This is a genomic window from Cellulomonas sp. NPDC055163 (assembly GCF_053607065.1).
The window spans coordinates 1-57069 of sequence record NZ_JBSGSU010000001.1; the positions used below are offsets into that span (position 1 = coordinate 1).

The window sequence follows — 57069 nt, forward strand, 5'->3', positions numbered from 1 at the left end:
GGGGTGTCCCACGACGCCGCGGCCTCCGCGGCGGACATCGCCGGGCCCCGGCCGGCCCCGCCGGTCCCCGTCGAGGCCGCCGCGCCGCCCTGCCCGGAGCCGCCCGGGCCGCCGGGAGCCGGGTTGCCCGCGCCGCCCGCCGCGCCGGGCTCGTGCAGCACGGGCTCGACGCGCACGTCGAAGCCGAGCGTCTCGCGGACCGCACGCTGCACCATCTCGGCGTGCTGGCCGCCACGGAACGCGGTCGCGATGCCCGGGGCGGTGAAGGCGAGGCGGAGCATCGACGCGTCGAGGTCGGCGACCTGCGCGTTCTGGCTCACGAGCACCCACGTCGCCTTCTTGAGGCGGTTCAGCGTGTCGAGCACCTCGGGCCAGCGACGCCGCAGCATCTCGGTGTCCTGCCCGGCGCCGGCCGCGGCCGGCGCCGGTGCGGCGACGGCAGGGACCTCGACGGCCGCACCGGCAGCCCGTGCGGGGGCCGGGGGCTGCGCAGCGGGCTGCGGCGAGGACCCGGTGGGGACCGGGCGCCCGGACGCGTCGTCCGGCGCAGGAGCGGGCCGGGCACCGGGTGCGGCGGCGGTCGGGCTCGACGTGCGCGGCGCTGCGGGGGACGACGCATGGGGTCCGGTCGACGTGTCCGGCGCCCTCGACGAGTCCGGCGCGCTCGACGAGCCCGACGCGGTCGTCGCGTCCGGTGCGGTCGCGGCGCCCGGCGGACTCGTCGCGCCGGACGCGCTCGTCGTGCCCGGCGCGGTCGTCGTGCCCGGCGCGGTCGTCGTGCCCGGCGCGGTCGTCGTGCCCGGCGCGGTCGTCGCGTCCGGTCCGGGTGCCGCTGCGGGTGCGGCCGGGCCCGGTCGGGTCGCCCCGAGGCCGGGCGCGACGTTCCCGTCCGGCGTCGTCCCGGCCGCAGAGCCGCCGGTGCCGGGGCGCGGCGCGGACCGCTCCGGCGCGCGCGCGGGGTCCGGAGCGTGGGCTGACCCGGAACCGGCGCCCTCGCCGTGCCCGGCACCCGCCGCGGCCGCGTCGCTCGCCACGGGGGCCGGCGGGACCAGAGCAGGCGGGACCACCCGTGCGGGCGCAGCGACCGACTCGGCCGGAGGCGTCGCTGCCACCGGCGCGGGCACCGGAGCGGCGGACGGCGCGGACGGCGCGAGGACGGGCGGCGCGAGCGATGACGCGGCCGGAGATGGGGCCGGCGACCCGGCACCCGCGGCAGGCAGCCCGCGCTCGAGCCGGTCGAGGCGCGCACCGAGGCCGGACAGCGAGTCGTCGACCGCCGGGAGCAGCAGGCGCGCGACGAGCAGCTCGAGGTGCAGGCGCGGAGACGTGGCGCCGGTCATCTCGCTGAGCGCCGCGTTCGCGAGGTCCGCGGAGCGGGAGAGCTCGGAGCCACCGAGGTGCGCCGCCTGGGCGCGCATGCGGGCGAGCTGGTCCGCCGGGAGGTCGCGCAGCGCGGCACCGGCGGCCTCGCCCGACGCCGCGATGACGATGAGGTCACGCAGGCGCTCGAGGACGTCCTCGACGAAGCGGCGGGGCTCGTGCCCGGTCGAGATCACGCGCTCCACGACCCGGAACGCGCTCGCGCCGTCACGGGCGGCGATCGCGTCGACGAGGTCGTCGAGCAGGGACGCGTGCGTGTAGCCGAGCAGCGCGACGGCTCCCTCGTAGTCGATGCCGCCCGGCCCGGACCCGGCGACGAGCTGGTCGAGCACCGAGAGCGTGTCGCGCGCCGACCCGGCGCCCGCCCGCACGACCAGCGGGAGCACGCCGGCGCCGACCGTGACGCCCTCGGTCGCGCAGAGCTGCTCGAGGTACGTCACGAGCACGTCCGGCGGGATGAGCCGGAACGGGTAGTGGTGGGTGCGCGAGCGGATCGTGCCGATGACCTTGTCCGGCTCGGTCGTCGCGAAGATGAACTTGATGTGCGGCGGGGGCTCCTCGACGATCTTCAGCAGCGCGTTGAAGCCCTGCGGGGAGACCATGTGGGCCTCGTCGAGGATGAAGATCTTGTACCGGTCGCGGGCCGGGGCGAACGTCGCGCGCTCACGCAGGTCACGGGCGTCGTCGACGCCGCCGTGGCTCGCCGCGTCGATCTCGACGACGTCGAGGCTGCCGGGGCCGCCGCGGGCCAGCTCGACGCACGACGCGCACACGCCGCACGGGGTGTCCGTCGGGCCCTCGGCGCAGTTCAGGCAGCGCGCCAGGATGCGCGCGGACGTCGTCTTGCCGCACCCGCGCGGGCCCGAGAACAGGTACGCGTGGTTCACCTGGCCGCTGCGCAGGGCCTGCCGGAGCGGGGCCGTGACGTGGTCCTGCCCGACGACCTCCGCGAACGTCTCGGGCCGGTAGCGGCGGTACAGCGCAGTCGTCACAGACGAACCTTAGACGCCGCTGCTGACAGCCGGGCGTCTCGTGCGGAGTCGGCCGGGGTGCGGCCGCCTCAGGGGGCGGGCACCGGGAACGGCGCCGCGACCGGGTCGCTCGCCCCCGTCGTCGCGCCGTCCGCGGGCACGCAGCGCGCGCACCCGTCGGGGCCCGCGAGCGACGCCCGGAACCCCACGAGGTGCTCGCGCGCCCGGCCGTACTCGCACGCGGCCGGGTAGTCGCTGTGCCCGTGCACGGGCGGGTACGCGGCGCGCTCCTCGTCGAGCAGGTAGTCGAGCGGGTCGCGGCACTCGATGTCGTGGCCCTCCAGCGCGGAGGCGAGGCTCGAGCCGATCGGGTCGGTGTCGCGCCACAGGTTGAGCCAGCGCCGGCCGAGGGCGGCGTCGAGCGCGCGGAGCTGCTCCGGGCCGCCGACGCGGTGCCGCGCGGACGGACCGGTGGCGCCGTCGTCCGCACCGCCTCCGCCGGCCCCGTCGGCCCCGTCGCGGCGCGACGCGGTGCGCACGAGCTGCGCGCCGCCGAAGTACTGCGGGAAGAGCGGCTGGTACAGGCGTCCGAGCGGGCTGCCGTGCGTGAGGAGCGCGACGCGGGCGAGCGTGCCCTCGGCCCCGGAGCGCCCCTCCGCCTCGTCGAGCGTCGACAGCTGCGCGACCACGGCGGCCGCGAGGACCGACCCCTGCGAGTGGCCCGAGAGCAGGACACGGGGCCAGGCGGCGGGCTCGCGGGCCAGGAACCGGGTGCGCGCGACGATCTGGGGGACGGCGCGCTCCGTGTAGCTCGGCGGCGCGAACGGGTGCCCGCCGCGCGGCCAGAAGGACAGCACGTCCCACGCGACCCCGATCCGGCGGCGCACGACGGCCGAGCGCCAGCCCGCGACGACGAGCCCGATCACTCCCACGGCCAGCGCGGTCAGCGCCCACGCTCCCGCGGCGCTGAGCGCGCTGCCGACCGCGACGGGCCAGGTGACGTCCGTGGCGGCCGCGTCGGGTGCGACCGTGACCTCGGGCACCGCGCCGGGCGCCGGGCGCCCACGCATGAGGCTCGCGAGCGGCTCGATGGTCGACGTGAGCGCGGCGACGGCGATGAGGACGCCGAGGATGCCCGCGCACCCGAGCCCGTCGAGGATCCAGCGTGCCTGCACGAGCCGCTGGAGGCGCCGGGCGCGCACGATGCGCCGGATCCGGAAGTCGTCGCGCCACGCCCGGTAGGCAGCCGGGCGCTCGCCGGGCGGGACGGCGTGGTGGCGGACGAACGTCTCGACGACGCCGACGACGTCCCGCGCGGGCACCCGCGAGACGAGCATGAACCCGACGCCGCCCGCCAGCACCGCGAGCGCCACGACGACCGCGAACCCGCCCGACGCCCAGGTCAGGAGCGCCGGGACGGCGAGCGCACCCTCGTCGGGATCGGTCGGGGTCAGCAGCGCGCCGACCCGGAGGGTGACCCCGGCGGTGTAGACGTAGGCGAGCAGGACGCCGCTCGCCGCGACGACCCACGGTGCGAGCCCGAGGAAGGCCGGCAGCTGGGACTCGGGTCGCGGCGCCGGCGGCGCGGCCCGGCGCTCGGCCCGGCGCTGCGCGCGAGGCCCACGCAGGGCGACCTGGTCACGCAGCCGCGAGGCGAGCGTGCGCCGCGGGAGGGGCTGCGGCCCGGCGCTCTCGGCGGAGCCGGCCAGTCGCCGGTCCCGCCGCCGTGCGCCCGCGTCCCGGACGGTCCGCACCGGGTGCCGCACGGCGTCCCACGGGTCCTGCGCGGTACGGACCCGGCGGGGGAGGACGCGGTCGAGCAGCCAACCGGCGGCCCGGCGGACGGCGTGGTCGATCCGCGACCAGCTCAGCTGCACGCCACCGAGCACGAGCAGCACACCGACCTGCACCCACACGACGACCGCGAGCACGCCCCCGAGCCCGGGGATCGGTCCGGTGACGTCCTCCGCGAGCCCGTCGACGGTCCGCGCGAACGACGCCGCCGCGAGGCCGACGCCCGCGAGCGCGAGCACCTGGAGCGCGGTCGCGACGGACCCCTGGCGCCGGAGCGGCCGCTCGGTCCAGGCGACCCACCGCGTCGGGAGCGCGACGAGCAGGCCGCCCGCGACGACGACCAGCGCGAGGCACACCGTGGCCGCCCACCACAGCGCGGAGTCCGCGCCGCCGCGCAGCACCGCGTCGCCGACCTGGTCGCGCGCGGCCCACACGAGCAGCACCCCGACCGACGCCCACCCGACGCTCAGGTGCACGCACCGCAGGCGCTGCACCATCGGCTCGGCGTGCCACATGAGCGGCGAGAACAGCGTGGGCTGCTGCTCGACGCGGGGGGTCGCCGGGTGCGGGTGGGTGCCGGTCGTGCCGGTCGCCGCGCGCGTGCCGCCCGTCCCCCGTGCGCCGCCCGGTGCGGTGATGTCGGACGCCGACGCCGCCTCGTAGCGCAGGCTGACGCGGTGCGAGAGCCACGCGATGGCCGCGAGCACGACGACGGGCACGGCGGACGCGACGGCGACGCGCGCCCCGCGCGACCAGCCCTCGGCGAACGCGAGCCGGTCGTCGACGACGGCGCACGCGACCCTGCCGCACTGCCACGCGACGAGGTCCATCGCGAGGAGCGCCGCCGCGAGCGTGACGACGACGGTGACCGTGAGCCCGAGCAGCCGCACGCACCCGCGCGACGCGGCGGCTCGCGTCGCGCCGGTACGGGTGGCCCGGGGCCGGGAGCCGGTCTCCGTGAACGACCGGCTCGTCCACATCGCGAGGTTGACCAGCGCGAACGGGAGCATCACGACCCATGCAGCCTGTGCGGCGAGCCCGGAGGTCAGCCGCCCCCAGCTCACCGCCTCGAGCACCCCGCTCCCGGGCAGGTCGCGGGCGGTCGGGTCCGCGGCGCGCACGAAGCGGACGAGCTCGTCCCCTGCGACGTCCTCGACCTGCGTGGTCCCGAGCATGTCCTCGGGCGTCGTGCCGGAGACCCCGTGGATGCGCAGCTCGACGTAGGACGGGCGAACCGGCATGTCCTCAACCCCTCGGTCCCAGCGGCCGGTGCTGCGGCGCCTCGTCGCGCACGCGCGCCCGGTCGCGCACAGGGGCAGACACCGGGAGGGCCCGGCTGATACGCCGGGCGGCTGCTGGGGCGGCGTCGGGCGGCGGCCGGGGTGGCGCCGGGCGGCGGCCGGGGTGGCGCCGGGCATGCAAGGACCCCCCGCACACCCGCCAGAGCTCACCTGCCCTTGCTGCCTTCCGGCCCTGGGGGGGTTCAGCGAGATGACGCCGCACGAGGGGTCGACCACAAGCCTAACGCAGTCCCCGGGACCGCCGATCCCCAGGTTCCTCCCAGGTTCGCGCCAGGCTCGTCCCAGGATGTCCGGGAAACGTCGAGGGATGACGACGACGACGACGAGCCGGACCGCCTCCCGCGCCCCTGCGACCGAGAGCCGCTCACGCCTCGCGCTCGTCACCGCCCCGGGTCCGACCGGCGCCCGGGACTCCCGCGTCGAGCCGGGTGCCCGCGCGCTGGTCGTCGACCCGGCGGGGCACGGTGGCGCCGAGCGGCGCGACTGGGTCCGCCACGTCCTCGGTGTGACGGTGACGGTGCACGCGCGGGGCACGGCGGCGCGTGGACCCGAGGCCGACGGTGCCGCCCGCTCGCTCTTCGCCGAGCTGTCCGCCGTGGAGCGGCTCGTGGGCGCCGGCCGCCCGAGCTCCGAGCTGAGCCGGCTCGCGCGCGGCGAGCTCGCCCTCGCGGAGGCGAACCCGGTGCTGCGCGAGCTCCACGAGACCTGCGTCGCCGCGCACGTGCGCACCGGCGGCGCGGTCGACGCGTGGGCCGGGGCGGCAGGCGCCGACGGGCGGTTCGCGCCGGGGGCGCTCGTGACGACGTGGGCACTGGACCGGGCGGCCCGGCACCTCGACGGCGTCGCGGGGGTCGCGTTCGCGGTCGAGGCGGGGGGCGACCTGCTGCTGCGGGGCGAGCGCCCGGCGAGCGGCACCACCGGGCCTGCGCCGGCCCGTCCCGCCGACGCCGCCCGGGGGCGGACGTCCCGCCCGGTCGACGCCGCAGATCCCGCACCGCTCGACGCCGAGCCGTGGCACGTCGAGATCGAGCACCCGCGCGACCGCCGGCTCGTGCTCGCGACCCTCCCGGTGCACGACGGGGGCGTCGCGACCGCGGTGACGGGTGACGCCGACGTCGTCGACCTGCGGTCGGGTCTGCCCGAGCCGACGGTCGTCGCGGCGACCGTCGTCGGGCCGTCGCTCGTGTGGTCCGACGTCTGGGCGCGCGCCGCCGTCGCCCAGGGGACGTCGGCCGTCGAGTGGGTCGCGACGCTCCGCGGCACGCGCGGGCTCCTCGTGCTGGCCGACGGCACCGTGCACCGCTGGCCCACGCCGGAGTGACGCGGCCCTAGCCCCACATCCCGGCGCCGTCGTCCCACGGCCACACGTCGACCACGGCGCCGTCGGCCAGGTCCAGCCAGTCCGCCGCCCCGCCCGGGCCGGTGACGGGGAGGTCGGCGACCTCGCCGCCCGGGACGGCGGTGACGAGCACGTGGGCCGCGGGGTCGTGGTGCGCCCCGATGGACGTCATGCCCCACTCGATGCCCGCCCCGACCTCGGCGCCCGGCGGCACGACGACGCGCCGCACGACGGTCACCGCGTCGACCCGCGGCACGAACGTCACGTCCTGCACCGGGTCCCCCGACCTGCCCCGGAACGCGAGCCCGGGCATCCCCTCGACGGCGCACGGCCGCCCGGACACGTTCGTCGCGACGAGCTGGAGGAAGCGCGCGCCCATCGCGGCGTCCCGCCAGCCGATCCGCACGTCGAGGTCGGCGCCCGCGCACGCCGGTGCCGCGGGGTCGTCCGGGTACGCCGACGGCCCGGGCGCGGCGGACGTGCCCGCGGCCGGGTCGTCGGGCACGGCGGGCGCCGACGGCTCGACCGGCACCGGCTCGACGGACCGCTCGGGCTCGACGCCGCCCACGTACCCGGTCGACGTGCTCCGCGGCGAGCGCAGGTCGTAGGCCACGGTCCGACCCGACGGGAGCGCCCGGTCCGGCGCGCGCAGCCAGCGGTCCACCCGGTCCCTCGCGGAGTCGTCGGAGACCTCGACCGACAGCGACGCGCCGAGCAGGTCGCCCTGGTCGGAGAGCGCCGCCCACGTGACGGACGGCACGAGCTCGACCGCCGAGACCAGCTCGACGAACGGGTCCGCGAGCGCCACCTGCGGGAAGACAGCGAGCACGTCACCCCGCGCGTCGCCGGTCGTGACGCGGACGAGCTCGAGCCCGTCGCGGGCGGCCACGGACGCGAGCCCGGCGGCGTGCGCCACCCGGACCACGACGACGTCCGCGTGCTCCTCCGCGACGCGCACGCGCCGCACACCGTCGCGGCCGGCGAGCGTCCGGGCCGCGCGCACCGCGCCCCGGCGTCCGTCGTCCCCGTGAGCCGCACCTCCGTCGCGTGCGCGTCGGCGTCGTCCTGGAGCCACACGTCCCACGCGAGCGTGCCCGCGGCCGTACGCGCGGCGGCTCGCTCCCGGACGGTGTCGATGCGCTCGGCGAGGGCGACCGCCTCCGGCGTCGTCAGGGTGCTGCTCGGCTCGACCGTGAGCGTCGCGAGCCACGCGCCGGGCACGCGGGCGGCCGCCTCGTCGATGCCGTCGGGCGCGAGGTCGTCGTACCGCGGGCCGTCGCCGGGCCGGATCAGCCGCGCGGACGCGTGCGCGACGCCGGGGAGGCCGCGGAGCTCCGCGAGCGTCTGCCGGACGGGAGCAGTCACGGGCGAGGGCGGGCGGCGGCCCTCGGCGACGGCTGCGGTGACGAGCAGCACGACGACCGTGAGCGCGCCCCACCGCCAGATCCCGGAGCGCGGTCGTCGGGCGGCGGTCGCGGGCGAGGGCATGCCCGGACGCTAACCAGCGGCGTCCGGGCGTCGAGCGGAGTCGGCAGGACCCGCGCGCGGCCTGCACGGAACCCTCACGCGGGGCGCCGGGCGCCGGGTGCCGGCCGCGTGGCGCGGGAGCGGCTGCGGGCGCTGCGGGTGGAGGCACACGACCGGACCGGGCGGTGGGTCTCCTGGGAGCAGCCGCGCACGAGCACCCTGTCGTGGGAGCTCGTGGTCGGGTGCCTCGTCGTCGCCGTCGTCCTGGCGCTCGTCGTCGTCGGGGGCGTCACCACGGTGCGCTGGATCGCCGCGATGTGGTGACGCCCCCGACGCCCGGTCACCGGCGGCGCGCCCGGGTCACCGCGTCGTGGATGCGGACGGTCCGGCCCTCGGCGTCGGTCGCGTCGCGGGGCCGGGCCTCGGCGACCTCGACCGTCCACGCCGCCGGGTCGAGCGCCGCGGCGACGTCCGCGGCCGCCCAGAACATGTGCGGCACGTTCGGTCGGCCGATCGTCGTCTCCAGGTCCGACACGTCGTGCCCGACGTAGAGCAGCGTGCCGCCCGGCGCCACGGCGGCCGCGAGCGCCGCGAGCACGCCCTCGCGCGTCCCGGCGGGCAGGTGCACGAAGTGCGCGGTGACCAGGTCGAACGCGCCGGCGGGCGGCGTCCAGGCGGTGAGGTCCGCCTGCTGCCAGACGATGCGGTCCGCGACCTCGGGCCCGCGTTCCGCGGCGTGCTCGGCGGCGCGGACGAGTGCGGTGGGTGCGAGGTCGACGGCGAGCACCTGCCACCCGTGCTCGGCGAGCCACAGCGCGTCGGCCCCCTCGCCGCAGCCGACGTCGAGCGCACGGCCCGGCGGCAGCGCGGCGGTGTCGGTGACGAGGTGCGCGTTGGGGCGGCCGCTCCAGACGCGCGGCATCGAGCGGTAGCGGTTCTCCCAGAAGTCGGCGTCGAAGACGGGGACCTCGTCGTCGGGACCCGCATGGGTGTGCGCGTGGTGGTGTGCCGGGTCGTGGTCACCGGCGGGGCGCTGCGTCGTCATCAGGCCACCCCCAGCCCACGGAGGCCCGCGCCGGCCCGGCGGTCGTCGAGCTCGCGCTCGGCCTGCGCGGAGAACGGCTCCCGGCGCCGGGCGACGGCGGCCTGCGTGTCGGCGGCGATGAGCGCGAAGTTCACGGCCGCGCCGGTGCGCACGCCGTCGGCCGCGGCGACGACCACCTGGGCCGCCACGTCCGCGGTGTTGCCCGCGACCCACAGCCCCGGGACGTCGGTCGCACCCATCGGACCGGTCGGGACGCGCGAGCCCACGACGGTCCCCTGCATCTCGACGTCCTCCGTGGTGACGCCGAGGCCCGCGAGGAGCTCGGCGTTCGCGTGCATCCGGGAGGGGACGACGAGCGCGTCCACGGGGAGCACCCGCCCGCCCGCGAGCCGCACGCCGGTGAGCCGGTCGTCCGCCACCTCGAGCCGCTCGACCGCTCCCTCGACGACGCGGACGCCGCGCGCCGCGAGCTCCTCCCACGCGGAGTCGGCGAGCTCGGGGACCACGTCGAGGAAGAGCGTCACGTCGCCGCTCCACTGCCGCCACAGCAGCGCCTGGTGCACCGAGAACGGGCTGCGGCCGAGGACGCCGATCGCCTGCCCGCTGACCTCCCACCCGTGGCAGTAGGGGCAGTGCAGCACGTCGCGGCCCCAGCGCTCGGCGACGCCGGGGACGTCGGGCAGCAGGTCGGTGAGCCCGGTGGCGACGACGAGCTGGCGCGAGCGGAGGGTGCGGCCGTCGTCGAGCGTCACGGTGAAGGTGCCGTCGTCGGCCCGCGCCGCGTCCACGGCGAGCCCGCTCAGGACGGCCCCGCCGTAGCGCGCGACCTCGTCCCGCCCGATCGCGAGGAGCTCGGCGGGGTTCATGCCGTCGCGCGAGAGGAAGTTGTGCAGGTGCGCCGCGGGGGCGTTGCGCGGGTGGCCGGCGTCGACGACGACGACCGAGCGGTGCGCCCGGCCGAGGGTCACGGCGGCGCTCAGCCCGGCCGCTCCCCCGCCGACGACGACCGCGTCGAGCAAGGCGTCCGGGTCGTTGCTGGGACTCGTTCTCGTGTTCATGCCTCGACTGTCGCGCGCGCCACCCGGTTTGACAACACTCCTTGCCGGAACAGCAAGATGGCGGCATGACGGACGACCTCGACCAGGTGCTCACCGGCGTCGGCCCCCGGCTCCGCGCCCAGCGGCTGCGCCGCGGTGTGACGCTCACCCAGCTCTCCGCCACCACCGGGATCTCGCTCAGCACGCTGTCGCGGCTCGAGTCCGGCCAGCGCCGCCCGACCCTGGAGCTGCTGCTCCCGCTGGCGAAGGCCCACGGCGTGGCGCTCGACGACCTCGTGGGCGCCCCACCCACCGGCGACCCCCGCGTGCACGGCCGCCCGACCACCCACGGCTACCTGACGACCGTCCCCCTGAGCCGCCAGGCCAGCGGACCGCGCGCGTTCCAGCACCGCATCGCACCGCAGGACCCGCTCCCCCAGCCCGAGCCCAAGGTCCACGAGGGCTACGAGTGGATGTACGTGCTCCACGGGCGGCTGCGCGTCGTCCTCGGCGAGCACGACATCGTGCTCGAGCCCGGCGAGGTCGCCGAGTTCGACACCCGCACACCGCACTGGTTCGGACCGGCCGTCGCCGGCGAGGCCGTCGAGTTTCTGTCGCTCTTCGGGCGGCAGGGCGAGCGGCTGCACGTGCGGGCACGACCGCGTCGACGGGGCAGCGCCGGAGCGGCCGACGCGGCCGGCGGGTGAGCCGTTCGGCAGGGGGCGCGACCTCCGGTATCCTCGTGCGGCCAGGAGGATTCGCCTAGTGGCCTATGGCGCACGCTTGGAAAGCGTGTTGGGTGAAAGCCCTCGGGGGTTCGAATCCCCCATCCTCCGCCGGCCGAAGGGCCCGGACCTGCAGACATGCAGGTCCGGGCCCTTCGTCGTGCAGGCGCACGGAGCCCAGACACGTGCGTGGTAGCAGTTCCGTGTGGCGAGACGTCAACCGCACGGAGTGGCCGGTAGCCCACCCGGCAGGCAGGCTTCCGACCCGCCGATGGACGGGCGGCCCGTTGCCCCAGGGCCCACCCCCTGGTCCATCCGTGTGACCAGTGAGACATGACACGCAGCCACATGTAGACGCAACAAACGAAAGCGTCGTACGCTCGCCAGGTTAGCAAGACCCAAGGAGACTCCCATGAGCGCCGCCAGTGCCACGTTGACCCAAGAGACGTACCTACCCGTGGAGAGCGATGCCGAGCTCGCGAGGGTCCATGACTTCATCGAGGCCCACGAAGCGCGCAACGGAGAACGACCCGCCCCCCGCTACTTGCTTGCAGGCCCGGAGTCAGGTGAGCAGGTGGAGTTGCCTGCCGAGGTCTACCGCATCCTTCATCACGTGATCGATGCAATGCAGGCAGGGCTCGCAGTGACGGTGGCTCCGACGTCTCAGACGCTCACCACCCAGCAAGCGGCCGAGCTTCTGGGCGTCAGTCGGCCCACTGTTGTGAAGTACCTCGATAACGGGGAGATCGCGCACACCAAGGTCGGTTCTCACCGCCGGGTGTTGCTCTCTGACGTTCTAGCGTTTCGGGCGTCGCGCAAGGCCAAGCAGTACGCCGCAATTGCCGCTACATCCTCGGATCTTGATATGGAAGACGGAGTCGAAGAGACGATGGACTCCATGCGAGAGGCGCGGAGGGTGATCGCTGAACGCCGCCGCGCGCGACGCTAGGTGGTGACAGGATGCGCAGGTGTTCTCCGCGCTGCTCGACACCTGCGTGCTCTGGCCAAGCCTGCAGCGGGACTTCCTGCTGTCGCTGGCTGTAGAAGGCGTCTATAGACCGCTGTGGAGCGACGCCGTGCTCGACGAGCTCGAATACCACGAGGCGGCCAAGCTTGTCCGCCGAGGCGCGGACACCGATGAAGCAGAGAAGCGCGCCGCGCGTTTGGTAGCCCAGATGCGCGGCGCCTTCGATGACGCAGTCGTCGTGGGCTGGGAGGGCCTCGAAGGAACCTACGGGCTGCCTGATCCGGACGACGAGCATCTTGTTGCGGCAGCAGTCGTCGGCGGCGCAGGCGCGATCGTCACCGACAACCTGAAGCACCTCCCACCGGATCACGTGCCACCGAGTATCCAGGTGTCATCTGCTCGCGACTTCTTGACTGCCCAGGCTGGAATCAGCCCCCGCAGTGGCGCCCGTGCCGTCAGGCAGATCGCCCGACGGTCAGGACGAGATGGCCCCACGCTTAGCCCCCTCGATGTAGTCGACCTGCTCGAGGCGCGATACGGCCTGACGGAAGCGGTTGACCACTTACGACCCCACCTTCAGGAGGAGTCAAGGGCGAACTCCGAAGACCATCGCCACGGATGACATACATGCGACCCGCCCAATCGGCGGCGGCGCACCACCTTGTAAACTGGCCTCACGCTCGCACTTCTGGGCTCCCCGGCCAGAGAAGCCGGGACTGCTGCAGGATCGGTTGACACCGTGACCTGCCCCTGCAGCGGACCCAAGCGTGCTGGGTGAAAGCCCTCGGGGGTTCGAATCCCCCATCCTCCGCCGGCCGAAGGGCCCGGACCTGCAGACATGCAGGTCCGGGCCCTTCGCGCTACGCCGCCGGCGTGGGGCTGCCGTCGGCGGAGGTGCTGCTCCTGGCTGTGACCAGCCGCTCGCTGAAGCCCGAGGCGAACGCCGCGACCAGCACGGAGAACTCGTTGACCGTCCCGTCGTTCGTGGCGGCAGCGCCGAGCCACACGAGCAGCCCCGCGACGGCTCCGACAGGGATGCGCGACAACGACGCGACGGACGAGCTCAGCTGCTTCGGTATGCGTTCACCGGCCATCCGGGTGGATCGCTGCGCGGCGCTCACCGCGGCACCGACGACGCCCATCGCCGCGGACGCGACGGGCATCCACGACCATCCGGGGTCGGCACTGAGCAGGACGATGACGGCGATCAGGGCCGGTGTCCCGATCAGGAGCAGGACGGCTTGGTGGCGACGCAGGATCGCGAGGCGTCGGTAGACGTTCTCGTACTCCTGGTGCCGCACCCGCAGGCCTACCTCGAGCTCCGCCCGGCGGTGCTCGAGGGGCAGGGCAGGGTCGATCGCGATCGCGGCGTGCGCGCGGATGGCCTTGGCACGCCAGGGCACGAACTTCCCCGGCGCCTCGACCTCGATCGCGAGTCCGCGCGCCTCGGCGATCAGGTTCTCGTCGTTCAGCGTCCGTGCCAGGACCTCGGCCGTGCGGTAGGCGAAGTGCCATCCCTCGTCGACGCGTGCACGGTCGTACGCCCTGCAGGCCAGGTCGAGGTAGCTGCGGGCGAGGGCGAGATCCGCGGCTGGACCTGCGGAGTCGATCCGGGCGCCCAGGTCCTGGACCTCGGTGGCGAGGCGGGCGAGCTGCGGGTTCCGCAACGTGCCGTTCGAGTGCTGCACCACGGTCTGCGCGGGCGCCGTCGCCCCCTGGGACGGGTGCGTGACCACCGCCGGCTCGTTCATTGCGCCCCCGGGTGCCCGGGCGCTGTCGGGGCGCGCCCGATGCACCGTCCACGGTACTCCCGGGGTGCGGTCGGCGCACCCACCGGCGGGTGTCCCGCAACCGCCTGGCCTGCGGAGAGATCAGTCGTCGTGGCCGCGCGGGCGGGGCGGGGCAGGGAGGTCGGTCGAGACGTCGAGGGTGCGCAGGACGAGCCGGGCCGCTCGTGCGAGCTCGACCCCGCTGTCCAAGGACATGCGAAGCAGCACGTCGAGCGCCTCGGAGGGCGAGCAGGCGTTGGCGTGCATGAGGACCCCGACGGCCTGGTCGATCAGGGTGCGGGTGCTGAGCGCCTCGCGGAGGGTCACCAGCGCCTCGTCGTCCGGCTGGGCGATGCGCGTGCGGAGAGCGTCGGCGATCGCCTGGACGTGCGCGTCCGCGTCGAGCAGGAAGCGGGCGTCCCAGGGGTCCGCGTCCTCGGAGTAGAGGTTGAGGGCCATGTCCATGCCGGGCGCAACGTGGGCCGGCATCGCGACGACCGAGGTGAACCGCTCCGCGAGTGCCTGCTGCTGCCAGGCGGGCCAGTCCGCGGCGTCGTCGCGGATGCTGGGGAGCAGCACGGCGTACAGCTGTTCCATCGCCTGGATGCAGGGGCCGGTGCCGGTGCGGGCCTCGACCTGGTCGCACCGTGCGGCACGCGCGTCGCTGCTGGCGGGGCGCACCAGGGCGCCTTGGTGGCGCAGGATGAGACTGGCGTGGGTGTGCTCGCCGAAGTCGGCGGCGGCCCGGACGGTGAGGTCGTGCAGGTAGGGCGACGGTTCGTTCACCACTCCACCTCCCGCGGGGTCTCGCCACCGGTCGACGCGGGGCTGCTGCGGGCGCTCCGCAGCGCGCTCCTCGGGCCCATCCTCGCAGAGCGCACCGGACGTCGCCGGGGACGTGCGCGAGCAGGGGGCGCTGCTGCCTCAGTCCAGGACGATGCGGCCGTCGAGGACGCCCGCGGCGACCTGGCCGAGCGGGACGCCCCGGCTGAACGCGGCCGCGCGCATCCGGGCCACGGCGTCCTGGACCGTCAGGGAGTGGCGCTGGGCGAGGAGCGCGGAGGCGATGACGACCGCCCGGTACCCCTCGGTGCCCACGGCGGCGGGGTCGAAGAAGGTGCGGTGCAGGATCCCGTCGAGGTCTTGCGTGACCGCGACGGTGATCAGGTCCACGAGGATCGCCGCGTCAGCCGTGGCGCCCGGGGTCAGTGGTCCCGGGTGCCGGCTGACGAGCGACAGGCACCCCGCCACCCCGGCGTCGAGGCGGACCGGGAACGTGAAGGCCGCAGCGGCCCCGGCGGTGGCGGCGGTCGAGGTGTACCAGGGCCAGCGGGCGTCGCGGGACAGGTCCGCGGCGAGGACGGGCAGACCGGAGTCCATCGCCTCGAGCGCCGGTCCCTCACCGGTGGCGAGGTGCAGCTCGTCGAGCTCGGCGGCCCACCGGTCGGTGGCGGCGAGGAGCTCGTAGTGGCCGGGTGCGATGCGCAGGCTCAGGCTCGCGCCCCCGACCTGGGGGATCTCGCGGACGGCCGCGCGGCACAGCGCGTCGCACCAGCTGGTCCACCGGGGGCTCGCGGTGTCGTCGACGGTGCGGCGCCACAGCTGCTCACGGCGGGTCCGCGCGGCCGCCGGTCCCGTGGTGCCGCGCGAGAGCACGGAGGTGACCAGGGCGTCGGTCAGTCGCTGGTTCGCCGACGTGAGCGCCTCCTGCTCGGCGCGTGACGCCTCGACGGCGGCGACCAGCCCACGGAGCACCGCACGCAACCCGCTGGCCGAGCGCCCCGGCGTCGCCACGTTCCCGAGCGCCTCGCTCTCCGCCTCGACGGCGGGGGCGGTACCGGTGAGGTGGGAGAGCGCCGTGATGTCCTCGACGTGGTGCAGGACGCCGACGACCCGCCCGGTGTCGTCGAGGACCGGGCTGTTCACGGGGCTCCACGTGCGCGCGACGAACGACGTCGAGGTCGTGGCATCGGGGATGTCGTAGCGCTGGACGAGCATGTCGTGGGCCACGCCCTGGCTGCGCACGAGCTCGAGCGAGGCGGAGAGCATCGCTACGCCGTTCGCCGTGGGGTCGTCCGGGTTGTCGGGGAACGCCTCGAACATGTGCAGGCCGAGCAGGGTCTCCGCCGCGCGGCGGGTCGCACGCGCGTAGGTGTCGTTGACCCCCCGGATGCGGAACTCCCGGTCCAGCAGGATGTACGCCGCCGGGGAGTCGAGGAAGACGCGGCTGCGCGCGACGTCCCGGAGCGCACCGTCCATGCCGTCCTCCCCCGTGCCAACGAGCCTTCTGCTGCCCGTGGCCAGCCTGACACAGCGCCGAGAGCCGGGCAGGTCGGTCCCGGGAGCCGTCCCGGACGGGAGGGCCAGGTGACCCCGGGCTCGACGCTCGTCCCCTACCGGCCGCCAGGCTCGTCGAGGCCGGTCATGTCGTGCGGCAGGCGCTCGGGGCCGGCCTCGCGGGGGCGCGCCGCGTCCTCCGGGTGGGCGCGCATCGCGAGCAGGGCGACGTCGTCGTCGCTGTCTCGGGCGAGGCGGGCGAGGAGCTTGTCGCACAGCTCCTCGAGGGGCAGGTGCGCGAGCTGCTCCGCGGTCGTGCGCAGGCGCTCGAGCCCCGTCGTGAGCGGTTCACCTCGGCGTTCGACGAGTCCGTCGGTGTAGAGCAGCACGACGTCGTCCGGCTCGATCAGCACGGTGTGGTCGTGGCGCTCGTTGTGGGCGCGCAGCCCGAGCAGCAGGTCGCCGGGCCGTTCGAGGAGCTCGGCGCGCCCGTCGGCGTGCAGCAGGAGCGGGGGCAGGTGCCCGGCGTTCGACCAGCGCAGCAGACGCAGCCCCCGGTCGGCGAGGTCGTCGGGTTGCTCGAGCCGGGCGAGGACGGCGGTGCTCAGCGCCCCGATCGCGAGGTCCTGCATCGCCCAGTCCAGGGCGGACAGGATCGCGGCGGGCGGCTGGACGACGCCGTGCGCGCCGCCGCGCAGGACGTTGCGGATCTGGGCCATCGACACGGCGGCGCGCAGGTCGTGCCCGGTGACGTCCCCGATCACCAGGTACGTGCTGCCGTCGCGCACGAGGAACGCGTCGTACCAGTCGCCGCCGATCTGCGCGCCGGAGGCCGCCGGGGCGTACCGGGCCACCAGGTGCAGGTGGTCGGGTTCGGGCAGCTCCGTGAGCAGGCTGCGCTGCAGCTCCTCGGCGAGGTCGCGGCGGGCGGCGTGCAGGTGCGTGCTGTCCAGGGCGAGGCCGACCTGGGCGGCGACCTCCCGCAGCACGGCGAGCTCCTCGTCGGTGAACTGCCCGCGGTCGGCGCCCCGGTACAGCGCGATCACGCCGCGGGTGTGCCCCCGACCGCGCAGCGGCAGGACCGCGACCGCGTGCGGCGCCAGCGCCGCCAGCAGCTCGTGGACCGGTCCGTCGAGGACGAGGTCGCCGAGGGCGGGCGTCCCGCTGCGGACGGCCTGGTCGTCCCCGGCCAGGACCTGCGCGACGAGCGAGGTGCTCGTCAGGGCGGGCACCCGGGCGGCGCTGTACCGCTCGAGCGCCGGCTGCATCTGCGGGTCGACGTGCAGGGCGGCGACGTCGCGCAGCCGGTGACGCCACTCGCCGTGGCCCTCCTCCAGCGAGCTCGCGATCGCGAAGTCGGCGAAGGGCGGCACGAGGTACGGCAGGACGGCCTCGAGCCCGACGACCGGGTCGAGGGTCTCGGCCAGGTCGGCGGCGATGCCCGCCATGAGGTCGGACCGGGCGCGGGCCCGCTCGGCGACGAGCTGGGCCTGCTCGGCGGCCGCCACAGCTCGCAGCCGCTCGGTCACGTCGGTGAAGTACGCCGCGACCCCTCCCCGCTCGGGGACGGCGCGGACCTCGTACCAGGCGTCGAGCGGCGCCGGGTAGTACGCGTCGAACACGACCGGTCGCCCGGTCGTGGCCACGGCGCGGTAGTGCTCCTCGAAGTTGGTCCCCACCGCCGCGGGGAACAGGTCCCAGATGCCGCCGCCGAGCAGGTCCTCACGGGAGCGGCCCAGGACCCGCTCGGCCTGGGCGTTGACGTACCCGAAGCGCCACTGCGGGTCGAGCCAGAAGTAGGCGACCGTCATGTCCTCGAGGATCTGGTGCACCCGTTCCTGCCCGGCACGCATCGCGGTGGTGTCCGCCGCGACGCCGATGACCTGCTCCGCGTCGCCCGCCACGCCGGCCAGGGCCCGGCCGCGCGCGGTCAGCCAGCGCGTCGTCCCGTCGGGGCGCACGACCCGGAACTCCGCCTCGTACACCCCGCACGTCGCGACGGCACGGTCGAGCGCCACGGTGACCGGGAGGAGGTCCTCGGGGTGCAGCCGCGCGTTGAACGCGTCGATGGTGCCGCCGAAGGTGGACTCGTCGTACCCGAAGACGGCCAGGAGCGACGCGTCCCAGTGCAGCTCGCCCGTGCTCAGGTCCCACTGGAACGTCCCGAGGCCGGCGGCCTGCGCGGCGGCGTCGAGCAGCGCGAGCCGGTCGACGCTGGCGACCTCCTGGTGCAAGGCCCGCGCCTCCAGGTGCCCCGCGGCCGTGACCGCGACCTGCTCGAGCGCCTGCACGTCCGCGCGCGTCCAGGCGCGCGGGGCGCTGTCGTGGACGCACAGCGCGCCCACCGGGCGCCCGGAGTCGTCCAGCAGCGGCACCCCCACGTACGCGCGGAACCCGCGACGCGACAGCAGGCGGCGGGCGTCCGCGTCGGTGCCCGCGCCCGCGCCCGCGTCGCCGACCACGACCGGGGCGCCCGTCGCCGCGACCCGCGCGCACACGGACTCCTGGAGCAGGACCGGCGCCGTGGTCACGACGTCCGTGGACGCCACGACGACCCGGCTGTCCGTGAGCAGCGCCAGCTCCGCCGACGGCGCCTCCAGCAGCCGCCCGGCCAGGTCGACGAGGGCCTGCAGCGTGGTCGCATCGTGCGAGGCGCGCAGCAGCCGCCGGGCAGCCGCGGCCCGCGCGTCGCCGGTCGCGTGGGCCGGGGACAGCTGGGGCGTCAGATCACCGTGGTCGTGCATGGGGGTGCCCCTCTCCCGGTTCGCGGTCCGCGGGTCGCCCCCCGATCGGGTCCGGCGCGCGCAGCCGAGCACCATTGTCCCCTGCGCCACCGCGGTGCCCTACCGCCCGGTCGGGCGCCGCTGCCGAGCGGACGGAGCACGCCGCGCCCGCCGACGGGTCGGGGACGTGCCCGGCCCGGCAGCGGGTGCGGGTGCGGGCCGACGTCACTCGCCGATCTCGGCCCAGACGATCTTGCCCGTGTCGGTGCGGTACCAGCCGACGTCCTCGGCCAGGCGCCGGGCTATCTGCAGACCGAACCCGCCCTGACCGGGTGCGCGGTCCCCGGCGATGCGCGGCTGGGTGGTCGGGTCCTGGTCGGCGATCTCGAGCAGCAGCCGGGTGCCGCCGCGGTAGAGCGTGACGACCGCCGGCGCGCCGCCGTGGCTCAGCGCGTTCGTCGCGAGCTCCGAGGCGATCAGCACGACCCTGCTCGTCAGGTCACCCGCCGGCCCGCCTCCGTCCACGTGGGCTCGGGTGCCGATCTGCTCACGCAACCCTGCGCGCAGACCGGGCAGGCCGGCCAGCGCCTCGAGGACCCACTGACGCACCGGTTCGAAACGCGCCGGCGGCCGCGCCGGATGCAGGAGGTCGCCGTCCTCCTGCGCGCCGCCTCCCGCGGCGCCGGCCTGCGAGCTCATCGCTCGACGGTAGCGGGGCGGAGCGGGCGACGCCCGTCGGCACGGCCGGCACCTCGCCGTGCCCTGGACGGTGGTCCAGCGAGGCGCCGGGCTCTCCCACCGTGACGTCGGGAGACCGCCGCCGATCGTGCCGGCGTCCACGGGCAGCGTCGAGGCGCGGCGACCCGGCGCGGGCGCGCCGCTGCGCGATTGACACGGGGGTGATGATGGGAGTGTCGTCGGCTCTTCTGAGCCCGCTCCCCCCGAGCGGACCCGTCTGCGATGAACGGCTACCAGCCGGGCGCGCGTGGTCCGCAAGGGATCGTCATGAGCTCCTCCTCTCTCTCTCCGTACCCTGTCGTCGCGCGCACGTCGTGCGGTGAGGTGACGGTGTCCCGCACGGCGCAGGGTCTCCTGGTGCGGTTCGCCGGCGAGGTGGACGCGACCCTGGAGGACCCGTTCGTCACAGTGGTGGACCACGTGCGCGGTGCGGGGCTGCCCGTCGAGGTCGACCTGGGAGCCGTCCGGCTCCTGGGCGCGTTCGGGGTGCGGGCCCTGGTGGCGCTGCACGAGGCCGCAGGTCCTGGCCGGCTCACGGTGCGGGCCGTGAGCGTGGAGGCGAGCGCGACGCTCGCGGTGTGCGCGGTCGTGCTGCCGGCCTCGCCCGGCGCCGCACCGCTCGACGGGACCTCCGCCGCCGGCAGCGCCGGGACCGTCCCGCAGCAGGTCACGCGCGCGGCGCGAGCTGCGGAGGTCCGCGCCGACGCGACCCTCGAGCTGAACGACCTCGTTGCGTCCTGCGCCTCGCTGGACACGTTCGTGCAGGCGGCGGCGGACCTGGTCGCGCTGCGGCTGGGTGCGGTGCAGGTGCGTGTCGCCCTGTACCGGCCTGGGGTGCCTGCGGTGACGAGCCGGGCGCTCGAGGACGGGCTGCGGCCGGTGGCCCGTGCCGTGCGGCTGCTGGGCAGCGGGGCCCGGGTGGTCGTCGACGTCCACGGGAGCGCGCAGCCGGATCCCGACGTGGCCTGGCTCGCCGAGGTGTACGCCGACGCGCTCGCGCGTGCGGTGCCGCTGCAGCTGCGACTGAGCGACCAGGCGCAGATCAGCGAGGACCTCCAGGCGGCGATGGCCTCGCGGTCGGTGATCGACCAGGCGATTGGCGTGATCATGGCGCAGAACCGCTGCACCGGGCCCGAGGCGTTCGCGATCCTGCGCAGTGCCTCGCAGAACCGCAACGTCAAGCTGCGCGACGTGGCTGCGGAGCTGCTCGTGAACCTCACCGGCACCCCGCCGCAGACGGCACCCTTCCGGCCGCGGGACCACGCCGAGCCCGGCGGCGGGACCGCGGCCCCCTCAGCCTGACCCCACGGCCCGGACCGCGGACCCCTCGTCGGCGACGTCCTGGCGGTGCCCGAGGCGACGCAGGATCGTGCGGAGGGCGATGTGCATCGCGTCGGCGCCCAGGACGGTCCCGTCGGGGAACGGGACGTCGCGCGGGTACAGGACGAACGCGCGGTCCTGCCAGCCGCCGAGCCCGCCGTGGCAGCCGACCAGGCCCTCGAACGCGGCGACCTCCTCGGTGCCCGGCTCCACGAGGCTGTTGAGGTAGATCTCCGGCGCCTCCGGTCGCAGGGCGACGCGCCTGACGAAGTCCGGTGCGTGGGGACCGAAGGGCGCCAGCGGATCGATGCCCTCGACGTGGCCGTCGAGGATCCGGTGGGACCCGGCGCTCCCGAGGGCGACGGGGCCCTCGGTGTCGGTGACGACGACGAATCCCACCCCGGGGTGCCGGGCCAGCCCGTCCACCAGACCCGGGAACCGCAGGTCCAGGTCGCGCCGGTCGAGGCGGTGCTTCTCGTCGCGGACGTAGACGAGCCCGAGGTTCCCGGACGCGAAGACGTGGAAGGTCTCGTCCACCGCCGAGCCCGCCGCCGACGGGCTGCGGGAGGCGCCGTGGCCGGCGCGGAGGATCGCGGGGGCATCGGCGGTGACGGTGTCCGGCTGGTTCCGGTCGCGGTCGTCCATGGCGTCCGACGCGCTCCGCATCCTGCGGCCGGCGACGCTGTCGGAGGACAGCTCCCCGACCAGGGCCCGGGTGCGACCCCACCCCTCGACGTCGTCCTCCGAGGCGGCGACGTCGCGCCGGGCCAACCGGGCCACGAGGCTCGCCAGGTCCTCGCCGTACCTGTCGGCGAAGACCGTCCCCTGCGACTGCCCGTGGTCCGAGAGGACGACGAAGCGGTAGGGCCGCGGAGCCGCGCTCGCGACGAGCTCCAGCTGGTGCAGCACACCGTCGATCGACTCGAGCGCCTCGAGGGCCTCGGGCCGCAGGATGCCCGCGTGGTGGGCGACCTCGTCGTAGTCGACGTAGTCGACGTAGATCGACCGGGTGCCCTGCAGCATGTGCTGGGCGACGAGAACCGTGTTCAGGTCGCGCAGGGCGCCGTTCGTCACGCTGCGCAGGACGGCGGTGGTCCAGCTCCGGTGGCAGCGGGGCTGCACGTCGCGGTGGATCGCCCGACGGGCCTGGAAGCGGTCCCGGACCAGCTCGATGACCGAGCGGGAGACGGCCCGGGTCAGCCCCGCCGGGTGGACCACGAACTCGGCGGCCGCGCGCTGGGCAGTGCGGCTCCCTCCGCCGCCGGCCCGACTCATGGTGAGGACCGAGGTGGGCGCGTCACCCGTGAACAGGTTGCTGATGCTCACGCCGCCGTCGACGAGCAGGCCTCGACCGGTCGTCAGGTCGGCCTCGATGACCGCGGCGTCAGCGGGGCGGTTCGCCACCATGACCTTGTCCCGGGCACGGTCGTACCAGCGGAACGCGGGGATGCCGTCGATCACCCCGTGCAGGATGCCCATCTGGCTGGCGGGCGTGGTGGCGGGGAGCTTCGGAGTCCACTCCCGCAGCTCGTGCGAGCCCGTCCGCACCCACCGGGAGAGCGTCGGGACGGTCCCGGCGGTGATCGCCATCTGCACCACGGGGAACGGGACGCCGTCGAGCTGGACGAACACGACGCCCTCGACCTGCGGGTCCGCGAGTGCGACGGGGTGCTGCCGGCTCGACGCGACGAGCCTGCTGACGAGCACCTGCGAGGTGCCGGCTGCGCCGAGCCAGCCCAGGACGGTCGTGACCAGGCCGATCGTGAGCGCGACCAGCCACGCCGTCCCGAACCCGTCGATGGTCACCTGCGGGAGCAGCCAGGCGGTCAGTGCAGCGATCAGGGCCTGGCCCACGAACGTCAGGACGAGCACTCCCGCCCACCCGACGAGGAGCGCCGCCGCGACGAGCACCGGTTGCACCACCGCGGCCACGAGGCACAGAGCGGCCGAGAAGAGGAACGGGCCCCAGGGCCGGTCGACGTGGAGGCCCGCGAACAGCCAGTCGCAGAGCCAGACGGCCGGGATGGTCACCAGGACCGATGCGACGTACCAGCCCAGCCGGCTGAACCACGGGCGCCGCATCGTCTCCCGGGCGAGGTCACCGGCGAGCCCGCGCGCCGGGTGGCCGTTCCCCGTCGCACCGCCACGCGGGCCGTCGTCGGTCGCCATCGATCGCACCTCCGTGGGTGGCGGACGCCGGTGGCGTCGGCGGGGATCCGCTCTACTGCTCCTCGAGCGTGAGGCCGTCGTCGCTGTCGCCCAGCTCGAGCGTGCTCCCGTCGAGCCGCAGCAGGGGCTCGGAGGTCAGGAACGTCCGGAGCCACTCGTCCTGCTGCGTGAGGTCGTCCGGGCACGCCATCATCGTCGCCGCGAGCGGCTCGGCGACCTCCAGGGTGCCGTCCTGCCACGTCGCCTCGCCGCTCATCGTGTTGCACCCGGCGTTCACCGACATGCGGTCGGACTCGAACGTCATCGTGACCTCGCTGCCGGGCACGAGCTCGTGGCCCGCCACGGCCGTCGAGACGAACGTCTTGCCCGCCAGGTCTGCGCCGCCCGCCGCTGCGCCCGAGCACGCGGAGAGCACGCCGGCCAGCCCCAGCAGGAGCATCACCGCGCCCACGAGGGGCCCTCGGACGTCACGCCCGTGGACGCCGGCCGCGTCTGCCACGGCTCCGCCTCCCCTAGATCCGCCGGCGGCGACGGCCCGGGGTGACCGCGGCAGCCACCACCGCGGTCTTCGCGACCGGCGCGGGACCCGGGGTCACGGCGGCCGCCACGACGGCGGTCTTGGCGACGGGGTGCCCGATGACACCGACCCGTCCCACGCGAGCTGGCCGGAGCGGCATGTCAGTCTCCCTCGGTGACGTCGTCTGCTTCGATCGAGGCGAGGATCGCCTGGATGGGGATGCGCCCGTCGGCGATGAGCTGCCCACCCGCGCGCCGCGCCGCCGAGGCGAAGGGCGCGGCCCAGAGGTTCTCCCAGATGAGCACACCCGCGGTGCTGCCCGGCTCCATGGCGGCGGCCAGGTTGACGACGTCCTCCTCGGTGAGCAGCTCGGCCAGCTCGGCCTCGATCTGCTGGAGCGGGCCCAGGTCGTCGATGTCGGAGAGCTCGGTCGCCTCGATCGAGCCGTCGGCGTCCTTCGTGAGGATCAGGACGTCGATGACCCGGATGGTGCCGGCGTCGGCGAGGGCGACGAGCTCGTCCGCCATCTCCCCGGTGAAGCGGCTCTCTCCCGCGGGGAACTCGACGACGAGGTAGTCGACGGGTCCCAGCTCGTCGAGCGAGGTCTGTGTCATCGCCGGGCGTCCCTTCCTCGGTGGGGAACCGCTCCGGTGGTCCAGCGCTGCGGCTTCACCCGCATCGATCGTGGCGTCGCCGTGCCGGGGCGTGATCATCCCGGAGGGGTGAGTGCGGCCCCGGGCGCCCCCGCGTCGTCGCGCTCTTGCCCCGACGCGCGGCGCCGCGCTACCTTTCATGTGTAAGAACAATCTGACACATGACGGAGCCCCATGACAGCATCCCCACCCACCGGCGACGAGCTCGTCGCCGTGCTGTCGGCGCTCGCCAACCCGATCCGCCTGCGCGCCCTCGCCACGCTGACGACCGGCGGCCGCGACTACGTCAGCCACCTGGCCCGCGAGATCGGCATCAGCCGCCCGCTGCTGCACATGCACCTGCAGCGCCTCGAGGCCGCCGGGCTCGTGGTCGGCACCCTCGAGCTCTCCGCCGACGGCAAGGCCATGAAGTTCTTCGAGGTCGCCGAGTTCACGCTCACCCTGACCCCCGAGACGCTGGCCCGGGCCGCGTCGACCCTCACCCCGCCGGACCCCGCCGCGGGTCCCGCCCCGAAGGAGCCCACGTGACCCACCTGAGCCTTGCGCCGCCCGCACCGAACCCGTGGCCGAACGTCGTCCTGACCCTCGGCCTCGTCCTGTTCGCGTTCCTGATCATGGCGGCGGTCATCGCGTTCGTCTCCGAGAACCGGAAGATGAAGATCGACGCCGCCCGGGAGAACGACCTCCGCCAGCTCGTCGACCGCTACGAGCAGCTCGCCGAGAAGACCATGGACGCCCAGCAGCGCACCGCCGCCGACGTCGCGGAGCTCCGCAGCCGGACCACGGCGATCGAGCAGATCCTGCGGACGGTGGAGTGATGTCCGCCGACGCAGCCCCGCGCACGATGTCCGCGGTCGCGCAGGACCGCTACGGCACGCCGTCCGAGGTGCTCGCGCCGCGCGAGGTCCCGGTGCCCACGCCCGGGCCCGGCGACGTGCTCGTGCGGGTGCGCGCGGCGGGCGTGAACCCGGCCGACGTGTTCCTGACCACCGGTCGCCCCGCGATGATGCGGCTCGTCCTCGGGCTGCGTCGCCCGCGGCCCGCCACGCGCGGCCAGGACGTCGCCGGAACCGTCGTGGCGGTCGGCGCGGACGTGACGGCGTTCCGCCCCGGCGACGACGTGTACGGCGAGGGCGACTTCGGGAAGTCGACGGGCTCGTACGCCGAGTACGCCCGGCTCCCGCACACCGTGCTCGCCCGCAAGCCCGAGCGGCTCACGTTCGCGCAGGCAGGCGCGCTCCCGATGGTCGGGCTGACCGCGCGCCGCGCGCTCGAGGTCGCGGGGGTCGGCCCCGGGCAGCGCGTGCTCGTCATCGGCGCGTCGGGCGGCGTCGGGCACGCCGCCGTGCAGCTCGCGGTGGCGCTCGGCGCCGAGGTGACCGGGGTGTGCAGCACGCGCAACGTCGAGCTGGTGCGCGGGCTGGGCGCGTCGCACGTGGTCGACTACACGCGCGAGGACCTCACCGAGCGGCCCGAGCGGTACGACGTGATCCTCGACAACGTCGCGAGCACCCCGCTGCGTCACCTGCGCCGGCTGCTGACGCCCCGCGGGACGCTGCTGATGAACAGCGGCCACGGCGGGCGCGTCCTCGGCCCGCTGCCCCGCATGGCCCGCGGCGCGGTGCTGTCGCTCACCGGCCCGCACACGATCCGGCCGTTCAGCATGTCCCCCAGCACGGCCGACCTCGACGCGCTGAGCGAGCTGGTCGGCTCCGGCGCGCTGACCCCGGTGGTCGAGCGGACGTACCCGCTGGCCGAGGCGGCCGCCGCGATCGAGCACGTCGCAGGCGGGCACGTCGCCGGGAAGGTCGTCGTCGTGGCCTGAGGCGCAGCGGGCGCCCGGACCCGGTGCGCCGGGTCCGGTGCGCCCGGGGCGGCGCCGCGGTGCGGGCACGCCGTGCGCCCGCTTACGCTCGACGGGTGGCCACCTTCTCCTCCGTGTCGCGGCAGCACGTCCTCCACGCCCTCGCCGAGTACGACGAGCGCGGCAGCGACGCGTTCCTGAACCTCTACGGCTTCGACCCGACGCCGGGTTACGCGCTGGTCCACGAGGGCCGCCCCTACGACGTGCAGGCCGTCCTCGGGGTCGCCCACCGGTTCGCCACGGGGCGTCTCGCGACGCCTGACGCGTTCAGCAGCGGCATGGCGAACGCCGTCGCGATCCTACGCAAGCGCGGGTTCGAGGTGACCGAGCCGGCCGGTGCCGTCCGCGTCGCGCCGGTCAAGGCGCCGCGGGCACCGAGAGCGCCGCGCGCGACGGCACCGAGGGCTGCCCGGCCGATCTCCGCCCGGACGACGGACGCCCGCGACGCGCCCCCGGTGCTGTGCCCGACCTGCTCGATGACGCTGCCCTCGACGGGCGTCTGCGACTACTGCAGCTGACGGGTAGGGCCCGTCCGGCGGGCACCGAGGCACGCCCGTGGTCGACGATCGCGAGGCGGTCCGCGGGGCGGTCCGCCTCCTCGGGGTAGCGCGTCGTCAGCAGGACCGTCGGGCCCTCGCGGGAGGCACGCCAGCACGGCGAGCGCCTGGGGTTCGCGACGCGGCAGGTCCCGGCGCCGGCGCGCCCTCTCCCGCCCTCATCCCCCGGCGCCGGCGCGCCCTCTCCCGTGCTCGCCCCCCGGCGCCGGGCATGCAGCGGCCACATTCTGCGACCCGCCGAACGCAGATTTTCCTTGAGGCGGCCCGCGGGCTCCGCCCGGCGTCGACCGCGCGCGGCGACGACGCGTCACCGCGCCGCGACATGACCACGCAGGCACATTTCCGCGCGGACGCTCGAACGCGTCGGGCGTTCGCGAACAATATTCGCGGCGAATTCCATGGGCACCGGCGGGACAAGACGGTCAGGACATTTCTTGCGGAGCGCCGCGCGCGGCCTCGACCCCGTCCCGGGCACGCCCGCCTCGCGCGCCGGACGGGAGCCGCACGACCGCGAAGCAGCAGACCGGGAGCGACCCGCCGGGAGAAGCATGCAGCACGCAGCGCTCGACTGCAACCTTTGCTGCAAAGTTGCAGCGCGCTGTCGATGCAGGTCACCGCGCCGCGAAGCGACGCGCCGGGCACCGGCGGCCCCTCGAGCTCCCGCACGACCGCACGTGGCAGCGCCACACGCGTCGCTCCCGCCGCCAGGCACGCCCGCCGCCAGGCGAGGCCTGCCGACACCCCCGCCCCCGGCACACGGGACCGCGACCCGCGAGCGCGTGCGCCCCACCGGACCAGCCCCCCGAAATCAGCCGGTTGCGCCGTACGGCCACGCCGCGCAATACTCCCGTCGTCGCGCCACGGGGGTCACGACAGGGGGCCCAGGAAACCTGATCACATCTCCGGGAATTTCCCCGACCAGATTTTCTGGACCGCCGTTTCCGGACATTTGCGTACAAAGGCAGCGACCTTCTACGGTGCGCTCCATGACAGCCGAGAAAAGCATTCTCCGCACATTCGTCGCCCGCTCGTCGCTCGCCGTGGTCCTCGGCGCGTCGACCCTCACCTGCGCGCTTCCCGCCCACGCCGGCCCGCCGGCCCCGGCGCCCACCGGGCACGCCGCGGCTCGCGCCACCACGCTCCGCGGGCACTACGAGGTGGTCCAGGCCGAGCCTCGGCCCGAGCAGGACCTCGACGGGGCGCCGGAGCTCACCGCCGAGGAGTCGGTGCGGCGCTACCTGCGTGACCCCGACGGTGAACGGGTCCTGCTGGAGGGCGAGGCCGAGGTGTTCGCGTCGCTCGAGCCGGGTCAGCAGGTCGACGTGACGGGCACCGAGGTACCTGTCGACGAGCCCGCCGCGGACGCCGAGGAGCCCACGCTCGCGGTCGCGCGTGCCACCACGGTCGCCGCTGCGCCCGAGCTGTCGACGGACGGCAGCCGGGCCACGGTCGTCGTTCTGCTGCGTCGCGGCCCGCAGGGGGCGGAGCCGATGACCGTCGACGAGGTCCGGTCGAGCGTCTTCACGGCGTCGAGCTCGGTGTCGGGGTACTTCGCCGAGAGCTCGTTCGGCACCATGCGCCTGACCGGTCGGGTGCGGCCCGACGGCGACGTCGTCGACTACCTGGAGATCCCGGCGTCCACCGCGTGCTGGTCCGAGGCGGAGGCGGGTGCGGCTGCCGCGAGCGCCGCCGGGGTCGACCTCACCGGGTACGACCACGTGATGTACCTGCTCGCGCCGAGCGAGGAGCCCTGCGGGTACGGCGGCTACGCGGGCGTCGGCGGCAACGTGAGCGTCACGCTGCACTTCGGCGAGGAGGCGACCCGCGGCATCGCGCAGCACGAGCTCGGGCACAACCTCGGGCTGTGGCACGCGCACTCGCTGACCTGCACCGACGCCTGGGGGCGCTTCACGTCAGGCCTCGAGGCGGGCGGCCGCTGCGAGACCCATGAGTACGGGGACCCCTACGACACGATGGGTGACGCGTACGGCCACATGCACTTCTCGGCGAACCACAAGGTCCAGCTCGGCTGGATCCCGCCGTCCCGCGTCACGACGGCGGCGACGTCCGGCACGTACACGGTGGCGGCAGCCGGGATCGCGACTGACGCCCCGCAGAGCCTGCGAGTGCCGCTCGCCGACGGCGCGTACTACGACGTCGAGGTCCGCCGACCCGTCGGGCAGCACTGGGACGCGAAGGTCGCGGGGATCCCCTCGCTGCTCACGGGCGTCTCCGTGCGCCTCGTCGACGGCCGGGGCCAGGCGCTCGTCGACGCGACACCGGACGGGTGGATGGGCGACTCCGCGGTCCAGCCGGGGTCCGTCCTCACCGACCCGACCACCGGGGCGTCGGTGCGCCTGGTGTCCTCGGACTCCACGACCGCGGCCGTCGAGGTGACCCACCCGGCGCCGATCGAGCAGCTCGCGGTGCGCGGCACGAACAACGGGTGGGGCTCGACGCCGATGACGCGCGTCGCCGGGTCCGCGTCGTCGTGGACCGCCGAGGTCCCGTTCGGCACGGCCCCGGACGAGCGGTTCAAGCTCGACGTCCACGGTGACTGGTCCGAGTCGTACGGCGACTCCGACCGCGACGGACGTGCGGAGCGCGACGGCGCCGACATCCCCGTCACCGGCGGGGCAGGGACGTACCGGATCACGTTCGACGCGCTCGCCAAGACGTACACGGTCGTCAAGACCGGGTTCACGAGCACTCACCCCTCCATGCACCTGCGCGGGACGCACAACGCGTGGAACGCCGCGCCCATGTCGCTCGTCGGAGACGGCACGTGGAGCGTCGCGGTGTGGCTCGGCGGGACGGACGACGCCCGCCTGAAGTTCGACGTCGACGGGACGTGGGCGACGAGCTTCGGCGACACCGACCGCGACGGACGCGCCGAGCAGGGCGGCGCCGACATCCCCGTCACGGGCGGCGTCGGTCTGTACTACGTCACGTTCGACGACCGGACCGGCGAGTACCACCTCATCAAGTGGGGCTGACGGGCCTCTGACCTGACCGCGCGCCGCCGGCGGACGTCACCGGCGGCGCGCGGCGGGTGCGGTCACCGCACGCCCGTGGCCGGCGCGAGCACGCAGCGGTCGCGCCCCTGCGCCTTGGCCTCGTACAAGGCGCCGTCCGCCCGGGCGAGCACCTGCTCGACCGAGGTCGCGCCGTCGATCCCGGCGACCCCGAGGCTGCACGTGACACGGACGGCGGTGTCGGCGCGTGCCACGGCCGCGCGGTACCGCTCCGCGGCCTCCATCGCCTGCGCCGCGGTGGTGTCGGGCAGGATCACCGCGAACTCCTCACCGCCGTAGCGGGCCACGAGGTCCGACGTCCGCGCCGCCGACTGCAGCGCCCGGGCTGCAGCCCGGAGCGTCCGGTCGCCCTCCGCGTGACCGTGCTCGTCGTTGACGCGCTTGAAGTGGTCCAGGTCGACGAGGACCACGGCGAGCGGCGCCCCGCTGCGCTCGCTGCGGGAGAGCTCGCGGCGCAGCGTGTCGTCGAACGCCCGGCGGTTGAGCACGCCCGTCAGGCCGTCCGTCCGCGCCGCGCGCCGCAGCTCGTGAACCACGGCAGCGCGGCTCAGGGCCAGCCCCGCGTGACCCCCCGCCTGCACGAGCGTCTCGAGCAGGCGCCGTTCGACGCCTTTCGACTGCTTGCGCGGGACCTCCAGGACGAGCCAGCCCTCCCCCAGCGCGTCGACCCGCAGGGGCACGCACACGACATCCCGCGCGTCCGGGAGCACAGCCGCCAGCCACGGGTCCCGCGCGGCGTCCACGACGCGGCGCAGCACCGGCTCGCCCGCCGCGGACGCCCGCGCGAGAAGGGAGCCCGGCTCGCGCGACGCGCCGGGCCAGGGCGGCGTGACCGGCGCGCTCGGCTCGACGAACAGCGGGAGCCCCGTGCGCGCGGCGGGCTCCAGCACGACGAGAGCACGTCGGGCGAGCAGGTCGTCGACCGCGACGTGCACGAGCCGCTGCGCGACCTCGCGGGGGTCGTGCACCGTCTCGAGGTCGGCGACGAAGCGGTGCAGGACCTCGGCGTCGTAGCGTCGCCGGCGCAGCTCGCGCTCGTTGACGGCCGCGAACGTGGACGTCGTCCAGGCCGCGAGCGCAGTCACGAGCACGAACGCGGCGTACGCACGTGACGGGAAGGGCACGACGCCGGCGCCACCCGTGCGCTCGAGCGTGACGACGCACAGCACGACCAGCGCGTGCCAGACGACGACCTTCGCCCCGGTCCGGAACGAGACGAGAAGGCTCACGGCGGCGACGTGCACGACGACCAGCCCGGTCGCCGGGACGGTGAGTGCGCCGAGGACGTGCATGAGCGCACCGAGCAGGAGCCCGTCGAGCACGAGGGCCGCGTTGACGGCGAGGACGGCGGCGCGTCGACCCGCACGGGGGGACACCGCGGCAAGGGCGCTGAGCGCGGCGTAGCCTCCGAGCGCGAGGGCCGCCGTCCCGGGGGGCACCGGCCGCACGTGCGGGACGAGGAACCACAGCGTGACCGCCGCGCCCGCGAGTGCGGCGCGCAGGGCCGTCGACCAGGCGATCCGGTCGGCGAGCGGGACGAGCCCGAAGCGGGACTGCGGCGGCGGGATGTCGGTCATCGGTGAGCCTCGGGGCGGTCGTCGTCGGGGAACGGGAGGGTCGGAGCGGCGCGCAGGGACGCGCGTGCCAGCTTCGGGTCGCCGCTGTCGACCCGGTCCTGGACGGCGAGGTAGAGCATCACGAGCACGATCAGCAGGAGCGGGAACGGTGCGCCGCTCAGCGCGTCGCGGAGCCAGCCGGCGCTCGGGGCGCCGGGCGCCGTCGGTGGACCGGCCGCGCCGGGCTGCACGCCGTCCGGGCTCGTCGGCCCGGTGCTCGTCGGCCCGGGGTCCGCCGCGCCGCCGGGATCCGTGCCCCCCGGCGCACCCGGACCGGCGGCTCCGGGGGACGACGCGACGCCCGCGAACGGCACGACCACGCGCGCGCGCACCTGGGGTGTCCCCGGAGCTGCCGGACTCGCGTCGTCGGCGTCCGACCCGGTGGTGGGGTCGCCGACGGGGGCGTCGCCGAGCGGCCCCTCGTCGGCTGCGGGCGAGGAGCTGGGCGCGGCGCGCGGCGGGAGGGTCGGCACCGCAGCGGACGGAGCGTCCGTGAGCAGCCACCCGAGTTCTGCGGTCGCCGTCCGGCCCTGCGCCGCGTCGTCGCTGCGGAGCGAGAACGTGAGCCGGTAGGTGGCGGAACCGCTGCCGTCCGCGGGCATCGACGGCGCGGCGCGCGCGGGTAGCGCCGCGAGCTCCGCGAGCGTGCCCGCGAACACGCGCTCCCCGGTGAACCCGGCGCAGTCGCCGTACTCGCCTCCGTCACCGAGCTCGACCTCGATGTCGAGGAAGTCGGCGAGCCCGGAGCCTCCGACCGTGGCGGTCACCGCGACCACGGACCGGTCCGCGCCCGCCCACGACACCCGGACGCACACGGGAGTGAGCGGCCCCGGTGCGAGGTCGCGCGCATCGACGAGCGGGCCCGTCGCGTCCGTGGAGATGCTGGGGCGGTCGTCGCCCGCGGCGCCGGCGGGCAGCGGGGTACCGACGAGCGCCGAGACGGCGAGGGCGGCGAGGACCGAGGCGAGGCAGCGCGCGACCCACCTCATGCGCACGCACCCTTCCGTCGACCCGACCCCCGGCCTATCGGCAGCACGTACCCCGACCCAAGCGGTTGCGGGTGCCGCGACCGCTCACCCGTCGTGAGGGTCACATCTCGCCCCGGGGTGCCGATGGGGCCGACGTCCCGCTCCACTACCCGGAGGTGAGCACGCCCGTGGCCAGGTCCGCGCGCGCCCACGCCCCGGCCCGGGTCCGTGTGCTCGCGACGCTGCTCCTCGCCGCCGTCGTGGGGGTCGTCGGCACAGGCGCGGCGTCCGCCGTCTTCAGCGTCCGCACGACGAACACGTCGACGCTCGCGGCGGCGGCGACGTTCCCGAACTACAGCACCCAGGTGCTGGGCGCGGGTCCGCTGTTCTACCACCGCGGCGAGGAGCCCAGCAGCACCCTCTTTCCGAGCGACGCCCTGGACAGCAGCGGGAACGGGCGGACCGGGACGTACACGGGACGCACCGACGGTCCCGACCTGTGGTGGACCGCCGACGAGGGCACCGGCAGCACGCTCGCGGACCGCTCGGGCAGCGACAACACCGGGACGCTCCGCGGCAACGCGACCTGGACCACCGGGATCATGTCCGGCGGGGTGACCCTCGACGGCTCCGGCGACTGGGTCGAGTCCGCGACCACCTCCGTGAGCACGAACGGGCCCTACTCCGTCGCGGTGTGGGTCCGGCTCGCGAACGCCGACGGGACCCGCGTCGTGCTGAGCCAGCCGAGCACGGCTCCCGGCGGCACGCAGAGCGGCTTCGTGCTCCGCTGGGTCTACGAGTCGGCGGCGACGGGGCACTGGGAGTGGGCCCGGGCGAGCAGCGACGCGAACGGCGCGGCCTACGCCCTCGCAGCCCAGGGAGCCGGGCAGCCTGCACCAGTCGGGCGGTGGGTGCACCTCGTCGCGACCTACACCAACGACACCAGCTCGGCCCTCTACGTCGACGGCGCGCAGGTCGCGTTCAACGGCAGCGCCACCGAGATCTCCACGGCAGGACCGCTGCAGGTCGGGCGCGCGCTGGTCAACGGAACCTACGCCGCGTCGCAGTACCTCGCCGGCGCGGTCGACGACGTCCGCGCCTACAAGCGCGACCTGACCGCCGCCGAGGTCGCCGAGCTGCACCAGGGCACGAGCGACTCCCTCGTGGGCGCCTGGGGGTTCGACGACTCGGCGACGGCCGCGCCCGGCTTCGCGGACGGCTCGGTCCGCGGGAACCTGCTGACGGCTCCGGGCGTCACGGTCGCGGCCGCCCCGGGACCGGTCCGGCGCGGGAGCCGCTCGGTCTACCTGGACGGGTCCGCGGGAGACCCCGGGACCGCGACGTCCGCCGCGCTGCGGACCGACCAGAGCTTCACGGTCATGGCGTGGGTCGCGCCGGAGAACCTGACGGTGACGCGCGCGATCCTCTCGCAGGACACGGCCCTCGACACCGCGTCGAGCAAGGTCTCGGCGTTCGCCCTGACCTACCGGCGGTCCCAGGGGAAGTTCGCCTTCGCGCTCGCGACCGCGAACACCAACGACGGCACCTCCGACTCGGCCGTCGGGTCGACGGTGCCCGTCGAGTCGACCTCCGCGGCCCCGACCTGGTACCACGTGACGGGCGTGTACGACCGCGAGGCCGGCGTGGCCCGGCTCTACGTCGACGGCGTGCTCGAGGCCACCGTCCCGCACACCGTCCCGTTCGACGGCACCGGCCTCCTGCAGCTCGGCCGGGACCGCACCAGCGACGCCTACCGCGACCCCTTCCAGGGCTGGATCGACGACGTGCGCGTGTTCCAGCGCGCCCTGCCCCAGGCGGCGGTCCAGGCCCACCTCGAGGACGGCGTCGCGCTCGCGCGGGCCACGGCGGCACGCCGCGGCGCCCTGCGGGGGGCCCAGGGTGGCGAGACGGCGACGACTGCGGTCACCTACTCGGGGGCGCGCGGCAGCGGCGGTTACAACCCGAGCACATGGTCGTCCCCGACCGCCGTGACGCTCGAGTGCTGGTTCCGGACGACGTCGACGCGCGGTGGTGTGCTCCTGCAGCTCGCGAGCACGGGCACCGGGATGCCCGCCGCCCACGACCGGACGCTGTACGTCACGCCGTCGGGTGCCGTGGCGTTCGCCACCTTCAAGGACACCGTGCCGACCGCGCTCCAGGTGCTGACCAGCCCGGCGACCTACCGGGACGGCGCGTGGCACCACGTCACCGCGACGCTGAGCCCGACGGCGGGCTCGGCGCTGTACGTCGACGGAGCGCCCGTCGCCGCGAACGCCGCGTGGACCACGGCCTCGACCCTGCCGAACGGTGTGTGGCGGTGGGGTGGCGGGAACACCAGCACGCTGCCGAACCGGGCGACGGGCGAGGGGTTCGCCGGGAGCATCGACGAGATCGCGGTCTACGGCACGGCCCTCACCGAACAGCAGGTCGCCTGGAGCTTCCACGCGAACCACTGAGGGGTGAACCCGACGCGCGGAGCTCAACCCGGTCGGTCGACGCCCGATCAGTCCCATGCCTGCCGGGACCCGGCGGCCCCCGCCGTCAGGAGAACCCGATGACCGCCACCCGAGCACGCCGCACGCTGACCGCCACCCTCGCCGTCCTGGCCCTCGTCGCGGCGTCGCTGCTCGTGTGGCGCTCGACGTACGCGTCGTTCTCAGCGACGACGGCCAACCCGAACAACCAGTGGTCCGCCGGCACCGTGACGCTCACGGACAACAGGTCGAGCACCGCGCTGTGGACGTCCGCGGCGGGTCTCAAGCCCGGGTCGACGGGGACCTCCTGCATCCGCGTGGACTACACCGGCTCGCTCGCCGCGCGCGTCCGGATGTACGTCGCGCCCGGCGCGCTCACCGGGACCGGCCTCGGCACCTACCTGCGCTTCACGGTCGACGAGGGCACCGTGGGGGACAACGCCACGTGCGCGGACTTCGGCGGCACGGTGACCCGCCTCCACAACTCGGGTGCGCCCGGGACCGGCACGACTGCGGCCGACGGCTCCGACAGCGCGGCGACCCTCGCCACGTTCGCGGGGGCGCGGACCTCGTTCGCGTCCGGTGCGAGCACCTGGGCCCCGGTCGGGACGGGCGAGAAGCGCACGTACCGCATCACCTGGACCGTGCTCGACGACAACCTCGCCGCCGGCAAGAACGCAACCGCGACGTTCACCTGGGAGGCGCAGAACTCGTGACGACCGCGGCGCCGCCGGCTGCCTCGGTCGACGCCGGGGTCCCGGTGCCGTTCGTGACGGTCGTCGCGCGCGTCGTCGTCCTGTTCCTCGTCGGCCTGCTCGCCTGGTCGCTCGCACCCGCGGCGATCGGGTGGCAGCCGCGGCCGGTGCTGACCGGCTCGATGTCTCCGGCCGTCGACCCCGGGGACGTCGTCGTGACGGCGCCGGTGGAGGCGGGGACGCTCGCGCCGGGCCTCATCATCGCGTTCCGCGACGCGGCCAGGCCCGGGAACGTCCTGCTGCACCGCGTCGTGCGCGTCGAGCCCGACGGCAGCATCATCACCCGCGGCGACGCCAACCCCCAGGACGACTCGACCCCGGTACACCCGGACGACGTCCTGGGCGAGGCGCGGCTGAGCGTCCCGCACCTGGCCCTCCCCCTGGTCTGGGTGCACGAGGGCGACATGGCCACCGGCGGTCTGGCGCTCCTTCTCGTCCTCAGCGTCGCGGTGCTGGCAGTGGGCCTGCCCGCGACGACCGCCGGACGGGTCCACGCAGGCGCGGCCCCGACGGACGGCCCGGTGCGGCCGGACGGCTCGGCGCCTCCCCGAGCGCTGACGGTCCCTCGCGGTCCCGGGGAGCCGCCGACCCGTCGCGCGCTGCGCGTCGAGCATCGCGCCGAGGACGCCCGCACAGGTCGCCGGAGCGGTGGGGTGGACGTCGCCCTGGGGCTCGTCCGAGCCGCCGCCCCGGGTCGTCGCACGCGTGCTGCCGCCGCCCACCGCCGGGTCACCCGTGGCGGGAGACCCGCTCGCCGGGGGCACGCCCACCCGTGAGAGGCAGCCGCGGGATCAGCGAGAGCTCCGCGACCGCGGCGGTCACAGTCTCTCGACGCGCGGTCGGCGCGAGAAGGCAGACCCGCGGGTCGACGGGGTGAGCGCGCGCCCGACGACCAGCCGATCGGGCGACCTCCGCGCGCGCGTCAGCCGTACCCTCGGGAGGTGACGTTCCACGTCGCCGCCGACGCCTACGACCGGTTCATGGGCCGGTTCTCCGCACCGCTGGCCGCGCGCTTCGCCGGCTGGGCGGGCGTGCGGCCCGGGATGCGTGCGCTCGACGTCGGCTGCGGGCCGGGGGCGCTCACCGCCGAGCTCGTCGCACGCCTCGGCGCCGGCGCGGTGCACGCGGTCGAGCCCTCACCACCGTTCGTCGACGCCGTCCGCTCCCGGCTCCCCGGCGTCGACGTGCGGGCGGCGTCCGCCGAGGACCTGCCGTTCGACGGCGACTCGGTCGACGCCGCGCTGGCCCAGCTCGTCGTCCACTTCATGGCCGACCCCGTCCGCGGACTGCGCGAGATGGCGCGCGTGACCCGGCCCGGCGGCGTCGTCGCGGCGTGCGTGTGGGACCACGCAGGCGGCGGCAGCCCGCTCGCGACGTTCTGGGACGCCGTGCACGAGCTCACCCCCACGGCCCGCGGCGAGTCGGGCCTCGCGGGCGCGCGGGAGGGGCACCTCGCCGAGCTGTTCGACGCGGCCGGGATCGGTGACGTCGAGTCGTCGTCGCTGAACGTGACGGTGCCGTTCGGGTCGTTCGACGACTGGTGGGAGCCGTTCACGCTCGGGGTCGGCCCCGCGGGGGCGCACGTCGCGGGTCTCGACGCCGAGGGCTGCGCCGCGCTGCGGGCCCGGTGCGCGGAGCTGCTGCCGACGGCGCCGTTCGAGGTCCGCGCGTCGGCGTGGAGCGCGCGCGGTCGGGTCTGAGGCCGCGGAGACCCCGCCTCCGACCGGCCGGCGGTCCCGCCCGGGGCACCGTCCCGGCTGGACCGGGCTCCGACCGATCCGGCGGCACGGTTCGCGCCCGCGCGCTCGACGCTCGACTCTCGACGCGACCGGTCGGCACTAGCGCAGCAGCGGACCGCGCGTGAGCCGGTCCCGCGCGCGGTCCGCGAGATCGCGCGCGAGCACCCGGATCTCCTCCGGGGGCGGCGGCCGGCCGCCGATGTCCTGGGCGCTCACGTGCGGGCTGAGCAGCCGCAGCAGGTCGTACGCGCGCGCGCCCGTGTCCGCGTCGCCGAACGCCGTGATGCGGGCGGCCGTCCGTGCCATCTCGACCGTCCGCGGCCGCTCGTACGGGTCCGGAGCCCCGACGATGTACCAGTGCTCGACCCACGCGGTCCAGGACACCAGGTCGACGTAGGCCCGCGCGCCGTCCTCCCACCGCCGTACGTGCAGCTCGCGACGGAGGGTCTCGCGCTGCGTCACCACGACCCCGAGGAACGTCCCCGTCGCGCCGATCAGCGCTCCGACGACCGCCCACGCCGCACCCAGGTCCACGGCACCAGGGTGCGCTCGCCGCAGGAGGGTGCGGGGGCGTCGCCGCACGCTCCGCGCGATGAGGCGCCCCGGTGCGGGTCCGGCCTACGCGCTGAGGTCCGGACCGGCGCCCGACGCGGTGGGGCTGCCCCGCCGCGTCGGGCACGCCGGTCAGGCGACCGGGCCCGGCGTCTCGACCGTGATCCGCGCGACCTCGCCCGTGCGCCGGAACACCTCCGTGCTCAGCCCGGCGTCGAGCGCCGCGTCGGGCAGCGTCACCGTCGAGCCGTCGGCCCGCTCGACCGTCACGGTCGTCGGGGCGCCGGCGGCGACGCGGCGGTACACGACGGGCACCTGGCAGAACGTGAACGCGAGCGACCCCGCGGGCAGCTCGACGTGCTGCGTCGCGCCGCCGACGTCGAGGTGGCGGAACGTCGCCGGTGCGCTCGTCCACTCCTCGGCGCGCAGCAGCACGGGCCGGAACACGACGCGGCCGTCCTCGACGCGCAGCCCGAGCTCCCCGAGGCGCGTGAGCACCTCCTCCTTGACCTGCCCGGTCATGCCGGGCTGGCGCGCGCCCTTCCCGGCCGGGGTGTGCGAGTACGGGTCGATCGGGAACGCGCCGTACACCTCGGGGGTCTTGCAGTACCCGAGCCCGCGGCGCACGTCCTCGTAGATCTCCGCGAGCCGGCGGACGACCCCCGGGTCGGTGCCCTCGGCGACCGCGCGCTCGTGGTTCTCCTGCACCGCGAGGAGCAGCTTGGACACCATGTGCCAGTAGATCGAGCCGAGCCCCTCGTACGCGAAGAACGTGCCGGACCGGCCCGTGAACTCGGCGTGCTGGAACACGTCCTCGAACAGCCCGAGGAGCGCCGCCCGGTCCTCGTCGGACACGTCGACCGCGACCCGGTCGAGCGCCGCCGCGACGTCGCCCGCGTTGTGGACGTCCGGGGCGAAGTGCACGTCACCCGCGACGTCGCGCAGCACCACCGAGCGGTCCCCGGCGGCGACGAGCCGCTCGACGAGGGGCACGCGCGCGGCGTCGGCCGCGGCCACGGTGTTCCGGTCGAGGAAGCTCGGCAGCTCCTTGTCCGGGTAGAGGATGTAGCTGTGCTGGTCCGCGCGGTACAGCGCGGACCGCCGCAGGCCGTCGAGCAGCTCGACCGCCTCGGCCGGGCTCAGCACGCCGGAGGACAGCACCGCGACCTGGCCCTCGAGCATCTCGCTGAGCCGCCGCACCCCGGCCCCGTCGGCCCGCAGGTCGAGCAGGTTGTAGGAGTGGACCAGCGCGTCGTCGCGACGGTTGGCCCGCAGCCCCGAGTCGACGTAGCGCTGCGCGACGTCGAGGAACGCGGTCACGTCCGCCGCGTCGACGGTGGTCACGGCGCCGCCGAACCCGTCGTACACGCGCGCCCGGTACGCCGTGCCGGCCGCGCCGAGCTCGTCCATGACCGCGAGGCGGGCTGCGTCGTCGAAGCCGGTCCCGGTGCCGCCCGCGTGCCGCGCGAGGGCGTCGTGCACGTCGGCGAGCAGGGCCCGCAGCTCGGTCGTCACCGTCACGTCGGAGGTGAGCAGGTCGCGGACCACGTCGAGGTAGCGCCGCACGTAGGCGAGCGTGACGACCGAGAGGCCGCGCCCGACGAGGGCGTTGTTCGCGTCGTTCCACTCGGGGCGTTGGGTGTTCATCCAGATCCCGCCCTCGGGCACGAGGTTGACGAGCTTCGCGGCGAGCAGCAGCAGCAGCTTCTCGGCGAGCGTCACGCGCACGAGCTCGCCGTCGGGCCCGTGCACGAGCCGCCCGTCCGCGCCCTCGCGCTCGACCCGGCGCTCGATGGCCGCCTGCGCGGCGTCGTCGAACGCGATCGTGTCGTACGGGTTCTCGAGGGTCTTCGCGTACGACGCGATCCGGTACGGCACGTCGGCGTGCGTGAACACGGCGCGGTCGACGAGCGCGTCGAGCCGCCCGGGGTGGAAGCGCCGGGACGTCTCGAGGAGCTTGAGCAGGTAGACGACCTGGTGGTCGCTCCAGTAGCCGATGTTGGCCCACGGGTTCTCGGGCTCCGGGACCTCCCAGTCGATGCCCTGGCGCGAGATCCGGTACGGGTTGTAGCCGTCGGCGGTGGTCGCGTCGAGGAACACGGTGACCATCGACTCGACGTACTCGGGGAACGACCAGGCGAGCGCCTCCCAGTTCTGGAAGATGTCGCGCCAGTTGCCCTGGAAGTCGACGCGCGTGCGCCCGTCGGCGTCGCGCAGCGCGATCCGGAACTTGTTCCAGGGGCGGCTCGGGTCGCCGTGGCGGCGGCTGAACATCAGCGGCAGGTACTCGCGCGCGAGCCGGCCGAGGTCCGCGTCGCCGCGGGAGTCCGCGAGCGCGACGAGCGTGTCGATGCCGAAGCGCTCGGGCAGGTCCGCGAGCAGGTCGGCGCAGCGCTCGGCGGTCCGCGGGCTGCGCTCGGCGACGAACCGGCGCACGTCCTCGGCCTCGGCGGTGTAGCCGTCGACGGGCACGCCGCCGCGCATCGTGTTGAACAGGACGTTCGCGCCGTGGTGCGCGGCGGCGAGCTCGTCGCCCGTGAGCTGCGCGGCGTCGGCCGTGGCGAGCAGGGCCTCGAGCGCGGTGCGGGTCTCCTCGACGTCGGCCGCGAGGCGCTGCGCGACGGCGGCCGGGTCGGCGAGCTCGGTGCGCAGCGCGACGACGTCGGCGGCGCTGTGCTCGACGTCGGCGACGACCTGCCAGCGGCGCGTCTCGCCGGGCGCGAGCGTCAGCCCGGTCCGCACGAGGTAGGCGCCGCGCTCGCCACGCACGTCGACCTCGCCGTGCACGGGCTGGCCGGCGGCGAACGCCCGGAGCTGGCGCGTCGAGACCAGGCGGTCGGCGGACTCGAGCCCGAGGGACCACGCGACGTTGGCGCGCAGCGACTCGCTCGGCTCGGACTTGTCGGTGAGCTTCGAGTTCAGGTAGAGGATCCCGAGGCCCGTCGCGCCGTCGACCTCGCTGCGCTTGTACGCGTCGAGCAGCGAGCTGAGCTCGTTCTGGACCTGGACGGTCGCGCCCGCGGGCAGGAGGTTGACGAACCCGTCGACCACCTCGACCTCGACCGGCCCGTCCGACGTCGACGTGAGCTCGCCCGTGCGCACGACGCCGTAGCGGGCGCTCGTTTGCCACGTGACGCGCACGCGCAGGCCGAGGTCGGGGCGGACCTCCTCGAAGACGAGGGTCGTGCCGAGGTAGTCCTTGGACAGGGTGCGCCGGGCCGCGGGGTCGCCCGGGCGGGTCTCGGCGAAGGGCTGCCAGACGGTCGTCGTCCCGTCCGTGCCGGTGACGCGCAGCAGCGTGAGCCCGCCGGTACGGCCGGCGCCCTCGGCGACCTTGTCCTCGGTGTAGTACGGGAACAGCGCGTGCTCGGCCTCGACGCGGCCGGCGGTCACGCCGCCGCTGCTCGAGATGAAGACCCACAGGTCGCTCGCGCCGACGAGCGTCATGAAGAACGGCGGGATCTGGTCGTACGCGGTGATCTGGTAGAACGGCCGGCCCTCGATCTCGAGGGTGCGTCCGGCGACCGGGCCGGCGTCGGTGGCGGACAGGGGTGCGGCGACCTGCAGGGACATGCGGGTTCCTTGCGTCGGGTGTGCGGCGGCGGACTCGTCGGGCGCGCGTCCCCGGCGGTGTCGCGACCGTGCGGCACCGGATCTGAGAGAGCGCTCTCACGCCAGCGTGTCATGCCGGCGCCCGTACGGGCAAGGACCCGGCCTGGGACCTCGCGGGGGTGGACGCGGCGCAGGGCCCGGACCTGCGGGCGGATCCCGCGGCCCCCCACGCCCGTCACGCATGAGAGAGATCTCATCTACTTACTGACCGGACTGTGACCAGATCGTGACATTCTGCCGACCATCCCTGACCCCGACAGGAAGCCGCCGCCGTGACCTCACGTAGCGCTGCACCCCTCCTCACCCGCACGTCCGCCGCCCGCCGCGCCGCCCTCGTCGGGCTGCTCCCCGGCGTCCTGACCGCGACGCTGCTGACCGCACCACCCGCCGCCGCCACGCCCGGCGCCGCACCCGGCGGCCCCGTCGCGCAGTCCCCCGGCGCCCGCGCCGCCGCCGTCCCCGGCGGCTGCGGCCAGCTGTTCGACGACTTCGCCTACACGTCCTCGTCCGACCCGGCCCTGCGCTCGCGCGGCTGGACCGTCCGCACCGGCGCGGGCGGCCCCGGCGTCTCCGGGAACACGTGGTCCGCGGCCAACGTGGACTTCCCCGGCACCGGCGCAGCCCGCACGATGCGCCTGCGCGCCCAGACCGACGGCACCGCTGCCGGCACCGTCAACGCCGAGGTCTACCAGCAGCGCAAGTTCTTCGAGGGGACCTACGCGAGCCGCGTGCGGTTCACCGACGCGCCCGTCAGCGGCGCCGACGGCGACCCCGTCGTCCAGACGCTCTTCACGATCACGCCGCTCGACTTCCCCAACGACCCGGCGTACGGCGAGGCCGACTTCGAGTACCTGCCCAACGGCGGCTGGGGCGCGACGAGGCCCACGCTGTTCACGACGACCTACGAGACCTACCAGAACGACCCCTGGAAGGCCGACAACGTCAGCACCACGATCCCCGGGAGCCTCGACGGCTGGCACGACCTCGTGCTGCAGGTGGACTCCGGCCACGTGCGCTACTACCTCGACGGCCGCCTCGTCGCCGACCACACCGGGCACGTGTACCCCGAGACCCCGATGTCGCTCAACGCGAACCTCTGGTTCATCGACCTCGCGTCGCACACGGGCGGCGTGAGCCGCTACGAGCAGGAGGTCGACTACGTCTTCCACGCGGACCGCGAGGTGCTCGCGCCCGCCGACGTCAGCGCTCGGGTCGCCGGCCTGCGCGCCGCCGGCACGAGCCACACCGACACCGTGAGGCTCGGGACGTGCACCCCGACGACGCCGCCCGCGGTGCCCCCAATCACGCCCACCCCCGCCCCGACGCCGACCGCGAGCACGCCGGCGCCCGCACCGAGCGCGACCCCGACCCCGGTGCCGACCGTCGCGCCGAACCCGCCCGCCGCGCCGCTGTGCGACCACCTGCGCTCGTGGGCCCGCAACCGGTTCTACTGGCCGGGCGCGACGATCACGCACGCCGACCACGCCTGGCGCGCGACGCGCGCGACCCGGCGGGCCGCCCCGGGCACGAGCACCGCATGGCAGGACCTCGGGCGCTGCTCGACGTCCTGACCGGGCGCCGGACGCGCTGCGCGGCGGGGTGCGGTCCGGAGCCGGGCCGCACCCCCTGCCGTCCGGAGCCGGGCGCGCCGCACGCGCCCGGCTCCCCGCGGGTGGGTCAGTCCTCGATGACCGACAGCACGTTGCCCGCCGGGTCGGTGAACCACGCGATCAGCGGCCCGCCGCCCCGGAAGACCCCCTGCGCATCGGTCTCGATCCCGGTGCCCTCGTAGTGCTCGAACGCGACACCCCGCCCGGTGAGCCACGCGACGGCGGCCTCGACGTCCGGGACCGGGAAGTTCAGCACCGTGAACGTCGCGGGCACGTGGTCGGCCTTCGGGTAGACGATCACGTGCGCACCGCCGCCGAGCCGGAGCGTGAGCATGCCGTTCTCCTCGGTGACGTCGAGCCCGAGCGTCTCGCCGTAGAAGGCCCGCGCCCGCGGGACGTCGTCGACCGAGAACCCGCCGAACGCCTTCGACTCGCGCAGCATGGTCGCTCCTTCCGGGTGCCGGGGCACCGTCGCGGCCCGGGCCGGGAGGGCCGGGCTCACGGGGTAGACCGGCGACCGCGGGCGGAGTCATCGGAGCCGACCAGCTTCTCCTGACCCACCGCGCGCCCCGGACCCGCCGGGCCACCCGAGCCCGTCGAGTCCTCCGCACGGCCGCTGCGCCGCACCGCCCACCACCCGAGCACCGCCGACCCGAGCACGGCGACCGCGTTGTGCGCGTACTTCGGCCCGGCCGGCACGTCCCCGAGCGGCACGACGAGGAACCCCACCGCCGCCCTCGCGACGAGCACCCCGGCGGCGACCGCGGCGACGTGGCGGCCCGCCCAGCCGTCCGTGCGGGCCCACCGCCGCAGCGCGAGGGCGCCCACGACGAGCACGGTCGCCGAGCCGGCGACGCCGAACCACGTCTCGTCGGACGGCGTCACGAGGAGCCCGCCCACGAGGCCGACCGCGGCGAGCACCCCGGCCCGCGGCACCCGGCCGGACCGGCGCGGTGCGACCCGCCGGCCGAGCGTGACGGCGGCGACGGCCAGCAGCACCGCGACGGCCCACGCACCCGCGACCTGCCCGGTCGACGCGTGGTCGGTCTCGGTCTCGAGGTGGTCGACGTGCACCAGGATCGCGGCCGCCACGTAGAGCAGCGCCGCGACGACGAGTCCCGGGGCACGCAGCCACGGCCGGCGCGCGGCGTCCGGCCGCAGCGCCTGGACCAGCACGATCGGTACCGTGAAGCTCCACAGGGCGTGCCCGACGAGGAAGTTCGTCGCGTTCCCGACGGCGACGCCCCACGGCTCGACCAGGGTGGCTCGCGCACCCTCCTCCCAGCCCTCGATCTGCCGGTACGACAGGCTGAACAGCGACTGGTCCACGACCCCGGCCTGGACCACGCCCAACGCCGTCGCGAGCAGCAGCACCCCGGGCCAGCGGAGCCCGGCGCGCACCGCGACCTCGCGCAGCAGCAGCGCCGGCGCCCCGTAGAGCGGCACGAAGAACAGCAGCCCGAAGACGAGCGCCGCCGGGTCCCCGGTGCTCGTGTCGTAGGCGACGAGGTACTCGGCACCCACCGGCGACAGCACGAGCAGGCCGGCCGCGAGCGCCCAGCGGACGCGGCGGCGCGGCAACCGTGGCGCGTGCGCGCCGTGGGCGGGCCGCTCGACGGGCTCGGGCTCGGGCTCGGGCTCGGGCTCGGGCTCGCGCTCCGGCTCAGGCCCGGCCGCGTCCGTGCCGGCGGGTTCGGCGCCCTCCGGCCGGGCGACCTGCGGCCGGGCGTCCCGTACCCGCCCGACGTGCTCCGACCCGACGGTCGCGGAGCCGACGGGCTCCCGTCCGACGGGTCCCGGCTGCGGCTCCTGCTCGGCGTCTGGCACGTCTCCGACGCTAGGAGCGCGCCGCCCGGTGGGGCATCGGCCGCCGGTCGGCCGGGCGCCCGCCCGAGGTCGACGCACCGCGGGCCGCGGGTCGGTGCCGGATCCCGCCCTGCGCAGGAGCGATCCGCGCCCGCCGGTTACCGTGAGGCGTGCCCGAGCTGACGCCCCCCTCCCGCCGCGTCGCCGTGCCGCTCGCCGCGCTCGCCGTCGTGGCCGTCGGCACCGCGGGCTGGGCGCTGCTGGGTCCCGGGCGCACGTCGTCGCCGACCGCGGACGCACCGTCCCGCACGGCCGCCGCCACCCCGTCGCCCACGACGCCCGTGCCCACCCCCTCCGCTCCCCCGACCTCCAGCACCCCGGTCGCCGGTCCCTCGGCGCTGCCGGACCCCGACGCCCCGTCGATCGCGTTCCTCGGCGACTCCCTCACCGTCGGGGTCGGCGCGCCGCCCGAGCGCGGGTACGCCTGGCAGACGGCGCAGGCGCTCGGCTGGCCCATCGCGGTCGTCGACGGCGTCTCCGGCAGCGGGTTCGTCGCACCGGGCCGCGGGGAGCCGATGACCGACCGCGTCGACGACGTCGTCGCCGCGTCCCCCGAGGTCGTCGTCGTCGCGGGCGGCAGCAACGACGCGTTCCGCGGTTACGAGCCCGCCGAGGTGCAGGCCGCCGCGACGCGGGTCCTCACCGACCTGCAGGCCGGGCTCCCGGAGGCCACGGTCGTCGTGCTCGGGCCGTTCGTCTCGGTGCTGCTGGGCGGCACGCAGGAGGACGCGACCACCGCGGCGGTCCGTGCCGCCGCCGAGGCCGCCGGGGTCCCGTTCGTCGACGCGGCCGAGCTCGTGGCCTCCGCGACCTCCGGCGAGCAGGGCCTGCGCCCCTACCTGAGCGCCGACGGGCTGCACCCCAACGAGACGGGGTACGCGGTCCTGGCCGGCGCCCTCGCGGAGCGGCTGCCCACGCTCGTGCCGTGAGTCTTCACCCGCGACGCTCCTTGTCCGGCTCGCCGGGCACCCCGTAGAACGGGACGAACCGGACACCGCACACGGCGGTGGCAGTCACCAGGGGGTAACACCGATGCGGAGAAGACTCGTCGCCGTGACCACCGTCGGGGCGCTCACGGCGTGCCTCGCGCTCACCGGACCGCTCGCGGCCACCGCGTGGAGCGCACCACCGCCCGCCGGCTGGACGTCGGTCGACCTCGGGACGCTCGGCGGCGCCCGCACCGACGCGACCGACGTGAACGACAAGGGCCACGTCGTGGGGCAGTCCCAGACCGCCGCCGGGCTCGGGCACGCCTTCCTGTGGCGGGACGGCGTGATGACGGACCTGACCCCCGGCGCGTGGCAGAGCGGGGCGACCGCGATCAACGAGCGCGGCGAGGTCGCGGGCTACGTGCAGCTCGTGGAGGGGCAGCCGACCCAGGCGTTCCGCTGGTACCGCGGGACGACGACGCTGCTGCCCGGGACGGAGTACGGCTCCGAGATCAACGAGCGCGGGCAGGTCGGGGGCACGGCGGCGGCGTCCGAGGCCGACCCGTGGACGACCTCACCGTTCGTGTGGACGTCCGGGACTCTCGCGGTCGTCGGGCCCGTGCCCTACCCGTCGACATGGCCGTCGAGCTCGATCATCGACCTCAACCGGTCCGGCACGGTGCTCGGCCGGACCGAGGACTTCGACGACCTCGAGGTCAGCTACGTGTGGCGGGACGGCACGCTGACGCGCATCGGCGAGGCGGACGGGCGGTTCTTCGCCACCGACCTGAACGACCGCGGGCACGTCGTCGGGCGCGCGTCCGGGGCGGACCGACTGCTGTCCGCGGTGCTGTGGCGCGACGGCACGGCCGAGGACCTCGGGATGCTCCCCGGCGACGTGTACGCCAGCGCGAACGCGGTCAACGAGCACGACGTGGTCGTCGGCTGGAGCCAGGGCGCCGCCGACCCCACGGACGGAGGCAAGCGCGCGTTCGTGTGGGCCGACGGGTACATGGACCCGATCGGCGTGCCGGAGGGCACCTGGAGCGAGGCGTCCGAGGTCAACGACCGCGGCCAGGTCTCCGGGCGGCTCGGCTACGCCCGCGCGGACGGCACCGGGGTGCAGAAGGCGTTCGCGTGGGTCGACGGGACGCTGACCCCGCTGGGCGGCGAGCACCGCATCGTCGCGGTCACGGACCAGAGCGCGCAGGGGCACGTGCTGGCCATGGAGTACGACGACGGGGTGCGCGCCGTGCTGCACGTCCCGCCGAAGCGCCGGTCCTGACCCGGAGCAGCGGGTGCGGGACGGTCCCTCCGGCCGCCCGCACCCGCTGTCCCCCTGCGCAGCGCCCCGGCCCCCTCCGGCCGGGCGGTGCACGTCTCGGCGCGCGTCAGTCCGCGCGCGGCTCCGTCGGCGCGCGGATCGGTCCGCGCGCGGCTCAGTCGGCCCGCACGACCGTGTCGCGCAGCGTCGAGCGCAGCAGCGGGCGGCTCGTCTCGGTCGCGGCCAGCATGAGCAGCACGCCGCCCGCGAGGAACCCGAGCACGAGCAGCAGCCCCGAGCCGTCGGTCGCGCTCGCGGCGCCGAAGACGAGCGCCGACAGCACGAGCGCGACGCCGGCCGACGTGCCGGCCACGAGCAGGAGCGGCAGCAGCACCTCGCGCCGGCGCGCCGAGTCGAACAGCTCGACCGGGACCCCCGCGAGCCGCTGGAGGGCGTACTCGCGGCGCCGGTCCAGCACCGAGGCGGCCTGCTGGATCCCCGCGGAGACGGCCGCGACCGTGAACGAGATCGCGAGCGTCAGGAGCCCGCCGGTCACGACGTCCTGCAGCAGGAACCGCTCGACGGGATCGCTGCTCACGGGGCTCGTCGACGCGATCGCGGGGAGGATCGACAGGCACCCCGCGACGAACGCGGCGAGGCCGAGGCCCCCGACGACCCGCCACGACGCGCGCGGGTCGTCGACGAGCCGCCGCGCCGCGAGCAGGGTCGCGGGGGTGCGCGCACGCCACGCCATGAGGCGGCCCGTGAGCCCGATGATCCAGGGGCCGACGAGGTTGAGCCCGACGAACGCGAGCGCGAGCATCCCGAGCAGGGCGCCGTAGACGACCGCCGCCTCCAGCCCGCTGACGACCTTCGTCACGGCGACGAACCCGACGAGCGCCACGACGAGGAGCAGCGCGCGGTACCAGCGCATCCCGGGCGGCGTCTGGCGGCGGGCGACCCCGAGCGGGGAGACCACGACCCGGCGCAGCGAGACCGTGCCGCTCAGCGCGGCGAGCAGCGGCACCCCGAGCAGCACCGCGGCCAGCGCCGGCACGCCGACCCACAGCTCCCCGGCCGTGAACGGCACGCCCTGGAACGGGATCCGCGTCCACACCGGCAGCAGCGCCGCGTAGCCGACGGCGCCGACGAGCGCACCCACGAGACCCTGCAACGCCGTCTCCACGACGGTCAGCGCGACGACCTCGGCCGGGGTGACGCCGAGGAGCCGCAGCGTCGAGAGCCGGGCGTCGCGCCGGGAGACGCCGAGCCGCGCCGCGGCGCCGCCGAGCGAGACGAGCGGGACGAGCAGCAGGACCGCCGCGATCCCTGCCATGACCGCGTACGGCCCGGCGTCGAACGGCGTGAACGGTGCGGGCGGGTCGTCGGCGCGCTCCACGAACCCGAGCAGGCCGCCGAGCACGCTGAGCGCGAACGCCGTCGTGACCGCGAACGCCGCGACCGCGAGGCCCGTGGTGAGCGACCCGCCCGAGCGGTGCAGCCGCGGGGCGAGCGCGAGGACCGCCCTCACCGGAGCCCGCCGGACGCGGGGGCGCCGGACGCGGGGGCGCCGTGCGAGGGGGTGGTGCCGTGCGCGGGGGTGCCGTGCGCGGGGGTGCCGTGCGCCGCGGCGCCGGACGCGAGGGTCTGGGCGGAGCCCTCGGTCACGTGCCCGTCGCGCACGTGGATGCGGCGCGAGCACCACGCGGCGACCTGCTCGTCGTGCGTGACCAGCACGAGGCTCGCGCCGGCGGCGGCGGTCGCGCCGGTCAGCGCGCGCATGACGTCCGCACCGGTGGCCTGGTCGAGGGCCCCGGTCGGCTCGTCGGCGAACACCACCTCGGGACCCGTGACGAGCGCCCGGGCGACGGCGACGCGCTGGGCCTCACCGCCCGACAGCTCGCCGGGCCGGCGACCTTCCTTGCCGGCGAGCCCGAGGGACCCCAGCCACGCGGCGGCCCGGTGCGTCGCCTCCGCGCGGCCGACCCCCTGCAGCATGAGCGGCAGCGCGACGTTCTCGACGGCGGGCAGCTCACCGAGCAGCTGGCCGAACTGGAACACGAACCCGAGCCTGCGGCGACGCAGCAGCGAGCGGTCGCGCTCGTTCAGCGTCCCGATGTCGGTGCCGCCGAGCCGCACGCTCCCGGCGTCGGGCGCGAGGATCCCGGCGAGGCAGTGCAGCAGCGTCGACTTGCCGGAGCCCGAGGGGCCCATCACGGCCAGGGTCTCGCCCGCCGCCACGTCCACGTCGACACCCGCGAGCGCCGTCGTCGCACCGAAGCGCTTGACGACGCCGCGCGCCGAGAGGCGGGGCGTACCGGGGCCGTCGTGCGAGGTCGGGTGCGGGGCGGGTCCGAGGTGTCCGGTGGGAGGCATGGCTCGACTCTCGTCGCCCGGGGCGTCGAGGACGTCGCCGCACGGGTGGGTCCGCGCGGGGGCGGGGTCCACCCACGGGTGCGCGGCCGGTCCCCCTGCGGGTGTGCGCCGGGTCCCCCCGCGGGCCGGTGCGGGCGGGCCCCGCACCGTGCACCCCTGCGCGACGATGGCTCCATGACCAGCGCGCAGCCCCACCCCCCGGTCGCCCCGCTCGACGAGCAGGCGGCGGCGCTCCTGTGGCAGGACTACCTGACGGCACACCCCGAGCACGCGTGGGACACCCCGGCGGTCGAGCACTTCGGCGACAGCGCACCGCTCGCCGACGAGCTGCTCGACCTCGTGCTGCACGGGCCGAAGCGTGCGACCGCGACGCTCCTGGCCGACTTCGCCGCCGCGGGCGAGCTCCCGCCGCGCGTCGGCTCGCACTGGGTCGCGTGCGACGGCGCGGGCCGCCCCCGGGTCGTCCTGCGCTCGGTCGAGCTGCGCGTCGGGCCCGTGCACAGCGTCGACGACGCGTTCGCACGGGACGAGGGCGAGGACGACCGCACCCGCGCCACGTGGCTCGAGCAGCACCTCGGGTACTGGCGGCGGACGTGCGCCGCGCGCGGCGTGGAGCTCGACGAGTCCGCGGAGGTCGTGTTCGAGCGGCTGCGCGTGGTGTGGCCGCCCGAGCACGCCGACTGAGCGGCGCCGACGGTCCTACGACGCGAGCCCCACGTCCACGAGCGTCTGGCGGACGGCCGCGACCTCGGCGGCGACGAACGCGTCGAGCTCGGGGCCGGTGAGGAACGCGTCCGACCAGCCGTGCTGCTCGAGCGCCGCCTGCCACTCCGGGGTGCCGTGCAGGGACGTGAGGAGGCCGCCGAGCTCGTCGAGGCGGGCCGGTTCGAGCGTGCCTGCCGCGGCGACGCCACGCCAGCTCGTGAGCACGACGTCGACCCCCTGCTCCCCCAGCGTGGGCACGTCCGGCAGCACGGGCGAGCGCGCGGCACCCGAGACCGCGAGCGCGCGCAGGCTTCCCGAGGCGAGCAGGTCGGCGTGCTCCGAGACGTCGGCGACGGCGACGCGCACGGTGCCGTCGAACAGCGGGTCGAACGACTCGCCCGTGCTGGGCTGCGGGACGTAGTGCAGCCGGGTCGTGACCTCCGCCGCCGGCACGCCCGCCGCGAGGAGCATCCGGATCGCGAGCAGGTGGTCGGCGCCGCCGGCGGGGCCCCCGGTCACGGGGACTGCCGGGCCGTTCGCGAGGATGTCGTCGAGCAGGTCGGTCGCCGTCCGGTACGGCGAGTCGGCGGTCACGACGAGGGCGAGCGGCTCGTCGGTCAGCCGCGCGAGGGTCCGCACGTCGTCGAGGGTCGCGGCTGCGTCGGTGAGCTCGATGGCGCCGACGAGCGTGTCCCCGACGACGAGCAGCGAGCCCGGGTCGGCCTCGCCGACGAGCTGGGTGAGGCCGACCGTGCCGTCCGCGCCCCGGTAGTGAACGATATCGACACCGTTCACCCCACCGCCGGCGGCGAGGGAGTCCACGAGCGCCTGGCCGGTCACGTCCCACCCCGTGCCGCGCTCGGTCGGCACGTGGACCGAGAGCCGTTCGCCCGCCGGGGTGGTCTCGGCGACGGGTGCGGGCTCCGCGGCGCCCCGCTGGTCGGCCTCCGGGCCCGAGGTGCCGGGGCTGCACGCGGTCAGTACCGTCGCCAGGGTCAGCACGGCCGAGGCCAGGGCCAGCCGGGTGCGCACGCGCGTGGTGCTCCGCATCGATCCTCCTTGATCTGCGCGGCTGTCTCCGACCGCCGCCACGGTGCGAAAACCTTATCGAAGGCCTTCCCGCCGACCTGGAGGTTTGCTGGTCATACCTTCCCGGCGGCCGACGGCCGCATCCACGTCGCGAGGTCGAGCGCCAGGACGTCCGAGCCGCCCTCGCGGCCGACGACGACGAAGCCGCGCCGCTCGTACATCGCCCGCGCGAGGTCGTTGCCGTCCTCGACGCTCAGGCTCACGGCCTGGGAGCCGTGCGCACGGACGGCGCCGAGGCAGCCGTCGAGCAGCGCCGACCCGACCCCTGCGCCGCGCCCCGCGGGCAGCACGCCGAGCGAGAGCTCGGGCACGTCCTGCGCGACGAAGCCCCACCCGCGCCGGTCCGGGGCGAAGACGCGGGCCCACGCGGCGCCGAGCGGCGCACCGTCGTCGCCGACCGCCACGACCCCGACGTCACCGGGCCGGCCCCAGCCCTCGACGTAGCGGACGAGGTGGTCGTCGGTCCGCACGTCGGCGGCGGTGACGCGCTGCTCACCGCCCCAGTTGACGGCCTCCGCGACGAGGTCCGCGAGGAGGTCGAGGTCGGCGGGGACGGCGGGGCGCAGCAGCATCCGGACATCGTGCCCGACGCCCCCGGGGCGTGCGCGCAGACGACCCGGAGCTGCCCGGAAGATCCGTTCGCCACCGCTGCATCCAGACGCGCCCCCCGCGCCGTAGTGGGGGTGTCAGCACATCAGCGCCCCGCAAGGGCCCACACCCTGGAGCACCTCATGCGTACCCGACTGATCACCGCCGGCGCCGCCGGTCTCGCCCTCGCCGCCACGGCCGTCCTGCCCGCCGCGGCCGCGACGCCCGGCAACGCGTCCCTGTCCGTGCTGCACGGCGTGCCCGGCCTCACGGTCGACGTCTGGGTCAACGGCGAGCGCACGCTCGACGACTTCACGCCGGGCACCCTCGCGGGCCCGCTCGACCTCCCGCCGGGCACGTACACCGTCGCGATCACCGCGGCCGACGCCGCCGACGCGAGCGCCCCCGCGATCGGCCCGGTCGACCTCCCGCTCAAGGCCGACACGAGCTACACCGCGGTCGCGCACCTCGACGCCGCGGGCGCCCCGACGGCGACGCTCTTCACGAACGACACCTCGACGATCGCCGCGGGCCAGGGCCGCCTCACGGTCCGCCACACCGCCGCCGCCCCCGCGGTCGACGTCCTCGCGGGCGGGACCGCCGTGATCACGAACCTCTCGAACCCGAACGAGAAGAAGCTCGACCTGCCCGCCGGGACCGTCTCGGCCGCGGTCGCCGCGACCGGCACGACGACCCCCGTCATCGGCCCGGCCGACGTCCCCGTGACGGAGGGAACCAGCACCATCGTGTACGCCTGGGGCAGCCTCGAGGCAGGCAACCTCCAGCTCGCGGTGCAGACCATCAACGGCCTGCACTCGGCGCCGGGCGGCGTGCCGTCCGGCGAGCTCGGCCTGGCGAGCGAGACGCCGGCGACCTCGTGGGCGGTCGCCGCTGCGCTGCTCGCCCTCATGGGCGGCGTGCTCGTGGCCGCCCGTCGGCGGGTCGCTGTCGCGGTGACGCGCGACTGACCCCGCCCGGGTGCGGCGCCCCGCTTCCCCGAGGGGCGCCGCACCCACCGGCCGTGGCGGTGGGTGCTCAGCGGCGTGCACCCACCGCCACCTCGGCACGACCACGCCCGACCGCGCCCTACCGCACAGCCACCCCGTCGCCCGGCCGGGCTCTCCCGCTCCACCGAGGCCGCCCCCGCCGGGCCGTCCCGAGCACCACCGGGCACCACAAGCACCGTGAGGACCCCATGACCGCCGACCGGACCACCCGACGCCCCGCACCCCGGGTCGCCGCGCGGCACGCGCTGGTCGTCGTGCTGCTGACCTCGCTCGTCGCCGCCGGGTGCGCCGCCGACCCCGAGCCGGTCGCCGCGACGCGCACCCCGACCGCGAGCCCCACCGCGGCGGCGCAGGAGCCGGTGCCGGACGTCCCGCTCCAGCCCGCGACCCTCGGTGCGCAGCCGGCCGCGGACGCCCGCCGTCCCGTCGACCTCGTCATCCCCGACCGCGCGATCCAGGTCCCGGTCGACCCGGTCGGGGTCGCGGAGGACGGTCAGATGGAGATCCCCCCGCTCGCCGAGCGCGCCGGCTGGTACCGGTTCGGGTCGTCCCCCGGCGACCCGGCGGGCACCGCGGTCGTCGCAGCGCACGTCGACTCGGTCGCGTCCGCGGGCCTCGGGCCGTTCGCGAGGCTCGGCGACGTCGAGCCCGGCGACGCCGTCGACGTGACGCTCGACGACGGCACGGTCGTGCGGTACGCGGTCGTCGACGTCGTCCGCGTCCCGAAGGTCGAGGCGGTGTGGGACGAGGTCTTCGTGCGCGACGGCCCGCCGCGCCTCGTGCTCGTCACGTGCGGCGGGGTGTTCCAGCGCGACGTGGGCCACTACACGGACAACGTCATCGTCACGGCGGAGCCGGTCGGTGCATGATGTCCGTGCTAGCGGGCGCGCCATCGGCACAGCGCGCGACCACTGCGCCGCTGAGGAGGAGGTGTCCGCTGTCCACGCCCTCGCCGGTCACGCACCTGCGCACACCCCCTGAGTGGGACGACGACGCGGTCGCACGCGCGTTCGCGGCCGGGGACGAGCTCGCCCTCGCGGAGGCGTACCGGCGCTGGTCCGCGTTCGTGCACACGCTCGCGCTGCGCTCCCTGCGGGACGCGACCGACGCGGAGGACGTCACGCAGCAGGTCTTCGTCAGCGCGTGGCGCGGGCGCGCCGGGTACGACCCGGGCCGCTCGCCGCTGCGGGCCTGGCTCACCGGGATCACGCGCCACGCGGTCGCGGACGTGCACGCCCGCCGGGCCCGCGACCAGCGCGACGCCGTCGCGGTCGCGTCGACCACGCCGCCCGCACCCGAGCCCGAGACCGCCCAGCTCGCCGAGCGCCTCACGATGACCGACGAGCTCAACCGTCTCGGCGAGCCGCAGCGCACGATCCTGGCGCTCGCGTTCTACGACGACCTCACGCACGACGAGATCTCCCGGCGGCTCGCGCTGCCGCTCGGGACCGTGAAGAGCCACATCAGACGCAGCCTGCTGCGTCTGCGCGACAGGTTGGAGGTGGTGGAAGGTGGAGCACGTTGACCCGGAGGTCCTCGCGCTGGCGTCGCTGGGCGAGCCGCTCGCGGACGACGAGCGTGAGCACCTCGCCACCTGCGCGCAGTGCTCCGACGAGGTCGCCGCGCTGTCCGAGGTCGTCGCGGTCGGCCGCTCGGCAGCGCCCGGCGACACGCTCGTGGCACCCCCCGCTGCGGTGTGGGGCAGGATCCGTGACGAGCTCGGGCTCGACGCTGCGCTCGTCCCGGGCGCGGGCGGGCCCGTGACGGCGTCCGGCGGCGCGAGCACGCCGGTTCCCGTGGCTGCGTCCGGCGGCGCGAGCACGCCGGTTCCCGTGGCTGCGCCCGACGCGGAGGGCGCGCCGACGTCGCCGCTCCCCGGCGGTCCGGCGGGCGACGGCCCCGCACCCGCCGTCGGCGGCACCGCGGGCGACGGCCTCGCACCCGTCGTCGAGCTGAAGCGACGGCGGACCGCCTGGGTCGCCGCCGCGGCAGCGGCCGGGCTCGTGGTCGGCGGCGTCGGCGGCGCCCTGTGGATGGACCGCGTCCGGGCCGACGAGAGTGCCGCGGTCGTCGCCGAGGTCGCGCTCGACCCCCTGCCCGGGTGGTCCGCGAGCGGTGACGCGTTCGTGGAGCAGACGTCGGACGGCGACCGGACCCTCGTCGTCACGCTCGACGGTGATGTGGACGAGGGCGCCTTCCGCGAGGTCTGGCTCATCGACCGCGACGTGACGAAGCTCGTGAGCCTCGGCGTGCTGGAGGGGTCCGACGGCCGGTTCTCGATCCCCGCGGGGCTGGACCTCGCGGAGTTCCCGGTCGTCGACGTCTCGGAGGAGCCGTTCGACGGCGACCCGGCGCACTCGGGCGACAGCATCATCCGCGGGGTCCTGCCCGCGTAGTCACGCGTCCCGGGCACCGCGTCCCGCCGCGCCGCCGCACCGCGCCTCCACCCCTGCGCCGCCACCCCGCGCCGCCGCACCGTGACGAGCCGCGAGCCGGGAGCCGGGCGGCGGCTCAGGTGGCGGCGGTCGGCTCGTCGTCCTCCGTCATCGGCGGCTCGCCCTCGTGCGAGTCGGGCAGCGGGTCCGGGTCGACGCCGAGCGTCGGCAGGTCGGGCTGCTGCGGGTCGAAGCTCTCGGGGATGTTCTCGGCCATGCGTCCACGCTGGCACCGCCGGTCGGCGTCCGCATCCGCGCGGGCGATGACATAGCCCGACACTATGAGGCCATGCGCGACCTGGCCTACCGGCCGGCTCGCCACGGGGGCACCGTGGTCCCGTGACGCTCGCCCCCACACCCATCCTGCGCACGCCCCCGACCGCACCGACCGCACCGACCGCACCGACCGCACCGACGAGTCTGCGCACGCTCGCCCCGGGGCTGCTCGCCGTCGCGGCCCTCACCGCGGCCTGCCTCCTCGCGGCCGGCGCCCTGCCCACGGTCTCCCCGCTGCTGCTCGCGGTCGTCGTCGGCGCCGTGGCGCGGAACGCGGGCCTGCTGCCGGGCGCCGCGCGGACGGGCGTCGCGTGGGCCGCGCGCCACCCGCTGCGGGTCGGGGTCGTGCTGCTCGGCCTCCAGCTCTCGGTGCCCGCGGTGCGGGCGCTGCGGCCCGGCGAGGTCGTGCTCCTGGTCGTCACGGTCGCCGCCACGTTCACCGCGACCCGGTGGGCGGGTGCCCGGCTCGGCGTCGACCGCCGCACGACGCTCCTCCTGGCGACGGGCTTCTCGATCTGCGGCGCGGCCGCCGTCGCGGCGATGAGCGCCGCCGTCCCTGCGAGCCGCCCCGCGACGCCCCCGAGCACCGGCCCGGCCACCCGCACCGTCACCCGCACGTCCACCGACCCGGACCGGCCCGACGTCGCCGTCGCGACCGCCGTCGCGATGGTCACGGTGTTCGGGTCGCTCGCGCTCGTCGCGATGCCGCTCGCGCAGGCGCCGCTCGGGCTCGACGACCGTCAGGTCGGCGTGTGGATCGGCGCGTCGGTGCACGAGGTCGCCCAGGTGGTCGCGGCGGCGTCGGGGGTCTCCGCGGCGGCGCTCGCCGTGGCCGTCGTCGTCAAGCTCGCGCGGGTCGCGCTCCTCGCACCGCTCGTCGCGGTCGTCGGGGCCCTCGAGCGCCGGCGCGAGCACCCCCGCACCGCCACCGCGCCGGGCGCTCCCACCACATCGACCGCGTCGACCGCCGCCGCGGACGGCCTCCCGGGCTCCGCTGCACCCTCGGCGCCGCGCCGCCCGCCGCTCGTGCCGCTGTTCGTCGTCGGCTTCCTCGTGGCGGTCGCCGTGCGCGGCGCCGGCGTGCTGCCCGACGCCGCCCTCGACGGCGCCCGGGTCGCGGGCACGGCGCTGCTGACCGCGGCGATGCTCGGGCTCGGTGCCGACGTGCACGTGCCGACGCTGGTCCGCACGGGCGGGCGGGCGCTCGCGCTGGGCGCCGTCTCGACCGCGGTCACCACGACGGTGAGCCTCGCTGGCCTCTACCTGCTGACCTGACCCACCATCGCGACGAGCTCGCGCGCCGCCGGGCTCAGGTCCCCGTGCGTGCGGGTCACGAGGCGCAGGCGCCGGCCCAGGTCGAGGCCCTCGGTCGGGACCCGCACGAGCGTGCCGTGCGCGAGCTCCGCGGCGACGGCCAGGTCGGACACCACGCCCACCGCGTCGCCCTCGTGCAGGGCGGCCTTGACCGCCGCGGTCGAGCCGAGCTGCGGGAGGTCCGCCGCGAGCGCCTCGCCGGCCCCCTCGATCGCGCGCTCGAGCGTGTCGCGCGAGCCCGAGCCC

49 protein-coding genes, 1 tRNA gene and 1 other RNA gene (1 of these 51 only partly in view) are annotated in these 57069 nt (G+C 75.8%); 25 read left to right on the forward strand and 26 right to left on the reverse strand.

Annotated elements, in window-relative coordinates; translation table 11 throughout:
- The 3 genes from ACWFNE_RS00005 to ffs form a co-directional block, all read right to left on the reverse strand.
- A partial coding sequence (locus ACWFNE_RS00005) for a DNA polymerase III subunit gamma and tau (protein ID WP_452120400.1) occupies nt 1-2372 on the reverse strand: 2372 nt, incomplete at its 3' end.
- 68 nt (nt 2373-2440) lie between these two features.
- A complete protein-coding gene (locus tag ACWFNE_RS00010) occupies nt 2441-5386 on the reverse strand; it encodes a hypothetical protein (RefSeq protein ID WP_452120401.1) in 2946 nt (981 codons plus the stop codon).
- Nucleotides 5387-5562: 176 nt separating this feature from the next.
- Nucleotides 5563-5659: signal recognition particle sRNA small type (gene ffs, locus ACWFNE_RS00015), an RNA gene on the reverse strand.
- 94 nt (nt 5660-5753) lie between these two features.
- Between ffs and ACWFNE_RS00020 the strand changes: the two genes are divergently transcribed.
- The gene (locus tag ACWFNE_RS00020) at nt 5754-6767 is read left to right on the forward strand and encodes an FAD:protein FMN transferase (protein WP_452120402.1); all 1014 of its coding nucleotides are present in this window, start codon (nt 5754-5756) and stop codon (nt 6765-6767) included.
- Nucleotides 6768-6774: 7 nt separating this feature from the next.
- Here ACWFNE_RS00020 and ACWFNE_RS00025 read toward each other — a convergent pair whose 3' ends face one another.
- The gene (locus ACWFNE_RS00025) at nt 6775-7743 is read right to left on the reverse strand and encodes a DUF4232 domain-containing protein (RefSeq protein WP_452120403.1); all 969 of its coding nucleotides are present in this window, start codon (nt 7741-7743) and stop codon (nt 6775-6777) included.
- A gap of 638 nt (nt 7744-8381) precedes the next feature.
- On the opposite strand from ACWFNE_RS00025, the gene ACWFNE_RS00030 reads away from it, so the two are divergent.
- Nucleotides 8382-8576: a hypothetical protein gene (locus tag ACWFNE_RS00030; RefSeq protein ID WP_452120404.1), complete on the forward strand. Its 195-nt coding sequence runs from the start codon at nt 8382-8384 to the stop codon at nt 8574-8576.
- A 16-nt stretch (nt 8577-8592) separates the two neighbouring features.
- Here ACWFNE_RS00030 and ACWFNE_RS00035 read toward each other — a convergent pair whose 3' ends face one another.
- Nucleotides 8593-9297: a class I SAM-dependent methyltransferase gene (locus ACWFNE_RS00035; RefSeq protein WP_452120405.1), complete on the reverse strand. Its 705-nt coding sequence runs from the start codon at nt 9295-9297 to the stop codon at nt 8593-8595.
- Nucleotides 9297-10355: an NAD(P)/FAD-dependent oxidoreductase gene (locus tag ACWFNE_RS00040; RefSeq protein WP_452120406.1), complete on the reverse strand. Its 1059-nt coding sequence runs from the start codon at nt 10353-10355 to the stop codon at nt 9297-9299. Before ACWFNE_RS00040 ends, ACWFNE_RS00035 begins: the two co-directional genes overlap by 1 nt.
- A 65-nt stretch (nt 10356-10420) precedes the next feature.
- Between ACWFNE_RS00040 and ACWFNE_RS00045 the strand changes: the two genes are divergently transcribed.
- The 4 genes from ACWFNE_RS00045 (at nt 10421) to ACWFNE_RS00060 (ending at nt 12648) form a co-directional block, all read left to right on the forward strand.
- Nucleotides 10421-11041 (forward strand): helix-turn-helix domain-containing protein, encoded by a 621-nt coding sequence (locus tag ACWFNE_RS00045; RefSeq protein WP_452120407.1) that lies wholly within the window; start codon nt 10421-10423, stop codon nt 11039-11041.
- Between the two features lie 44 nt (nt 11042-11085).
- A tRNA-Ser gene (locus ACWFNE_RS00050) sits at nt 11086-11170 on the forward strand.
- Between the two features lie 301 nt (nt 11171-11471).
- Nucleotides 11472-12008, forward strand: coding sequence for a helix-turn-helix domain-containing protein (locus ACWFNE_RS00055; RefSeq protein ID WP_452120408.1), 537 nt, complete (start codon nt 11472-11474; stop codon nt 12006-12008).
- A gap of 19 nt (nt 12009-12027) precedes the next feature.
- A complete protein-coding gene (locus ACWFNE_RS00060) occupies nt 12028-12648 on the forward strand; it encodes a PIN domain-containing protein (RefSeq protein WP_452120409.1) in 621 nt (206 codons plus the stop codon).
- Nucleotides 12649-12886: 238 nt separating this feature from the next.
- On the opposite strand, the gene ACWFNE_RS00065 is transcribed toward ACWFNE_RS00060, so the two are convergent.
- The 5 genes from ACWFNE_RS00065 to ACWFNE_RS00085 form a co-directional block, all read right to left on the reverse strand.
- A complete protein-coding gene (locus tag ACWFNE_RS00065; RefSeq protein WP_452120410.1) occupies nt 12887-13762 on the reverse strand; it encodes a hypothetical protein in 876 nt (291 codons plus the stop codon).
- 135 nt (nt 13763-13897) lie between these two features.
- Nucleotides 13898-14581: an ANTAR domain-containing protein gene (locus ACWFNE_RS00070; RefSeq protein ID WP_452120411.1), complete on the reverse strand. Its 684-nt coding sequence runs from the start codon at nt 14579-14581 to the stop codon at nt 13898-13900.
- A gap of 138 nt (nt 14582-14719) precedes the next feature.
- On the reverse strand, nt 14720-16054 hold the full coding sequence (locus ACWFNE_RS00075) for a PAS domain-containing protein (RefSeq protein WP_452120412.1): 1335 nt from the start codon (nt 16052-16054) through the stop codon (nt 14720-14722).
- A gap of 134 nt (nt 16055-16188) precedes the next feature.
- On the reverse strand, nt 16189-18816 hold the full coding sequence (locus ACWFNE_RS00080; protein WP_452120413.1) for a SpoIIE family protein phosphatase: 2628 nt from the start codon (nt 18814-18816) through the stop codon (nt 16189-16191).
- 204 nt (nt 18817-19020) lie between these two features.
- Nucleotides 19021-19494, reverse strand: a complete 474-nt coding sequence (locus tag ACWFNE_RS00085) for an ATP-binding protein (RefSeq protein ID WP_452120414.1) — start codon at nt 19492-19494, stop codon at nt 19021-19023.
- 369 nt (nt 19495-19863) lie between these two features.
- Here ACWFNE_RS00085 and ACWFNE_RS00090 point away from each other — a divergent pair, with 369 nt between their 5' ends.
- Entirely contained in the window at nt 19864-20835 is a 972-nt protein-coding gene (locus ACWFNE_RS00090) for an ANTAR domain-containing protein (protein ID WP_452120415.1), read from the forward strand.
- Here ACWFNE_RS00090 and ACWFNE_RS00095 read toward each other — a convergent pair.
- The 3 genes from ACWFNE_RS00095 to ACWFNE_RS00105 form a co-directional block, all read right to left on the reverse strand.
- Nucleotides 20827-23022 carry an alkaline phosphatase family protein gene (locus ACWFNE_RS00095; protein ID WP_452120416.1) on the reverse strand — a complete coding sequence of 732 codons (2196 nt, stop codon included), beginning with the start codon at nt 23020-23022 and terminating at the stop codon, nt 20827-20829. The genes ACWFNE_RS00090 and ACWFNE_RS00095 overlap by 9 nt on opposite strands.
- A gap of 52 nt (nt 23023-23074) precedes the next feature.
- Complete coding sequence (locus tag ACWFNE_RS00100; RefSeq protein ID WP_452120417.1) at nt 23075-23521, reverse strand: META domain-containing protein; 447 nt, start codon at nt 23519-23521, stop codon at nt 23075-23077.
- A gap of 179 nt (nt 23522-23700) precedes the next feature.
- Complete coding sequence (locus ACWFNE_RS00105; protein ID WP_452120418.1) at nt 23701-24153, reverse strand: DUF6325 family protein; 453 nt, start codon at nt 24151-24153, stop codon at nt 23701-23703.
- A 213-nt stretch (nt 24154-24366) separates the two neighbouring features.
- Here ACWFNE_RS00105 and ACWFNE_RS00110 point away from each other — a divergent pair, with 213 nt between their 5' ends.
- The 5 genes from ACWFNE_RS00110 (at nt 24367) to ACWFNE_RS00130 (ending at nt 29609) form a co-directional block, all read left to right on the forward strand.
- Nucleotides 24367-24720: an ArsR/SmtB family transcription factor gene (locus ACWFNE_RS00110; protein ID WP_452120419.1), complete on the forward strand. Its 354-nt coding sequence runs from the start codon at nt 24367-24369 to the stop codon at nt 24718-24720.
- Nucleotides 24717-25010 (forward strand): hypothetical protein, encoded by a 294-nt coding sequence (locus tag ACWFNE_RS00115; RefSeq protein WP_452120420.1) that lies wholly within the window; start codon nt 24717-24719, stop codon nt 25008-25010. Before ACWFNE_RS00110 ends, ACWFNE_RS00115 begins: the two co-directional genes overlap by 4 nt.
- Entirely contained in the window at nt 25010-26017 is a 1008-nt protein-coding gene (locus ACWFNE_RS00120; RefSeq protein WP_452120421.1) for an NAD(P)-dependent alcohol dehydrogenase, read from the forward strand. The genes ACWFNE_RS00115 and ACWFNE_RS00120 overlap by 1 nt, the downstream gene beginning before the upstream one ends.
- Nucleotides 26018-26112: 95 nt before the next feature.
- The gene (locus tag ACWFNE_RS00125; protein ID WP_452120422.1) at nt 26113-26574 is read left to right on the forward strand and encodes a hypothetical protein; all 462 of its coding nucleotides are present in this window, start codon (nt 26113-26115) and stop codon (nt 26572-26574) included.
- Between the two features lie 1025 nt (nt 26575-27599).
- Nucleotides 27600-29609 carry a hypothetical protein gene (locus ACWFNE_RS00130; protein WP_452120423.1) on the forward strand — a complete coding sequence of 670 codons (2010 nt, stop codon included), beginning with the start codon at nt 27600-27602 and terminating at the stop codon, nt 29607-29609.
- Nucleotides 29610-29671: 62 nt separating this feature from the next.
- Here ACWFNE_RS00130 and ACWFNE_RS00135 read toward each other — a convergent pair whose 3' ends face one another.
- Nucleotides 29672-31225, reverse strand: coding sequence for a diguanylate cyclase (locus ACWFNE_RS00135; protein ID WP_452120424.1), 1554 nt, complete (start codon nt 31223-31225; stop codon nt 29672-29674).
- Complete coding sequence (locus ACWFNE_RS00140; RefSeq protein ID WP_452120425.1) at nt 31222-32253, reverse strand: hypothetical protein; 1032 nt, start codon at nt 32251-32253, stop codon at nt 31222-31224. Before ACWFNE_RS00140 ends, ACWFNE_RS00135 begins: the two co-directional genes overlap by 4 nt.
- 155 nt (nt 32254-32408) lie before the next feature.
- Here ACWFNE_RS00140 and ACWFNE_RS00145 point away from each other — a divergent pair, with 155 nt between their 5' ends.
- The 4 genes from ACWFNE_RS00145 (at nt 32409) to ACWFNE_RS00160 (ending at nt 37161) form a co-directional block, all read left to right on the forward strand.
- On the forward strand, nt 32409-34688 hold the full coding sequence (locus ACWFNE_RS00145) for a LamG domain-containing protein (RefSeq protein WP_452120426.1): 2280 nt from the start codon (nt 32409-32411) through the stop codon (nt 34686-34688).
- Between the two features lie 98 nt (nt 34689-34786).
- Complete coding sequence (locus ACWFNE_RS00150; protein ID WP_452120427.1) at nt 34787-35422, forward strand: hypothetical protein; 636 nt, start codon at nt 34787-34789, stop codon at nt 35420-35422.
- Nucleotides 35419-36237: a signal peptidase I gene (locus tag ACWFNE_RS00155; RefSeq protein WP_452120428.1), complete on the forward strand. Its 819-nt coding sequence runs from the start codon at nt 35419-35421 to the stop codon at nt 36235-36237. The genes ACWFNE_RS00150 and ACWFNE_RS00155 overlap by 4 nt, the downstream gene beginning before the upstream one ends.
- A 165-nt stretch (nt 36238-36402) precedes the next feature.
- The gene (locus ACWFNE_RS00160) at nt 36403-37161 is read left to right on the forward strand and encodes a class I SAM-dependent methyltransferase (RefSeq protein WP_452120429.1); all 759 of its coding nucleotides are present in this window, start codon (nt 36403-36405) and stop codon (nt 37159-37161) included.
- Nucleotides 37162-37299: 138 nt separating this feature from the next.
- On the opposite strand, the gene ACWFNE_RS00165 is transcribed toward ACWFNE_RS00160, so the two are convergent.
- Both ACWFNE_RS00165 and ACWFNE_RS00170 read right to left on the reverse strand, forming a co-directional pair.
- A complete protein-coding gene (locus ACWFNE_RS00165) occupies nt 37300-37734 on the reverse strand; it encodes a hypothetical protein (RefSeq protein ID WP_452120430.1) in 435 nt (144 codons plus the stop codon).
- 150 nt (nt 37735-37884) lie between these two features.
- Nucleotides 37885-41325: a hypothetical protein gene (locus ACWFNE_RS00170; RefSeq protein WP_452120431.1), complete on the reverse strand. Its 3441-nt coding sequence runs from the start codon at nt 41323-41325 to the stop codon at nt 37885-37887.
- A 311-nt stretch (nt 41326-41636) separates the two neighbouring features.
- Here ACWFNE_RS00170 and ACWFNE_RS00175 point away from each other — a divergent pair, with 311 nt between their 5' ends.
- On the forward strand, nt 41637-42935 hold the full coding sequence (locus ACWFNE_RS00175; RefSeq protein ID WP_452120432.1) for a glycoside hydrolase family 16 protein: 1299 nt from the start codon (nt 41637-41639) through the stop codon (nt 42933-42935).
- 106 nt (nt 42936-43041) lie between these two features.
- Here the strand turns inward: ACWFNE_RS00175 and ACWFNE_RS00180 are convergent, their stop codons facing one another.
- Together ACWFNE_RS00180 and ACWFNE_RS00185 are read right to left on the reverse strand one after the other, a co-directional pair.
- Nucleotides 43042-43416: a VOC family protein gene (locus tag ACWFNE_RS00180; protein WP_452120433.1), complete on the reverse strand. Its 375-nt coding sequence runs from the start codon at nt 43414-43416 to the stop codon at nt 43042-43044.
- A 56-nt stretch (nt 43417-43472) separates the two neighbouring features.
- The gene (locus tag ACWFNE_RS00185) at nt 43473-44801 is read right to left on the reverse strand and encodes a hypothetical protein (protein ID WP_452120434.1); all 1329 of its coding nucleotides are present in this window, start codon (nt 44799-44801) and stop codon (nt 43473-43475) included.
- 149 nt (nt 44802-44950) lie between these two features.
- Between ACWFNE_RS00185 and ACWFNE_RS00190 the strand changes: the two genes are divergently transcribed.
- Together ACWFNE_RS00190 and ACWFNE_RS00195 are read left to right on the forward strand one after the other, a co-directional pair.
- The gene (locus tag ACWFNE_RS00190; protein ID WP_452120435.1) at nt 44951-45769 is read left to right on the forward strand and encodes an SGNH/GDSL hydrolase family protein; all 819 of its coding nucleotides are present in this window, start codon (nt 44951-44953) and stop codon (nt 45767-45769) included.
- A gap of 124 nt (nt 45770-45893) precedes the next feature.
- Entirely contained in the window at nt 45894-47054 is a 1161-nt protein-coding gene (locus tag ACWFNE_RS00195) for a hypothetical protein (RefSeq protein WP_452120436.1), read from the forward strand.
- Between the two features lie 154 nt (nt 47055-47208).
- Here ACWFNE_RS00195 and ACWFNE_RS00200 read toward each other — a convergent pair whose 3' ends face one another.
- Nucleotides 47209-48564 carry an FtsX-like permease family protein gene (locus ACWFNE_RS00200; RefSeq protein ID WP_452120437.1) on the reverse strand — a complete coding sequence of 452 codons (1356 nt, stop codon included), beginning with the start codon at nt 48562-48564 and terminating at the stop codon, nt 47209-47211.
- The gene (locus ACWFNE_RS00205; RefSeq protein WP_452120438.1) at nt 48561-49409 is read right to left on the reverse strand and encodes an ABC transporter ATP-binding protein; all 849 of its coding nucleotides are present in this window, start codon (nt 49407-49409) and stop codon (nt 48561-48563) included. Before ACWFNE_RS00205 ends, ACWFNE_RS00200 begins: the two co-directional genes overlap by 4 nt.
- A 174-nt stretch (nt 49410-49583) precedes the next feature.
- Here ACWFNE_RS00205 and ACWFNE_RS00210 point away from each other — a divergent pair, with 174 nt between their 5' ends.
- Complete coding sequence (locus ACWFNE_RS00210) at nt 49584-50093, forward strand: ASCH domain-containing protein (RefSeq protein ID WP_452120439.1); 510 nt, start codon at nt 49584-49586, stop codon at nt 50091-50093.
- Between the two features lie 15 nt (nt 50094-50108).
- On the opposite strand, the gene ACWFNE_RS00215 is transcribed toward ACWFNE_RS00210, so the two are convergent.
- Both ACWFNE_RS00215 and ACWFNE_RS00220 read right to left on the reverse strand, forming a co-directional pair.
- Entirely contained in the window at nt 50109-51164 is a 1056-nt protein-coding gene (locus ACWFNE_RS00215; protein ID WP_452120440.1) for a tripartite tricarboxylate transporter substrate-binding protein, read from the reverse strand.
- Between the two features lie 92 nt (nt 51165-51256).
- Nucleotides 51257-51775 carry an N-acetyltransferase family protein gene (locus ACWFNE_RS00220; protein WP_452120441.1) on the reverse strand — a complete coding sequence of 173 codons (519 nt, stop codon included), beginning with the start codon at nt 51773-51775 and terminating at the stop codon, nt 51257-51259.
- A gap of 159 nt (nt 51776-51934) precedes the next feature.
- On the opposite strand from ACWFNE_RS00220, the gene ACWFNE_RS00225 reads away from it, so the two are divergent.
- The 4 genes from ACWFNE_RS00225 to ACWFNE_RS00240 all read left to right on the forward strand — a co-directional run bounded on the left by ACWFNE_RS00225 (nt 51935) and on the right by ACWFNE_RS00240 (nt 55194).
- On the forward strand, nt 51935-52759 hold the full coding sequence (locus ACWFNE_RS00225) for a DUF4397 domain-containing protein (RefSeq protein WP_452120442.1): 825 nt from the start codon (nt 51935-51937) through the stop codon (nt 52757-52759).
- Nucleotides 52760-52986: 227 nt separating this feature from the next.
- Nucleotides 52987-53667: a class F sortase gene (locus tag ACWFNE_RS00230; protein WP_452120443.1), complete on the forward strand. Its 681-nt coding sequence runs from the start codon at nt 52987-52989 to the stop codon at nt 53665-53667.
- Nucleotides 53667-54323, forward strand: coding sequence for an RNA polymerase sigma factor (locus tag ACWFNE_RS00235; RefSeq protein ID WP_452121120.1), 657 nt, complete (start codon nt 53667-53669; stop codon nt 54321-54323). Before ACWFNE_RS00230 ends, ACWFNE_RS00235 begins: the two co-directional genes overlap by 1 nt.
- Nucleotides 54310-55194 (forward strand): anti-sigma factor domain-containing protein, encoded by an 885-nt coding sequence (locus ACWFNE_RS00240; RefSeq protein WP_452120444.1) that lies wholly within the window; start codon nt 54310-54312, stop codon nt 55192-55194. The genes ACWFNE_RS00235 and ACWFNE_RS00240 overlap by 14 nt, the downstream gene beginning before the upstream one ends.
- Nucleotides 55195-55309: 115 nt before the next feature.
- On the opposite strand, the gene ACWFNE_RS00245 is transcribed toward ACWFNE_RS00240, so the two are convergent.
- Complete coding sequence (locus ACWFNE_RS00245) at nt 55310-55450, reverse strand: chromosome partitioning protein (RefSeq protein WP_452120445.1); 141 nt, start codon at nt 55448-55450, stop codon at nt 55310-55312.
- A 122-nt stretch (nt 55451-55572) separates the two neighbouring features.
- Between ACWFNE_RS00245 and ACWFNE_RS00250 the strand changes: the two genes are divergently transcribed.
- Nucleotides 55573-56784 carry a YeiH family protein gene (locus ACWFNE_RS00250; protein ID WP_452120446.1) on the forward strand — a complete coding sequence of 404 codons (1212 nt, stop codon included), beginning with the start codon at nt 55573-55575 and terminating at the stop codon, nt 56782-56784.
- On the opposite strand, the gene ACWFNE_RS00255 is transcribed toward ACWFNE_RS00250, so the two are convergent.
- Nucleotides 56769-57069: the 3' portion of a LysR family transcriptional regulator gene (locus tag ACWFNE_RS00255; RefSeq protein WP_452120447.1), read on the reverse strand. 623 nt of this gene lie beyond the right edge of the window; the window shows 301 of its 924 coding nt (coding positions 624-924); its start codon lies beyond the right edge, outside the window — the gene reads right to left on this strand; the stop codon is at nt 56769-56771. The genes ACWFNE_RS00250 and ACWFNE_RS00255 overlap by 16 nt on opposite strands.

Bases quoted from the DNA above. Each gene is read 5' to 3' on its own strand.
- ACWFNE_RS00010 (WP_452120401.1), bottom strand. From the start codon at position 5,386: ATGCCGGTTCGCCCGTCCTACGTCGAGCTGCGCATCCACGGGGTCTCC.
- ACWFNE_RS00020 (WP_452120402.1), top strand. From the start codon at position 5,754: ATGACGACGACGACGACGAGCCGGACCGCCTCCCGCGCCCCTGCGACC.
- ACWFNE_RS00035 (WP_452120405.1), bottom strand. From the start codon at position 9,297: ATGACGACGCAGCGCCCCGCCGGTGACCACGACCCGGCACACCACCAC.
- ACWFNE_RS00040 (WP_452120406.1), bottom strand. From the start codon at position 10,355: ATGAACACGAGAACGAGTCCCAGCAACGACCCGGACGCCTTGCTCGAC.
- ACWFNE_RS00045 (WP_452120407.1), top strand. From the start codon at position 10,421: ATGACGGACGACCTCGACCAGGTGCTCACCGGCGTCGGCCCCCGGCTC.
- ACWFNE_RS00055 (WP_452120408.1), top strand. From the start codon at position 11,472: ATGAGCGCCGCCAGTGCCACGTTGACCCAAGAGACGTACCTACCCGTG.
- ACWFNE_RS00075 (WP_452120412.1), bottom strand. From the start codon at position 16,054: ATGGACGGTGCGCTCCGGGACGTCGCGCGCAGCCGCGTCTTCCTCGAC.
- ACWFNE_RS00080 (WP_452120413.1), bottom strand. From the start codon at position 18,816: ATGCACGACCACGGTGATCTGACGCCCCAGCTGTCCCCGGCCCACGCG.
- ACWFNE_RS00085 (WP_452120414.1), bottom strand. From the start codon at position 19,494: ATGAGCTCGCAGGCCGGCGCCGCGGGAGGCGGCGCGCAGGAGGACGGC.
- ACWFNE_RS00095 (WP_452120416.1), bottom strand. From the start codon at position 23,022: ATGGCGACCGACGACGGCCCGCGTGGCGGTGCGACGGGGAACGGCCAC.
- ACWFNE_RS00105 (WP_452120418.1), bottom strand. From the start codon at position 24,153: ATGACACAGACCTCGCTCGACGAGCTGGGACCCGTCGACTACCTCGTC.
- ACWFNE_RS00110 (WP_452120419.1), top strand. From the start codon at position 24,367: ATGACAGCATCCCCACCCACCGGCGACGAGCTCGTCGCCGTGCTGTCG.
- ACWFNE_RS00120 (WP_452120421.1), top strand. From the start codon at position 25,010: ATGTCCGCCGACGCAGCCCCGCGCACGATGTCCGCGGTCGCGCAGGAC.
- ACWFNE_RS00130 (WP_452120423.1), top strand. From the start codon at position 27,600: ATGACAGCCGAGAAAAGCATTCTCCGCACATTCGTCGCCCGCTCGTCG.
- ACWFNE_RS00135 (WP_452120424.1), bottom strand. From the start codon at position 31,225: ATGACCGACATCCCGCCGCCGCAGTCCCGCTTCGGGCTCGTCCCGCTC.
- ACWFNE_RS00140 (WP_452120425.1), bottom strand. From the start codon at position 32,253: ATGAGGTGGGTCGCGCGCTGCCTCGCCTCGGTCCTCGCCGCCCTCGCC.
- ACWFNE_RS00150 (WP_452120427.1), top strand. From the start codon at position 34,787: ATGACCGCCACCCGAGCACGCCGCACGCTGACCGCCACCCTCGCCGTC.
- ACWFNE_RS00170 (WP_452120431.1), bottom strand. From the start codon at position 41,325: ATGTCCCTGCAGGTCGCCGCACCCCTGTCCGCCACCGACGCCGGCCCG.
- ACWFNE_RS00180 (WP_452120433.1), bottom strand. From the start codon at position 43,416: ATGCTGCGCGAGTCGAAGGCGTTCGGCGGGTTCTCGGTCGACGACGTC.
- ACWFNE_RS00205 (WP_452120438.1), bottom strand. From the start codon at position 49,409: ATGCCTCCCACCGGACACCTCGGACCCGCCCCGCACCCGACCTCGCAC.
- ACWFNE_RS00210 (WP_452120439.1), top strand. From the start codon at position 49,584: ATGACCAGCGCGCAGCCCCACCCCCCGGTCGCCCCGCTCGACGAGCAG.
- ACWFNE_RS00215 (WP_452120440.1), bottom strand. From the start codon at position 51,164: ATGCGGAGCACCACGCGCGTGCGCACCCGGCTGGCCCTGGCCTCGGCC.
- ACWFNE_RS00220 (WP_452120441.1), bottom strand. From the start codon at position 51,775: ATGCTGCTGCGCCCCGCCGTCCCCGCCGACCTCGACCTCCTCGCGGAC.
- ACWFNE_RS00225 (WP_452120442.1), top strand. From the start codon at position 51,935: ATGCGTACCCGACTGATCACCGCCGGCGCCGCCGGTCTCGCCCTCGCC.
- ACWFNE_RS00230 (WP_452120443.1), top strand. From the start codon at position 52,987: ATGACCGCCGACCGGACCACCCGACGCCCCGCACCCCGGGTCGCCGCG.
- ACWFNE_RS00235 (WP_452121120.1), top strand. From the start codon at position 53,667: ATGTCCGTGCTAGCGGGCGCGCCATCGGCACAGCGCGCGACCACTGCG.
- ACWFNE_RS00245 (WP_452120445.1), bottom strand. From the start codon at position 55,450: ATGGCCGAGAACATCCCCGAGAGCTTCGACCCGCAGCAGCCCGACCTG.